Origin of the sequence: Rathayibacter tritici, assembly GCF_002932875.1 — a bacterium.
Classification (GTDB): domain Bacteria; phylum Actinomycetota; class Actinomycetes; order Actinomycetales; family Microbacteriaceae; genus Rathayibacter; species Rathayibacter tritici.
The window spans coordinates 1-56,749 of sequence record NZ_PSWS01000054.1; the positions used below are offsets into that span (position 1 = coordinate 1).

Consider the following 56,749-nt stretch of genomic DNA (forward strand, 5'->3'; position numbering starts at 1 on the left):
GTGGGGGCCGGGATGGGAGGATGGGCGGGTGTCTGAGCGAAGCCGTCCGTCCATTTTCTGGTTCCTCGCAGTGGCGGTGATCCCCGTGATGACCGCCTCGGTCGACCTGCGGATCCGGAACGCGGAGAAAATTCCGCGTACCGGTGCATTCGTGTTCGCGCCGAACCACTACAGCGAGATCGATCCGATCATCACCGGCTGGACGCTCTGGCGGTCCGGGCGTGCGCCGCGATTCCTCGCCAAGGCCTCCCTGTTCTCGGTCCCCGTGCTCGGAGCGATCCTCCGCGGCTCCGGCCAGATTCCGGTCGAGCGCTCGGGCTCGGTCCGTGGCAGCGAGCCGCTGAGGACTGCGAAGGCGCTCGTGGACGAGGGCCGCTCGGTGATCATCTACCCCGAGGGAACGCTCACCCGCGACCCCGAGCTCTGGCCGATGCGCGGCAAGACGGGGGCGGTGCGGATGGCGTTGCAGTATGGGCTCCCGGTCGTCCCGGTCGCGCACTGGGGCGCCCAGCAGCTCATGGGCCGCTACTCCAAGCGGATCACGCTGTTCCGCCGCAAGCGCGTCGACGTGATCGTCGGCGACCCTGTCGACCTGTCCTCGTTCCGCGGGCGCAGCCTGGACTCCGCCACGTTGAACGAGGCGTCGGCCGTGGTGATGGCCGCGATCACCGGGCTGCTCGAGCAGCTGCGCGGCGAAACGGCGCCCGACACGCGCTGGAACCCGTCCGATCACAACCAGAAAGGCACGGGTCGCTTTGAGTCCGAGCAGTAGGAAGGCGCCCATCGCCGTGCCGCGTCGCGTCGCCGTCCTCGGCGCCGGCAGCTGGGGCACCACGTTCGCGAAGATCCTCGCCGACGGCGGGTCCGATGTCGTGATGTGGGCCCGCCGAGCCGAGCTCGCCCGCGAGATCACCGAGGCCAAGCGCAACAGCGACTACCTCCCCGGCATCAACCTGCCGCGCACCATTCGCGCCACGCCTCGGATCGAGGAGGCGCTGGAGGGTGCTGACCACGTCTACCTCTCCATCCCGTCGCAGTCGCTGCGGAGCAACCTCGAGGCGATCACCCCGTTCCTCACCGAGCGCACGGTACTGGTGAGCCTGATGAAGGGCGTCGAGAAGGGCACCGGGCAGCGGATGAGCGAGGTGATCGCGCAGATGCTGCCGGTCTCGCCGGATCGGATCGCCGTCGCGTCCGGCCCCAACCTCGCCCTCGAGATCGCGAAGGAGCAGCCGACCGCGGCGGTCATCGCCTCCGAAAGCCTCATCACGGCGCAGGAGGTGGCTCTCGCGGCGACCAACCGCTACTTCCGCTCCTACGTCAACACCGACGTGGTCGGTACCGAGTTCGGCGGTGTGCTGAAGAACCTGATCGCTGTGGCGATCGGGATCGTGGACGGCGTCGGCTACGGCGAGAACACGAAGGCATCGATCATCACGCGCGGCCTCGCCGAGATGACCGATTTCGCGGTGGCCTACGGCGGGCGGCCGGAGACGATGTCCGGCCTTGCAGGGCTGGGTGACCTCATCGCGACATCGAGCTCGTCGCTCTCGCGGAACAACACGGCGGGGCGCCTGCTCGGCCAGGGCTACAGCTTCAGCGATGTCGTGAAGTCGATGCAGCAGACGGCGGAGGGCCTCGCCTCCGTCGCTCCGGTGCTCGAGCTCGCCCGGGCCCGGGGCGTCGACATGCCCATCGTCGAGCAGGTGTCGCAGGTGCTCGCCGGTACGCTCGATCCCAAGGACATCGCGCCGCACCTGACCACGGATTCGGACGAGCCACAGGGTGAGAGGAACCTCGATGACCAGCAAGCTCCGCGTGGCCGTTCTGTTCGGGGGGCGCTCCAGCGAGCACTCGATCAGCTGCGCAACGGCGGCCGGGGTGCTGCGGGCGATCGACCGTGACCGCTTCGAGGTGATCCCGATCGGGATCACTCCCGACGGCGCCTTCGTGCTCGAGGAGGACCGGCCGGAGAAGTTCGCGCTCGACGCGGCGGCACTGCCCGTTGTCGAGGACAACGGAACCCGGGTGCACTGGCCGGAGTCGGTGCTCTCGCGCGAGCTGACCGTGACCGCCGCCGACGGGTCGTCGCGATCGCTCGGCGATGTCGACGTCGTGCTTCCGATCCTGCACGGCCCCTGGGGCGAGGACGGCACTGTTCAGGGGATGCTCGAGCTCGTCGGCGTGCCCTACGTCGGCTCGGGTGTGCTCGCGTCGGCGCTCGGAATGGACAAGCACTTCACCAAGACGGTGCTGCAGGCCGCAGGTCTCGCGGTCGCGCCCTGGTACCTCGTGACGGAGGCGGAGTGGCGCACTGACCCGGGCGACGCCTCCGCGGCGCTCGACGAGCTGGGCCTCCCCGCGTTCGTGAAGCCGGCGCGCGCCGGGTCGAGCGTCGGCGTCAGCCGGGTCGGCGAGCGCGCGCAGCTCGACGCGGCGCTGGAGGAGGCGTTCGCGCACGACTCGAGGGTGTTGATCGAGTCGGGCGTCATCGGCCGCGAGGTGGAGATCGGCGTGCTCGGCGGCCGTCGCGGCGTTCCGGCCCGCGCCTCCGTCGCCGGCGAGGTGATCGTCACCGGTCGCGGCTTCTACGACTTCGAGGCGAAGTACCTCGGGGCGTCCGGCATCGAGCTGGTCTGCCCGGCCGACCTCACCGGCGACGAGCTCGCCGAGATGCGCTCCCTCGCTGTCCGCGCCTTCGATGCGATCGGGGCCGAGGGCCTGGCCCGGGTCGACTTCTTCCTCACCGCACACGGCTTCGTCGTCAACGAGATCAACACCATGCCCGGATTCACGCCGGTTTCGATGTTCCCGAGGATGTGGGGAGCGAGCGGCGTGGACTACCCACACCTGATCGGCGAGCTGATCGACTCGGCGCTGGACCGCGTCCCGGTCGCCGCCCGCTGACGCAGGCGCCCGCGATCCGCGTCGAGGCCGACGCCGGTGCGGCGCCGTCCGAGCAGATCCGCGGGCAGATCGCCGCGCTGATCGCGGCGGGGAACGCGCCACGTCTCGGAGAGGATTCGGATGGAGCATCTGCGATCATCGTGGCGGCGCAGGCAGCGCTCGGCCCGCGGCAGAGGATGCACGGTCCCGCGTGATCGCTCGTCCTTCCCTGTCGTGCTCGCCGCACAACATCGATAATGAACTCAATCAGCAAGGTGGTCTGGTGTCTGTGAGACGGTCTCCGTTGTGTGCCGCGGGCCTCGTCGCCGTCCTCGCGTTAACCGCGTGCTCTCCGGTCGTGGCGCTCGATGCGGCAGATGATTCGGAAAGCGTGAACTGTGCAACTATTTCGTCGCGGCTACCGAGTGGTCTGATCGATGGTGCCGGTGGGGAAATCGCGCGACGCGAGACCAACGCTCAAGCGACAGCGGCGTGGGGTTCTCCGGCCGTCGTCCTGCTGCGATGCGGGCTCGAGCCCCCGGCCATTGATCCTCGCTGTATTGAAGTGAATGGCATCGATTGGATACCGGATGATTCCGACGCCCCCAGGTATCGGTTCATCACGTTCGGCCGCACCCCGGCGACCGAGGTCATCATCGACAGCGAAGCGATCTCGGGTAGTTCGGTCCTCGTCGACCTGGCGTCGGCGGTCGGCGCCCTTGCCCCTTCGGGCGACGTCAAGTGCCAGGGCCTTGGCGACATCCCTCTGCCGACACCCAGAACCCAGTAGGCCGACGAGACCGGCGTGTGCCGAGCGCGTTCTTCTCCGCTCGCTCCAGCGCGTCGTAGGCGTAGTGTCCGTCTGACGGGAACTCTGTCGCACATGTTGCCGAACGATCGCCCTTCTGAGGATCTGGAACCTGCTCCTCGGGGAGAAGGGCGGCGCTCCGCTAGCGTGGGACGCATGGCAGCGGATCGCAGTCCCACCCTGGCCGAGCTCAGCGAGGGCGAGGTGCTCGCGCGGGTGCTGACCCGTCTCCCCGGCGGGGGAGCGGAAACGGTGGTCGGGCCGGGGGACGACTGCGCGGTGCTGCGCGCACCCGACGGTCGCTTCGTGGTCACGACGGACATGATGGTGCACGGCCCCGACTTCCGGCTCGCCTGGTCGACTGCGGCGGATCTGGGCTGGAAGGCGGCTGCCTCGAACCTCGCCGACGTCGCGGCGATGGGTGCGCGGCCCACCGGGCTCGTCGTCGCGCTGGCGGCGCCGCAGTCGCTGGGCCTCGACGTGCTGGAGGGGATCGCGGACGGTCTCGCTGCGGGTTGCGCCGCGATGGCGCCTGGCTGCGGGGTTGTCGGGGGCGACCTGTCCGCCTCCGCGACGCTGACGCTCTCGATCACGGCCTTCGGCTCGCTCGACGGTCGGCCGCCGGTGCTGCGGAGCGGCGCGCGCCCGGGGGACGTTCTCGCGGTCGCCGGGCCGCTCGGCCGCGCTGGACTGGGGCTGCGTCTGCTGTTCGAGCAGGCGCGGGAGGAGGGGGAGCCGTCGGCGGACCTCGCGGCGCGGCTGCGTGAGCGGCACCCGTCCCTCCTAGACGCGCAGCTGCGGCCGACGGCGCCGATTGCGGCGGGCACGGCCGCTGGCGGGATCGCCTCCGCGATGATGGACGTCTCGGACGGAGTGGTGCTCGACGCGCGCCGGATGTCCCGGGCGAGCGGAGTGGTGATCGACCTGGACCCGGCGGCGGTCGACGCGCACGCACGACAGCTGACCGGGGTCGAGGGCGTGGATCTCGACCTGGCGAGGGCGCTGGTGCTGGGCGGTGGCGAGGACCACGCGATGCTCGCGTGCTTCCCGCCGGCGACCGTGCTGCCGGAGGAGTTCGTGCCGCTCGGGATCGTCCGCGAAGGGGCGCCGGAGGTGCGGTTGGGCGGGGTGGCGCTCGACGAGCGCGGCGGGTGGGACCCGTATCTCGGGTGGGATGGCGCGGCGGGCTGAGTCCAGCTACGCGGAGGCGGGCGGGGCAGGCGACGCAGGCGAAGCAGGCGAAGCCCACCAGATCGTCGTCTCGCCGTAGTCCTTCCTCCGCTCGCGCTCGAGCCCCGCGGGCCAGCGCGGCTCCGGGCTGCGGGAGCTGCGCTCCACGACGACCACTGCGTCCCCGCGCAAGAGCGGCAGCACTCCGGCGAGGTCGGCGGCGAGGTCGTCCTCGCCGAGGTCGTACGGCGGGTCGAGGAACACGGTGTCGGTGTTCAGCGCGGGAGAGCCGTCGAGGAACGAGCGGACGGAGCCGGTGACGACCTCGATCCGAGGAGCGGGGTGCCGATTCTTGGTAGCGGCGGTCGTGATCGCCCGCGCGTTCTCGCCGGCGGTCCGCGCGGCTGTGGGGTCTCGTTCGACGAGGACGACGGCGCTCGCCCCGCGGCTGGCCGACTCCAGCCCCAACGCCCCGGAGCCGGCGTAGAGGTCGATGACGGTCGCTCCGTCGAGCGCGTCGCGTGCCTCGAGCGCCGAGAAGACGGCCTCGCGCACGCGGTCGCTGGTGGGGCGGGTGCCCGCGCGCGGGACCTTGAGGGTGAGCGAGCCGGCGAATCCGGCGATGATCCTGGTCACCGAACCGAGCATAGGGCGGCACTCGGCCCGCCCTCGCCCGCGCCTACCGCCTGGCGGCACACTGCGAACTCGCGGAACCTGGACTCTTTTCCCGTTGGGACTGCGAGAATCCGTAGCTATGACGTCGCTCGAAGACACCCGCTCCACTGCCGGCCGCCGGGCGGCGCCCGAGACGCCCGTGACCCGCGAGGAGTTCACGGCGCACTGCGGCGCCGTGCTCGAGAACCTCACCCGCGTGATCGACGGCAAGTCGGCCGAGGTCTCGATGGCGCTGACGGTGTTTCTGGCCGGCGGCCATCTCCTGATGGAGGACGTGCCCGGCACGGGCAAGACGGTCCTGGCGAAGTCGCTGGCCGCCTCGGTCGGCGGCAGCGTCGCGCGCATCCAGTTCACCCCCGACCTCCTGCCCTCGGACGTCACCGGCGTCTCGGTCTACAACCAGGCGACCCGCGACTTCGAGTTCAAGCCGGGTCCGGTGTTCGCGAACATCCTGATCGGCGACGAGATCAACCGCGCCTCGCCCAAGACGCAGTCGGCGCTGCTGGAGTGTATGGAGGAGCGGCAGGTCTCCGTCGACGGTGTCACCCACCTGCTCCCGCGTCCCTTCGCGGTCATCGCGACGCAGAATCCGGTCGAGATGGAGGGCACTTACTCGCTGCCCGAGGCCCAGCGCGACCGCTTCATGGCCCGCCTCTCGCTGGGCTACCCCGACGAGCGCGCCGAGCTCGAGATGATCCGCACGCGCGACTCCGCCAGCCCACTGGAAGAGCTGCGGCCCGTCGTCGGCCTCGCCGAGCTCGAACGGATGATGGCCTACGTGCGCTCGGTGTACGTCGCGCCGCCGGTGCAGGAGTACGTGGTGGCGATCATGCAGGCCACGCGCGTCGATCCGGAGCTCCGGCTGGGTGGGAGCCCGCGCGCCACCCTCCAGCTGATCGCCGCCTCGAAGGCACTCGCCGCCCTCGGCGACCGCGACTTCGTGGTGCCGGACGACGTCGACGCGCTCGCCGTTCCCGTGCTCGGACATCGCCTCCTGCCCGCCACGCGCTTGCCGGGCCGTTCGGGTGCCGGATCGTCGCACTCGGTCACCGAGATCGTGCAGCGCATCGTCGCGGCGACCCCCGTCCCCTTCGGCAATCGTGTCGACTGAGGCCCGTCCCGTCGAGGCACCCTCGGCCCGTCTGGGCGGCCTGCCCGCGCTTCGCGGGATCGCGCTGACGCTCCGCGGCTGGGTGCTCGTGCTGCTGGGCGTCGCGGGAGTGCTGATCGCGCCGCTCTGGGCTGTCCGCGAGCTGCTCTTCCTTGGTCTGGTGCTCCTCGGGCTGCCGCTGGGTGCCCTGGTGTCGCTGGCGCTGGCCGCTCCGTCCTTCCGCGTGCAACGCCGCTTCACTCCGCAGGGCGTGGCGGCCGGTGACGTAGTGGAGGTCGACGTGCTGCTGGAGAACCGTGGCCGCGCGGTGCACAGCGGGGCCCGCGCGCACGATCGGCTGGAGCGCGTGCAGCGCGGAGTCGTCGTCGGGCGGCCGGTCGCCGAGGGCGCCTTCGGGTTGCCCGGCGTTCCGGCAGGGGGCCGCGTTCGTGCCCACTACCGCCTGCCCGCTGAGCGGCGCGGCATCCACCGCGTCGGTCCGTTGCGCCTGGTGCGCGGCGACGGCCTCGGGCTGGCGCTGCGCGAGAGCGTCGTGGGCGCTGCCCAGCCGTTCGTGGTGACTCCGCGGGTCGTGCCGCTGCAGAGCGACGTCCTCGACGCCCACGGAGCCGGCGGATCGAGCCCGGTCGCGCACGCCACGGCCGGCGCCGGCACCGACGACGTGATCCCGCGCGACTACCGCCCGGGTGACGCGATGCGCCGGGTGCACTGGCGCGCGAGCGCCCGCTCCGGCGAGCTGATGGTCCGCCAGGACGAGCAGAACACGGATCCGCACGCCTGGATCCTGCTGGAGACCCGCGCGGAGCGCGTGCTCGAGCGCCGCGGTGACGAGCGGCTGGAGTGGGCGGTGTCGATGACGGCGTCGCTCGCGGTGCACCTGCTCGAGCGGGGATTCGAGACGCACCTCGTCGAGACCGGTGCGGACGGTGAGCCGGAGCACTCGGAGGACGAGCGGGAGGTGGCGCACGACGTGCTCCTGCGCCTGGCCGAGCTGGCACCCTCGCGCGAGTCGGTCGACGCGGTGAGCCGGATCTCGGCTGAAATGCGGGACACCGGGGGAGTGCGCCCCGTGTTCGCGGTCCTCACGCGCCTGCTCGAATCCGACCTCGACGCTCTCTCCTCCCTGGCCGCGCAGGCCCGGCCGGCGATCGCCTTCGTCGTCGCCGGCACCGCGGAGGAGGAGGCGGCCCTGGCCGCGCTGGGCTGGTATGCGGTCGCCGTCGACCCCAGCGCCTCGGTGGAGGAGGCGTGGGCGCAGGCCCTCGCGCTGCGGGTGGTGGCGTGAGCCGCCGCGCCGAGAGCGATCCGCGCGCCGGATCGGCTCCGCTCAGTGCGCTGCTCTGGCTGGCGATCACCGCTGCGGCCGCGGGCACGGGCCGGCTCCTCGTCGGCGTCGACTGGTTGGTGCTGCTCGCGAGTGCGGTCGCCGTTGTGCTCGGTGTCCCGGCGGCGGCGCGGGCGCTGCGGGTGCACCCCCTCGTCCCGCCGATCCTCGGCACGCTCACCGTGGTCGGTGTCCTGACCGCGATGTTCGTGCCCGCCCGGGCGCTGCTGTTCGTGATCCCGACTCCCGGCGCGGTGGCACAGGCGGAGGCGCTCGCGCAGGGCGGCTTCGCCTCGATCGCGCAGCAGGGGCTCCCCGCCGTCGCCGACGACGGGATCTCGTTCCTTTTGATCGGCGGAGTGGTCGTACTCGCCTGGGCGGCGGACCTGTTCGCCTTCTCGGTGCGGCTGCCCGCGCTGGCGGGGTTGTTTCCGGCCGCGCTGCTCGCGGTGCCCGCGATCATCGATCCGTCCGCTGTGTCCTGGCCGAGCCTGGTCGTCACGGCGCTCGCCTACGCCGGCGTGCTCGCCGTCAGCGCCGCCCCCGGACGACGGAGCGCGACGACGGCTCTGCTGCCCTCCCTTGCAGCCGTCACCGTGGTCGTGCTCGGAGCGGGCCTGCTCGCCGGATCCGCCAGCGGCTTCACCCGCACGACCGCCGCCTCCGGCGTCTCGGGCAGCCTCTTCAACGGCGCGATCGATCCCGTGGTCGCGCTGGGTGCCGACCTGCGCCGCCCCAACCCCGTGACGGTGCTGCGCTACGCCACCGACTCCGACCTGCCCGTCTACCTCCGCGTGCTCACCGTCTCGGACTTCGACGGCGACGACTGGGCGCCGAACGCGACCGAGGAGACCGCTCCGATCGACCAGCCGATCGCGCCCGAGGGGCTCGCCGAGAGCGTGCCGCGCCAGTCGGAGGAGGTGGACGTCTCGGTCGAGACGCTGCGGAGCCAGTGGCTCCCCGTGCCGTACCCGGTCGCCTCGCTGACTGGCGTGGGTGACGGCTGGCTGCAGGACGTGCAGGACGGCTCGATCCGCGGTGACGCGACCACCCGCTCCGGCGACGACTACGAGGTGCAGGCGCTACGACTCGAGCCCGCCCCCCGACAACTGCTCGCTGCCCCCGCGCCGACCGGCGTCGACCGCTACCTCTCGCTCCCGGACGACGTCCCCGAGATTGTCAGCACCACTGCGCAGGAGGTCACCGCCGGCGCGCCGACCGCCTACGACCGGGCTCGGGCTCTGCAGACCTACTTCCGCTCGTCGGAGTTCCGCTACTCGGAGCAAACCCCGGCCGAGGAGGGCTACGACGGCGACGGGGTGGGTGTTCTCGCCGCGTTCCTGGACCAGAAGGAGGGCTACTGCGTCCACTACGCCTCGGCGATGGCGGTGATGGCGCGCGAGCTCGGGATCCCGTCGCGACTCGCGATCGGCTACCAGCCCGGCTCGGTCGTCCCCTCGCGGGGCAACGATCTGACCACCTACCGGGTGCTCTCCTCGGATCTGCACGCGTGGCCCGAGCTGTACTTCGAGGGCGTGGGCTGGCTGCCCTTCGAACCGACGCCGAACCGCGGGGCACCGGCCTCCTACACCCTCCCGAGCGCGACGGCTTCGACGGGCCCGGCGACCCCGGGATCGGCGGCCGGCAGCACTCCCGGCGCATCCAGCGCTCCCGCCGAGACGCCGACGTCGACTGCCGCGTCCCCCACGCCGACCCCCGAGGCCGTCGGTGCCTCGGACACCGCGGCGGCTCCGGCCGTGACGCTCTGGGTGCTGCTGCTCCTGCTACTGATCGTGCCCTGGCTGCTGCGCGCGATCCAGCGCGCGCTGCGCCAGCGTTCCGCTCGCGCCGGCTCGGTCGAGGCGGCCTGGGCCGAGCTGCTCGCGACCGCGCGCGACCTGGGCATCCCCGCGGAGGAGACGGAGTCGCCCCGCGCTCAGGAGGCGCGCATAGCAGGAGCGCTCGACCCCGGGGCCGCGGCGGTGCTGCGGGGCCTGCGCGAGCGCGTCGAACGCCGCAGGTACTCGCCGGCTCCGACCGAGTCGGCGGCGTGGGACGATTCGGTCGCCGTGGCTGCTGCGCTCCGCGGATCCGTGGGCGCCGGGCGTCGGGTGCTGGCGACAGTCGTCCCGCGCTCGGCGCTCGACCCGGTCGCCCGGCTCGCGCGTCCGAGGTCCGCCCTATGATCGCTAGGTGATCCCGGACCCCCTCGACGCCTCCCTCGCGCCGCTGATCGGGCCGCGCACCGCGAGCGCTGTCGAGAAGGCCTTCGGCTACCGCACGGTCGGTGAGCTGCTGGGCCACTACCCGCGCCGCTATGCACAGCGGGGGGAGCTGACGGCGCTCTCGCGGCTTCCCGTGGGAGAGAGTGTGACGATCGTCGCGGAGGTGCGCGAGGTGCGCGAGCGCCCGATGCGCAACCGGCGGGGAACACTGCTCGAGGTCGTGATCTCCGACGGCTCGGGCACGCTGTCGCTGACCTTCTTCGGGCAGCCGTGGCGTGCGGCGAAGCTGCACCGCGGCGTGCGCGGGATCTTCGCGGGCACGGTCTCGATGTTTCGCGACACGCCCCAACTCACCCACCCCGACTACCGCTTGTTCGACGACGAGGAAGCGGCCGCGGCCGACTCGGGTGGCGAGCTGGCGAAGGACTGGGCCGAGCGACCCATCCCGATCTACCCCGCAACCAGCGCGCTCTCGAGCTGGCAGCTCCAGGCCGCGATCGGCCTGCTGCTGGACGGCCTGCGCGAGGTTCCCGATCCGATGCCGGAGCACGTGCGCGCAGGCCGCTCGCTGCTGGGTCTCGGCGAGGCGCTGGAGCTCATTCACCGGCCGCAGCGCGAGGGCGAGGAGGCGCAGGCCCGCGAGACGCTGCGCTTCCACGAGGCGTTCCTCCTGCAGCTGGCCCTGCTCGAGCGCCGCGCCGCAGCGCGCAGCACCCCCGCAACCGCCCGCGTTCCCGCTCCCGGCGGCCTCCTCGAGCGTTTCGACGCCGGCCTGCCGTTCGCCCTCACCGGGGATCAGACCGCGGTGGGGCGCGAGATCGCTGCCGATCTCGCGACCGAGAACCCGATGACCCGCCTCGTGCAGGGCGAGGTCGGCTCTGGGAAGACCCTCGTCGCGCTCCGGGCGATGCTCGCGACCGCCGAGAGCGGCGGGCAGGCCGCGCTGCTCGCTCCGACCGAGGTCCTCGCGGGTCAGCATCTGCGCTCGATCGCGAGCACGCTCGGCCCCGAGCTCTCGGCCGAGCTGGTACCGACCCTCCTCACCGGCGGGCTGGGCGCGGCCGAGCGCCGTGCTGCGCTGCTGCGGATCGTCTCGGGCTCGGCGAAGATCGTCGTCGGCACGCACGCGCTCCTCGGCGACGCGGTCACCTTCTACGATCTGGGTCTCGTCGTGATCGACGAGCAGCACCGCTTCGGCGTCGACCAGCGCGACGCCCTGCGCCGCAAGGGCGCGCGGCCGCCGCACGTGCTCGTGCTGACAGCCACGCCGATCCCGCGCACCGTCGCGATGACCGTCTTCGGCGACCTCGACACCTCGACCATCCGCGAGCTGCCTGCGGGGCGCCCCGGGATCACCAGCCATGTGGTGCCCCTCGCCGAGCATCGCGCGTGGATCGCGCGGGCCTGGGAGCGGGCCGAGGAGGAGATCCGCTCGGGTCACCAGGTCTACCTGGTCTGCCCAGCGATCGAGCCGGGCGAGCCCGCCGAGGGCGCTCCGCCGGCCGAGGCGGACGCCGCCGCGCCGCTCACGACGGTCGCGGCGACGCTCGAGGGCGTCCGCGCGCATCCGCTGCTCGGGAAGCGGCGATCGGCGGCGCTGCACGGGCGGATGACGACGGACGAGAAGGATGCCGTGATGCGCTCCTTCGCGGCGGGCGAGATCGACGTGCTGGTCTCGACGACGGTGATCGAGGTCGGCGTCGACGTGCCGAACGCCTCGATGATGGTCGTGCTCGACGCCGAGCGCTTCGGTGTCTCGCAGTTGCACCAGCTCCGCGGGCGGATCGGGCGCGGCGGAGTCGCGGGAGTGTGCCTGTTCGTCACGGCGGCGGAGGCGGGGACCATCGCGCGGGAGCGGGTCGAGGCGGTCGCCGCGACGCTCGACGGCTTCGCACTCGCCGAGGTCGACCTGGAGCTGCGCCGCGAGGGCGACGTGCTGGGCGACTCGCAGTCCGGCGGCCGTTCCTCGCTCCGCCTGCTCCGGGTGGTGCAGGACGCGGACGTCATCGTGGAGGCGCGGGCACTCGCCGAGCGCCTGATCGCGGAGGATCCGTCCCTCGCCGCGCACGACCGGCTCCGTGCCGCGCTGGAACGCCGGGTGCAGGACCGCGACAGGGAGTTCCTCGCCAAGAGCTAGGCGCCGCCTGCCCGCTACTCTGTCGGCATGGCCCGCATCGCCGTCGTCCCCGGCTCCTTCGACCCCGTAACGCTGGGGCACCTCGATGTCATCGAGCGGGCCGCCCGGCTGGTCGACGAGCTGCACGTGGTGGTCGTGCACAACCCCGGCAAGACGGCCCTGCTGCCGATCGTGCAGCGCGTCGCGCTGATCGAGCAGTCGATCGCGGAGGCGGGAGTGCAGGGGCGCATCATCGTCGCCTCGTGGAGCATGGGCCTGCTCGTCGACTACTGCACCGATGTCGGCGCCAGCATCCTGGTGAAGGGCATCCGCTCCCAGGTCGACGTCGCCTACGAGACGCCGATGGCGATCGTGAATCGCAACCTCGCGCATGTCGAGACGGTGTTCCTCCTGCCGGATCCCGCGCACGCCCATGTGTCCAGCTCGCTGGTGCGGCAGGTCTCCTCCCTCGGCGGTGACGTGGCCCCCTACGTGCCGCCCGCGGTCGCCGCGTACCTCGCCACCGTCTAGGGTTCTGCCGCGCGCGGCGATCTCGCGGCCGTGGCGCCGCGCGCCCGTGGCAGCCGGGAGAATGGAGCAGTGAGCGAGACGCGCGTGCAGGCCTGGGCCCTCGACGGTATCCCGGAGGTGGCTCCCGGCGACGATCTGCTCGACTTGATCCTCGCGGCGATCGCGGCCGCCTCCCCCGAGGACCGGGCCGTGGACGGCGACATCCTCGTCGTCACGAGCAAAATCGTGTCGAAGGCGGAGGGGCGCGTCGTCGCCGCGACCGACCGCGAGGACGCGATCACGGCCGAGACCGTCCGCGTCGTCGCCACCCGCGCGTACGGATCCGGAGTCACCCGCATCGTCGAGAACCGGCTCGGGATCGTGCAGGCGGCGGCGGGAGTCGATGCCAGCAACGTCGCGGAGGGGACGGTCCTCCTGCTCCCCGTCGATCCTGATGCCTCGGCCCGGGCGCTCTGCGCGGGCCTACGAGAGCGGCTCGGTGTGCGGGTCGGCGTGCTGATCAGCGACACCCTGGGCCGCGCCTGGCGCGTCGGCCAGACCGACGCCGCGATCGGAGCCGCGGGCGTTCTCGTCGTCGACGACCTGCGCGGCGGTGTGGACGCCCTCGGCCGCGCCCTCGGCGTGACCATGCCCGCCGTGGCTGACGAGATCGCGGCGCTCGGAGATCTCGTGAAGGGCAAGTCGAGCGGTCGCCCGGTGGCCGTGGTGCGCGGGCTCGGCCGTCTCGTGACGGATGTCGAGAGCCCCGGCGCCCGCACGCTCACCCGCACCGGCCCCGATGACATGTTCCGCCTCGGCGCCGACGAGGCCTTCGCCGAGGGCTTCGCCGCCGCAGTCGCCGCGCATGAGGAGCGCGGGTGACCGGCTGGAGTGCTGTCGTCGTGTTCAAGGGCCGCGGCGGCTCGAAGACGCGCCTTGATGTGCCGGGGCGCGCGGCACTGGCCGAGGCGTTCCTCCTGGATACCCTCGCCGCCGTGGCCGCCGCGGAGCCGGTGGCGGCCCTGCTCCTGGTCACCTCGGACCCTGGCGCCGCCGAGCGTGCGCGCAACGAGCATCCGCAGCTGGTGGTGGTGCCCGACCCGGGAACCCTCGACGCCGCCGTCTCGACCGGCGCCGGAACAGCCCTGCGCCGGCGGCCGGACGCCCCGGTGATCGTGCTGACCGGCGACCTGCCCGCGCTGGTGCCGTCGGACCTCGCCCGAGCCCTCGCTCTGCCCGCCCTCCCCGCCGTCGTCCCCGATCGCGAGGGGAGCGGCACCACGGCGCTCCTGCTCGCGGCCGGGGCCCTCGTCGCTCCCGCTTTCGGCCCGGGCTCGCTCGCCCGCCACCGCGACGCGGGCTGCACGGTCCTCGCGCTGCCCGTCACCTCGACGCTGCGTCTCGACGTCGACACACTCGCCGACCTGGGTGACGCGGAGGAGACGGGCGTCGGGCCGCACACGGCGCGCGCGCTCGCGGCAGTGGCCTGAGGCGCGTCCGTCAGTCGGCCAGCAGCCCCGCCTCGAACACGGACGTCAGAGCGCTGTCGAGCGCGAGCGATGTGCCGTCGACCGAGCGGATCGGGATCGCCCGGCGCGTGCTCGACACCAGCCAGGCGGCGTCCGCCTCCGTGAGCGCCGACGCCGGCACCTCGCGCCGGGCCGACCGCAACCCCCGCCGCTCGCCGAGAGCGAGGATCCGCTCCACCGTCGTCCCCGCCAGGACGCCGCCCGACGACGGGGTCGACAGCTCTCCGCCACCGAGGAGCACAAGGCTCGACGTCGCACCCTCCAGCAGCAGGCCGTCGCTCGTGCGCCAGAGCACGTCGTCCGCGCCCCGCGAGGCCGCCTCTCGCAGCGCGGCCCGGGTGATCGCGCCGGACGTCGTCTTCACGCCACCCAGGAGCCACGGCGCGAGCGGTCCACTCGCGTAGCCACGGTCGAGCACGACGACCGCGGCGCCTCGCTCCCGGAGCGCACTCGAATCGGGAGTCGGTGCTGCGCGCACCGTGCACCGCGCATCGTCGCCCGAGCTGTAGGCGGCGATCATCCGGATCGTCAGGTCGTCGACCGGATCGTGCTCGGTGACCGCGAGAGCGATCGCTCGGGACCACAGCCCCGCCTCCGGAATCCTCAGCCCGATCGCGCGGGCGGAGTCGGCCAGTCGCTCCAGGTGCTCGGTCAGGGCGCGCGGGCGTCCGTCGAGGACCGCGAGGGTCTCGAACACGCCGTCACCGCGGAGATAGCCGGCCTCATCGACCAGCACGAGTGGTGCTGCCGGATCACGAAGGACGGGGACGTCGGTCTCGATCTCGACCAGGACAGGGATGCTCATCAACCCATCCTGCCCCCGGTGGGCCGTCAGCGGGAGGAGCGTCGAGCCGTCGCGTCGGAGAGAGTGCCCGCGGTGTGCACGCCGAGGAACTCCTGGTCGACGCTCACTCCTCGACCTCCGTCGTCGTTCTCGCCGAGGGCGTGGCGCCCGCAGGCGCGGTGGGCGTCGCGGGGGGAGTCTGGGTGGCCGGGTCCGCGTCGCCGCTCGTCGCCGGCGCCTCGGTGGCGGGCGCCGGCACCTGAGAGCCGTTACTGATCAGCAGGGCGATGTCGGAGTAACGTGCGACGGCCGTCCCCGCGGCCGGGTCGGTGCCGGCCACCACCCCGGCGGGAAGCGACGAATCGATGCGCGCGCCCTGCTTGACATCGAAGCCGAGATCCTCCAGTGCCTCCGTGGCATCGGCGACTGAGCGGCCGGAGACGGTCGGCACCGCGATCTGGCGGCCGTTCAGCAGGGCGCTGCTGGGGTCCTGGAACTCGTCCCCGCCGTACTTCTGATCGGCCCGGGTCATCACCGAGTTCCAGATGTAGTGGCGGATGTTCGAGGCGTAGGGCCGCGTGCCGAGGTCCGAGTTCGGGAAGCGGACCTCGCGCATCGAGGTGTGGCCGTCGATGTTGCCCACCCAGACCACGGTCGCGACGCGGGAGCTCGCGCCGTCCATCCAGGTCGACTCCGCGTTGTCGGTGGTGCCGGTCTTGCCGATGTGCTCGATGCCGTCGTCCGGGTTGGACTGGGCGGCGGTGCCGCTGGTGACGACCCGCTGCAGCGCGTAGTTCGCGACGGCGGTCAGCTCGGGGCTGAGCGCCTGATTGCAGGTCGAGGTCGGCGGCTGCACAGACGCGCCGGACGCGTCGGTGATCGAGTCGATGGCGATCGCGGAGCAGGCGGTGCCGTTGTTGGCCAGGCCGGCGAAGGCAGTGACCATCGACAGCGGGGAGATGTTGGAGTCGGAGCCCAGCACGGAGGAGGGGTTGTAGCCGAGCGCGCCCCCGTCGGCGGCCTTGACGCCGAAGGCGGCCGCGCGGTCGCGGATCGCGCAGAGGTCGAGCTGCTGCGCCATCGACACGTAGACGGTGTTGATCGACTGCATCGTTCCGGTCAGCACGCTGTAGCTGCCATTCTCGCTGTCGTCATTCTTGACCTGGTAGGAGGTGCCTAATTCACCACCCGGTGCGCAGCTGGCAGGGAAGCCCGAGAAGGTGCGCTCCCGGCCGTTCACCGTCTCGTTCAGAGTCCGACCACTGGCGATCCACTGCGCCAGCGTGAACACCTTGTATGTCGATCCGACCTGGAATCCCGCCGAGCCGCCGTAGGCGGTGTCGGTGTTGAAGTTCACCGCGGAGAAGTTCTGCCCGTTGTCCGACCCGGCCGCGTCGTAGTCCTTGTTCTGCACCATTGCCAGGATGCGACCGGTGCCGACCTCCATCGAGACCGTCGAGCTGCCGATGTTGGTGTCGAGCGTCGGGACCTTGGGGACCGCATTGTTCGTCGCGTTGGCTGCCGTGTCCTGCAGGTCGCGGTCGAGAGTCGTGTAGATCTTGTAGCCGCCGCGCTGGAAGTTCGCGAGGCGGGTGTCCGTGTCCTCGCCGAATGCCGGGTCGTTCTGGACGACGCGGGTGATGTAGTCGCAGAAGAAAGCAGCGTTGCCGGCCGTCTGGCAACCGGTGGGCGTCTGCGTGATCGCGGGGACGATCTCCTCGGCGACAGCCGCGTCGTGATCGGCCTGCGAGATCTTCCCCTCCTTCATCATTTGATCGAGGACGTAGTCGCGGCGGACCTTGTTGTCCGGGATGTTCTCTGGCCGGTCGATCCGCAGTCCGTTGGGATTGTTGACCGTGGCGATCAGGCTCGCCGCCTGGGCGAGGCTGAGGTCGGCCGCGCTGGTCGAGAAGTAGTACTCGGCCGCGGCCTGAATGCCGTAGACCTGGCCGCCGAATCCAGCGATATTGAGGTAGCCGAGCAGGATGTCGTCTTTGCTGTACTTCTTCTCCAGGTCGACGGCGAGCTTCATCTCTTTGAGTTTGCGGCTCGGAGTGGTCGCGGTCGCCTCGTCGTAAGCCGCCTCGGAGGCCGCCTCATCGGTTGAACTGAGCGCCTCGGCCTTTTGCACGAGGACGTTCTTGACGTACTGCTGCGTGATCGAGGATCCGCCCTGCAGGTCGTCGCCGACGAGGGTGCTGACCACGGCGCGGATCGTGCCCTGCAGGTCGACGCCGCCGTGGCGGTAGAAGCGCGGGTCCTCGGTCGAGATCGCGGCGTCTTTGACGGACTGGCTGACCTGGTCGAAGGCCACCGCCTCGCGGTTCTGCGCGTAGAAGGAGGCGAGTAGCTCGTCCGAGCCGTCGGTGCGCTTCGCGTAGATCTCGGTTTTCTGGGCGAGCTGGCCGAGTTCGAGGTACTCGGGCACCGTCTCGAACAAGCCGATCGGGTTGTTCTCAGCGAGCCCGGTGACAGCGAGGGCGGGGGTCACTCCGACCGTGATGAGCAGACCCCCGGCGAGGCTGGCTCCCACGATCCCGAGGACGCGGGCGAGCACGCCGCCGCGGGCGGTTTCTTGCGCAGACATGGGTACGAGAGTAGGCGACGCGGCTGTATCCGTCGTGCGGCTGGGTCCTCGCGCGCCCGAATAAGGGGGGAGCGCGACCGGCTGACGGTGGTCGCCGGTACGGTGAACGGGTGAGCAGAGCCCGAGTATGACCGCCTCCGCCGACCCGGCCGAGAGGAGCCGCCGCGCGGTACTCGTGGTGGCCGTCCTCGCATCGTTCGTCGCCTTCCTCGACGGCACCGTCGTCAACGTCGCGCTGCCGGCGATCACCCGCGAACTCGGCGGCGGGCTCGCGGTGCAGCAGTGGGTGGTTGACGGGTACCTGATCACGCTCGGTGCTCTGATCCTGGTGGCCGGCTCACTCGCCGACCGCATCGGTCGGGCCCGCAGCATGAGCATCGGCCTGATCGGCTTCGGCATCACCTCGCTGCTGTGCGCGCTCGCGCCCACCGCCGAAGTCCTGATCGTGGCGCGGATGCTGCAAGGCGCGGCCGGGGCCGTCCTCGTGCCCAGCTCGCTCGCCCTCATCATCGCGACCGTGCGCGGTGCGGCGCAGGCCCGCACCATTGGCGCCTGGACCGCGTGGACCGGGACGGCAACGATCTCCGGTCCTGTTCTCGGTGGTGTACTCGTCGATGCGGGCTCATGGCGCGCCGTCTTCGCGCTCAACCTGCTGCCGATCGCGGTGACGCTCGTGCTGCTGCGGCGGCTCGGCGCCGTCGAGTCCGGGAGCCGGGTGCCGATCGACGGCGTCGGCGCGGTCCTCGGCGTGCTCGGCCTCGGCGGCCCGGTGTTCGCGCTGATCGAGCAGCAGCGGCTCGGGATCCAGGATCCGCTCGTGCTCACCGCTCTGATCGGCGGAGTCGCCGCACTGGTCGCGTTCGTGGCGTGGGAGCGGCGCGCCGCGCATCCGATGCTGCCGCTCTCGCTCTTCTCGTCGCGGAACTTCACCGTTGGCAACGTCTCGACGGCGTTCGTCTACGGAGCACTCTCGTTCGGCTTCTTCGCGCTGGGGCTCTTCCTTCAGCAGACCCTGGGCTTCACGGCCACGCTCGCCGGTCTGGCGACGCTTCCGCCGACGATCCTGCTGCTCCTGCTCTCGCAAACGTCCGGGTCCCTGTCGGCGCGGTTCGGTCCGCGGCTGTTCATGGGTGTCGGTCCGCTGATCGCCGCCGCCGGGTTCCTCCTGCTCTCGGTCGTCGAGGAGGGAGCCGCTTACGCCACGCAGCTGCTCCCCGGCATCCTGCTGTTCGGGTTCGGCCTGGCGGTGACGGTCGCTCCGCTGACCTCGACGATCCTCGGCGCGGTCGATGACGGGCACAGCGGAGTCGGCTCCGCCGTCAACAACGCGGTCTCCCGCATCGCGGGTCTGGTCGCCATCGCCGCCACCTCGCTGGTCGTCGGTGACTCCCTCGACGTCGCGGGCTTCTCGCGCGCCGCCGTCGCGACGGCCGCGCTCCTCATCGTCGGCGGTGTGGTCTCCCTGGCCGGCATCCGTAATCCCGCCCCCAGCCCCCGCTGACCGCAGCCCTCTCCCGGTAACCCGCCGCTCACACCAGAACGAATGCCCCGCGAACCCGGTGGTCGAGTAGCGACGCAGCGGCGTGACGAGACTCAGCTCCGCATCCCACCCCCCCCGTCCGGGTTGGTGCACCACTCGTCCGCGCGCCATCCGCCGGGGCGTCGAGGTCTGGAGGGTGAAATAGTTGTCGCTACATGGAATACTGGTCGACGTCGATGCGCTTGCATACATCGGACGGGGACGCTCTCCCCGCGACGACCGTCACTCTCGAGGAGAAACCATGACCGACGCCATCACCATCCCCGGCTACAAGGCCGGCACCTGGGTCATCGACCCCACCCACAGCGAGGTCGCGTTCAGCGTCCGCCACCTGATGATCAGCAAGGTCAAGGGCAAGTTCGAGCGCTTCACGGCCACGTTCACCACCGGCGAGAACCCGCTCGACTCCAAGGTCGAGGCCACCGCCGAGGTCGCCTCCGTCAACACCAACGAGCCCAACCGCGACGGTCACCTCCGCACCGGCGACTTCTTCGAGGCCGAGCAGTACCCCGAGATCCACTTCGTCTCGACCGCCGTCCGCCCCCACGGCGACGACTTCCTCGTCGACGGCGAGCTCACGATCAAGGGCACCACCAAGCCCGTCACCTTCGAGGTGGAGTTCGGTGGCTTCGGCACCGACCCCTACGGCAACTACAAGGCTGGGCTGACCGCGAAGGCCACCATCGACCGCACCGACTTCGGTCTCACCTACAACGCGGCCCTCGAGACCGGTGGCGTGCTCATCGGCGAGAAGGTCACGATCACCCTCGACCTCCAGGCCGCCCACCAGGCGTAGTCCGAGCCGATCGACCGGAGCCGTCCCTCCCTCCGGGGAGCGGGCGGCTGCGTCGTTCCCGGGCGCGCGGCGCCGATCAGAGAATGCCGAGCGCCGTCAGCTGCTCCGCGATGCCGGCACCGTCGGGCGCATAGACCCAGGTCGTGCCGCTGGTCTCGGAGCGGTCCTCGGCCTTGGAGCGCCCTCCCGCCAGCACCGCCTCGCCGGTCGAGAGCTGACGGATCGCGATCGCCGCGACCTTGTCCGGATGTTCGTGCGCGAAGTCGGAGTAGATCTCCTCATCGTGCTGCCCGTCGTCGCCGACGAGCAGCCAGCGCACGTCCGGGAACTCGGCGGCGAGTCGACGGAGATTCATCTCCTTGTGCTGCTTGCCGCTGCGGAACCAGCGGTCGTGGGTAGGACCCCAGTCGGTGAGCAGGAGTGCGCCGGCCGGATAGAGGTGTCGCGAGAGGAAGCGGGTGAGCGCCGGAGCGACGTTCCACGCGCCGGTGGAGAGGTAGATGACGGGGGAGCCCTCGTACTGACGAGCGAAGCGGTCGAGGAAGACCGCCATGCCGGGAGTGGGCATTCGCGCGTGCTCGTCGAGCACGAAGGTGTTCCAGGCGGCGACGAACGGACGGGGGAGCGCAGTGACCATGACCGTGTCGTCGACGTCCGAGACGACACCGAGCCGCGCCTGCGGATGCACGATGAAGACGGGCGCCTCGACCGGCTTCGAGCCCGCGGTCGAGAAGGTGATGCTGTGCCAGCCCGGCTCGAGCGTGATCGGCAGGTCGGCATCGACCACACCGCCGCGATCAGCGGTGACACGGTGGCTCTGCCCGTCGGCCTCGACCGTCACGACCGCTCCGCTGACGAAGACGCTGGTGAAACTCCGCCAGCCGCGGACGCCCTCAACGGGGCGCACTTCCTCCACTCCGGGGGGTGTCGGCCTCGTGTAAAGGACACGGGCGAGGACCCGCAGCTGCGTGGTGGTCCCGTAGCCGGTGTAGGGGATAACCCGAGGCAGGTAGCCCTTGCGCGTCACCCGCCCCATCCGGAGAGAGTGCAGTCGGTCCTCAAGGCGGGCGGCGCGGTGCAGGACCTCGGCCTTGCCTGCGCTCAGTGGCTTGCTCTCGGGCGTCAGCGGCATCCCACCAGTCTGTCAGAACCGGTGCCCGAGCGCGGATCGCGCTCTCACCCGTGAACGCGACCCGGCCCTGCCGCTCGGGCCTCTGCCTGCTCGGTCACGTTGCGGCTCACTCGATCAGTGCAGGTCCGCTCGCCGAGACCGAGCCCACCGCTGTGCCGACCGCGCGCAGCTCGAGATCCTCCGCCAGCTCGGCCGCACCCTCGGCGGCCGCTCGGAGCAGCTCGCCGTCGCCGGGGGAGGCGGGATCGAGCCAGTCCTCGATCAGCTCCGGTTGCAGCAGGACCGGCATCCGCTCGTGCACCTCGGCCAGCGGCCCGGCGGAGGGCCGGGTGAGGATCGTCGCCGACAGCAACCACGGCGCTCCCGGCTGCGCGGAGCGCCACCACTCATAAAGTCCGGCGAACAGCACGAGCGAGCCCTCGCCCGGTGAGATGTAGACAGGGGCTTTCGCGCCCTCGGGTCCCTCGCGCCATTCGTACCAACCGGAGGCGGGCACGATCGCGCGCCGGGCGCCGAAGGACTCGCGGAAGAGGGGCTTCTCGGCGACCGATTCGATGCGCGCGTTGATCAGCGGTGGCCCGGCCGATGGGTCGGCGGCGGAGCGGGGCACGAGACCCCATCGGGCACCGGCGAGCCTGCGCCGAGGTGGGCTGCCCTCCTCGACGCCCTTCATCGACTCGGCAACCACGGCGATCCGCTGGGTCGGCGCGATGTTCCATGACGGGTCGGGCAGGTCGGCCCCCGGCTCGTCGATGTCGAAGAGCGCCACGAGATCGGCGGCGGTCTGCGAGAGGACGAAGCGTCCACACATGGGAACTCCTGGATGATCCGGCCCGACGCGCCGTCGCAGCCCGTTGAGGGGCACGAAACGCGAGGGACTTTCGTTGAGACGACCCCGACCGGCGGTCGGTGTGCGTACGATTGTAGGAACTACGAATAAAGGAGCCCGCTGTGCCTCTTGGAAACCTCGTCGACCGGCCGTTCGGTGAATCGTCTCAGGTCCGTAATGAGCCGGTGCAGGTGCGCAGCGCCGCCCGGCTCGCCTCGCTTCTCGATGCGGCAGCCGCCGTCGTCGACGAGGTCGGTTTCGACCGCCTCACGACTGCGATGGTCGCCGAGCGGGCCGGAGCCGCGATCGGCACCGTCTACCGCTACTTCCCGGACCGGATCGCTGTGCTCCAGGCGCTGCGCGAGCGGGCGCTTGAACGCTTCCGCCGTCGGGTGATCACCGAGATCCGCGACACCGAGCCGGCCAACTGGTGGGGCGCGGTCGACTGCGCGATCGATGCCTTCTGCGAGATGCACCGCAGCGAGCCGGGCTTTCGGTCGATCCGCTTCGTCGACACGATTCACGCCCCCGAGGCTGCGGGCGAGGCATTCGAGGCCGGCTTCTTTGCTCGCCGCTTCGCCGAGATCCTCGCTTCCGAGTACGGCCTGCCGGGCGGTGCTCAGCTCTCCTTCCGCCTGGAGGTCACCATCGAGGTCGCGGACGCGCTGCTCACGCGCGCGTTCCTCATTGACCCCGCCGGCGACCAGCGCTTCATCGACGAGAGCCGATCGCTGCTGCGCCACTACATGACGTCGCATTACGGAGCCGTCGAGGACTCCTGACCCCGCGGGGTACTCGGCCCTCGCGTCGGCGACAGGCCGGGCTTTGTGATGCGGGGGTGCCTCCTGGCGTGACGGTGCTGCGTCATTCGCCCCTCGCCAGGGGGCCCCGAGGGGCGGAACTCTGCATCGATCGCGTCGTCCGCGCCTGCGCCTACCGCGCATCCGCAGCGGTGCACCCGGCCGTCGCCGAACGCTGCGCCCGCAGGAATGTCATGAAGCCCCACGACCTTCTGCAGGACGACGACGTCGAACGCGTCAGCAACCTGACGGCCGAGGTGACCTGAGCGAAGCGAGAGAGAGCGGGCGTCCACATCGTCACCCTGCGCTCGGCAGGGTCATGTCCATCGACGACAACGAAGACTCCCAGGCCGTCGCCGCGTCGGATCATCTGGAGGGCACCGACCGTGAGGCCGGGGGTGGTGACGGCGGCAATGCTCTGGTGGAACTGGATGTCGGCGTCGGTGAGGTGGTCGAGGAGCATGTCGGCAAGGTCTTCACGGGCGCAGAAACGGCCCTCGATCTCGTCTCGGGCTGTCTGGTCGACGCCTTAACGGGAGGCAGTGATCGTGTCCTCCACGACGCTCCGCATCCTCGCGTGCCCGCGGTCTCCAGAGAGGCGGCGATGCCAGGACAGCACGATGGCGACGTCGGGAAGGTGAATGGGCAGTACGAAGACGGCCGCGCGGCCGGTTGCGGCGGCGCGCTGGGCAACGGTTGCGGGAACGGCCACGACCGAGTCGCTCGCCTGAAGGATCTCACTCGCAGCGGCGGTCGAGGCGACGGATGCCACCACGGTGCGCGTCACACCGTGAGCCTCGAGGAGCTCGTCGACGCGGTCGCGGAGACGCCTCGCCTCGACACGGTGATGTGATGTGCCGCGGCCCATCGAGGGACGTCGAGGCGGTTGTCGAAGAGAGGATGACCGGGCCGGGCGAGTCCGACGAGCGCGTCCGTGCCGACCTGCTCATGAGCGATGTCGGAGGACCCCGGAACCGCGGAGCCGATCTCGAGGTCCACGAGCCCCCGCCGCAGGTCCGCAGTGTCGTCCGCAGACTCCGTGAGGAACCTCAGCGCGACACGGGGAGCGTCGGCCATGACGCGTCCGACGAGACCACGTGCTCCTCGGCCGCTTCTCGTCGGCGAACCGCGTCGATGACGGCCCGTCGCTCCTCGCTAGTAGCCGACTGCATGGAAGCCTCCGTCGACGTGGATGATCGACCCGGTTGTGGCGCGCAGCAGGTCGCTCAGAAGTGCGACTGTCGCGTCGGCAACCGGCGCGGGGTCAGTGTCGTCCCAGCGCAGGGGAGCGCGGTTCCAGACTTCTCCCACCTCATTGATGCCCTCAATTGCTCGCATCGTCATGGTCTGGACCGGTCCAGCGGCGATGAGGTTGGAGCGGATCCCACGTGGCCCCAGATGAAGCGCAAGGTAACGATTGGTGGCCTCGTAGGCAGCCTTCGCAGGACCTGCCCAGCCGTAGATCGGCCACGCCACACCGGCATCGAAGGTGCACCCGACAACGCTTGAACCTGAACCCATGAGGGGCAGCGCGGCACGGACGAGGCTCTGAAGTGAGTATGCCGAGACCTGGAAGGAATGAGAAACATCCGCCCACGGAGCCTCAAGGAAGTGCCCACCGACGACCGACCGGTAGCTACCCGAGATGAAGTGCACGACACCGTGCAGCTCATCCGTCTGCTCCCGGAGAGCGGCAGTCAAGGCCTCGGGGTGACCAGATTCTGTGGCGTCGAATTCAAGCACAGCAGCGGGCTGGGGGAGCCTCCTGGCGATGGTTGTGGCGGCGCGGAGCTGCTTCCCGTAAGCCGTGCACAGGACCCGACCGCCATGCTGCTGTATCGCAGCCGCCGTAGGGAAGGCCAGAGATTGGTCGGTCCACAGACCAGCAACAAGGAAGGTCCTACCTGCGAGAAGCGCGCTCACGAGACACGCTCGAAGGCGACGACGATGTATCGACCTCGCTCTAGATGTACGTCTGCCGAAACTACCCGAACCCGGTACATAGTTCCGTTCAGGGTGTAGTCGTGCGGGGAGCTGGGCACTTCGGAACGTGCGGTGGTGCGGAACATATCGAGGAGTTCATCCAGCACCGACCCAACGGCCAGGTCAGCGAGGAGAATCGCGTCCGCGGGTAAGCCTGTCCGTTCCCAATTAGGGGATCGCATGAAGATCGTGCCCTGGATCACGTCGATGGCCGCAAGCGCTTGCGTCGTAGCGAGTGCGAATGCTGCGGAAGCCAGGCCATCAAGTGCCGGAGCCGCACGGTCAACCGGCTGAATCTTCGGGGATTTCTCAACGGAGTGACTGAATCCCCGAAGCCATAGGGCGCCTGGATCGTCTGGATCAGGATACGCACGCGCATACATGCACATGGCGAACGTGTCCCCCGTGTCCTGCCGGATCGCATCGTAACCCAGGACTTGAAGCGTCTGAGGCGCGTCCTTAATGCCGCTGTCGATGGCCAGTTTGATGGTGGCTGCTGAGGACGGGGGGAGGAACTTGGCGAGCCACTCGGCTGATGGCCCGCGGGTCGTGTCGATCCCTGCCGGGTCCACGCCATAGATGCGGTAGAGGTCGTCATTCCAGCGGCTGGCATTTGGCCCACGGTTCTGCCCCGTCCGGCGGTCGACACGCCATTGCCAGGTACCGATTACCGGGGCATCTTCTGCCACAGTACCAACTGGGTAGTAGATACCGGTTGCGCCGAGAATAGTGGTTCTGTCGGGACTCCACACCAGCCGCACATCAACGGCGTACTTTCGGCCGGCATAGGTTTCGTTGACGAAACGATCGGCTTCCGCCGCAACAGCCTCGCGCATCGATGCGTAAAGCAGGCGTACGCCGCGTCGATCAAGCGTTCGTCTCAGGCTGACACCAGGGAACTCCTGGCCACCGAGCTCCCTGAGCGCGATTGCATCACCCAGGATGTCACAGACGACCCAACTGCTGAGGGCGTCCACCTCTGTCAGACCCGACACGTCTACCTACTCTCGCCAACCATTGGATTAAACCTGATGGTATCGTAGACGGCGGCGCGCAGCGCCGCATCATTGAGCGTCAGGCTGTCACCTACGGAGGTGCAGACGTGGTAACGCAGAAGAGTGCGGATAGCACGAGAGCCAAAGCGCCGTTCGGCTTCCGTGTGCGGGACCGAGCCTGTGGGCGAGTCGCGGATCGCGACAATCAAGCCGAAGGCGCGCTGTTCGCAGATGGAAGGTAAGACGTGAGGTACTTTGGGCATGCTGAGCCGATTTCAAGGTGTGAGAAATGCGTCCAGCACACCCGCTATCCAGCGAACACGCTATCGAGTACTGTACACCCAGCGGAGGTTGATGTGAAAAAGCTGGCGGTAGTTTTTGGCGCCTCGCGTGGTATTGGAGCAGCGACGGCACGATGCTATCTCGCCAACGGGTTCGAGGTCGTCGGCACGCATCGAGGTAGCGGCCCCCCAAAAGGAGTTCAGGGCGTCGAAGCCGATGTGCGGGACCAGGCGTCGGTGCGCACAGTTTTCCGTCACGCTCGCGCGATGAGCGATGAGACCACGCTGGATACGGTCGTGGTCAACGCCGGAATCGTCCGACAGGACTTACTCGTGCGGATGCGAGATGAAGACCTTCGAGAGGTATTTGAGACGAACACCTTCGGCGCGTTCAACGTGGTCCGTGCAGCGGTGCGGGAGATGAACCGCCTCGGTGGCGGTTCGATCGTGCTGGTTGCTTCTGAATCAGCTCGCGCCGGCATCCCGGGCGGAAGCCACTACACGGCCTCGAAGGCAGCTCTCGAAGGGCTGGCGCGGTCCGCCATGTGGGAGTACGGGAGCGTTGGTATTCGGTTCAACGTTGTGTCACCTGGAGCAACTGAGACAGACATGTTCTCCCTGGTGAGCGAAGAGAACCGAGCAGCGCACGTCGCTCGTACACCGCTCGGCCGCATCGGTCGACCCGAGGAGATCGCTTCGGTCATCTACTGGGTCTCACAGTCCACCTACATGACTGGCGCGACGATCCCTGTGACAGGCGGGGAAGGGCTCGGACTTTAGGTGATCCGACGCATGAAGGCATCCAGGACCGCTTGGTAGCGATCGTGGTTGACGCGCCACATCACCGAGCGGCCCGGCCACATAGTGCGTGGCAAATTAGCTTCGACGATCCCCAAACCTTCTAGGAAGATCAGCGTGCGATGGACCGTGTCGGCATTCAGACCCGTTGACTCCATGATCTGAGTCCGCAAGATCGGCTCCCCGGCGTCCCGAAGCATCAGCAACACCGCAAGACGAGCCGGGACCGCGAATGCTTGCCGTGCAGCCTCGGCGTCGTCGTCCCAGTCACGATCCTGGCTCGGAGCCGCGAATTTGGGCACGCGCACCCTCCGGATAGCACTTCCTGAATGAGGTCCAGACCTCACTCTACAGGGCGCTCCCGTTGTCTTCCCGCCAGACCTCGACAACCTGCGCATACGATGCAACTATGGTCGGTATCAGTCCGGTTAGTATCGGGCCGTTTCCGTAGGAGAGGGATGTCATGTTTAGTTGTTGTGGTGCGAGTGTGGATGAGTCCGTGATCGCCGCTCCCGCACTCGCCAGCTCCAGCTCTCACGCGCCCCAGACGCCCCAGATACGGGCGCTCGTGCGGGCGTTGTCCGCCGCGGTCCTGGCCAACGTGATCGTCACGTTTGCACTCGCAACCGCTGGCTGCGCCGGGTGGATCGGTGGTAGCCCGGCCGCCCGTAAGCGCCGCGCCACCGCGGCCGCGGACGCGACCAGCGACACCCAGCGGTAACCCTCCCGCGAGGATCGAGGGTCGACCGGCTGCGGATCCAGCCTCTACGCCAACGAAGAGTTCGGCAAGCAGATTCTTTGGAGGTCATCGCGATAGGCAATGGATCACCGGACGCGTCCGACAGTGCAGTGCTCAGCCGGGAGGGGCATCAGCGCGGGCGCTGTGGCCAGGCCTCCCACGATCTGTTCCAGGGTGCGGACAACTGCTGCCCGCTGTGGCTGGTCACCCGGTGTTGGCCCGCCGTGGTGCTGTAGCCGCTGCACATGACGAGTTCGCCGTTGCCTCCGATGCGGCAGCCGACAGTGATGCCGTCGTCGCCGGCGGTGATGCTTTCCTCGTAGCGACCCGCGACGACGTCGAGAACGGTCCGCTCGAGGTCCTCGGCGAGGGCAGTCCAGTCGTCGTCGCAGGCGTCGCATCCGCAGACGGGGTACTCGAACCGGTGCAGTGCTCCGGCGTGGACGAGGACGCCGGGAAAGCCGGTCCAGACGATCGTCAGTGGTGCAGCGTCGACCGAGCGGGGGGTCACTCGCGTGGCACGGGCAGCCCAGGAGATTTCGGCTTCGTCTCGGGATGCGAGGGCTGGGTCGTCCTTGATCGTGACGTCGTAGGTGCGCGCGAGGTGCTCGATCAGGGCGTCCGCGATCGCGTGCAGGGGCCGGAATCGCTCGGTGTTGCTGGTGACGGAGTAACTGTCGTCCGGAGGTGATTCTCCTCCCCAACGGGTGCCGTAGGGGATGGGCCGACCGCCGTCGTCCCTGAAAACGCGGTCCTCGACAGCGGGGCGGGCGTAGTTCGTCATGGGAAAAGCGTACGACCCGACAGGTCTCGCCATCCGACCAGCAAAATTTCGTATGGGGATCGTTCACCGGCACAGTCCCGCAGACGGATCGAGCTGGCTGCCCTAGCTGATCCTGAGGCCGAGGGGATCGAACGAGCGCTACTTATTACCAGTAGGCGAAGCGGGGTGGACGCCGTAGACGTGGAGGGGATCCGGGCCTCTGACAGTAATAGACGTGCTGGGTCGCCCCACCCTCATCTGCTGAGCGCTCCTGATTTCCGCGGCTTGCATACACATCGCGAAGGATGGGTGCTGCGGCGCCAGCCGGTGCTGCGGCCTCCCGGAATCGTCGGCGTCTGATGAGTCAAACGGTGAAGCCGACCGCGATAGCGAGGCCTCAAGCTATGACGAGCAGTGCTTCGGACACCGTGATCTCCGATCGTTCGATTCAGTCGAACACGCCTGCCCGGCGACTGCACTGTCTTGGTCACGGCGACGGCACGTCTCGTCAGGGGATGAGCCCCATACGCGTCGCCGTAGCTGCCACACGCGCACGGCCTGTCTCCTTCCATTCTCGCGTCGTCGCCGCCCCCGGAAGGGGACCCAAGAACAACTGTCTGTCCCTGCGTCCACGCCAAGTCCGCAACCTTGCCACTCGCCCTCAATGCATGTGCCGCGGGCTTCGAGCAAAAGTAGAATGGATTACGATAAACCGTCATGTAGGGTCATTTTGTGGGACGCCTCATCTCAAATGTCGTCGGCCCAACCTTGCTGGTGACGAAGCTCGACCGTCTCGCTCCGTCGATTCCCTATGAGCGGAACATCGTCCATGAGCTGACTTGGCGAAGCGTGAAGTTCAGGACCGGGGGTGATCAGATTGGTTCCGTGGTCGCGGCGTCCCCGCGAACTGTCACTCGTCATCTTCTGACAGTCAGCGGGGATTTGGCTGAGACGTCAGGCCGCTGGAACTGGGAAAGCAGCTTTTACTCCTCTCTCCAGCCGGGATCCTTCATTGAGCACCAGCTTGGCAAGGGCGCGCGAGTTCTCGTTTCTCAGTATTCGTTCGAAAAGTGAGTGATTCACGTCGACGGGCACTCGATGGGCGTTGAGCAGACGTTCCGCGGGATTCGCTCCGCTGAAGCCGCTGGCTATGCGTCATTGCTCTTGCAACATGCGGAGGAGTCGTCGCGGGAGCTGCCGTTCGGAGAGCGACAGGTCATCGATATTGTCGCGGCCGTCGCATTCGCGCGTGAACACGGCGCAGCTCGGGTCATCTTGATGGGATGGTCGCTGGAGTAGCTTTCACCCTCGACGCCGCAGTCCGGATTCGTGTCGAAGGACTTATCGCGGTGTCTCCCGTCTTCACCGTCGCCGAACCCGTGGGAGACATCAGCACGCGCCGTCATCTGCCGCGAGAGACAGTGCGCCTGACCCTCCGTAGGTTGGGCAGGACAGACCAGGCAGTCGGGTAATCATGCAGGCCCAACGTTCCTACGCTCCTCCTGCACCGCGGCGGAGACACTGCTGCACCTCTCAGCCGGTCGGTCAAGTTTGCCACCGCTGAGACGACGGAACTCGCAATCTTCAAAGATTTTACTCATGCCCTCGAATGGAACGTCGACCGCATCCTGTTCGAACGCGAGGTGGAAGACTGGCTGCGACGGAACTCGGAGCAAGCCAGCGCCGATGAGAACATCGATAGGCACGAGCGACGAAGCGTCTCGACGTACGGCCGGAAGAATCAGATCCCACAGAATTTATGTTGATCAAATAGCTTTCGCTGTTGCGTGCTTTGATTCGAGGAAGCCTGGCAACGAGCGCTGGGCTGGGACGTCAGTTGTCCATCCGTCCAGCGTTGGTTTGATATCGCGTTTCCCAGCTTGAATCTGCAAGATTGGTGACCCGCTTAACTCATCTAGAAGACGGGCATAGAGGTCGTCTACGCGGCCGAAGTCGAGCCAGTAGGGGAGCTGATGCGGGAGATCGTGTGTCGATTACCGATCATTGCTCGCCCTCGCTCCGGGCGTGGCACGGTCCGGGCGGAAGATGAGCCCGTCAGTTCCGCGGCGAAGCACCCCCGCAGACGAGAGCGTTCTGACGCTGCGTGCGAGAGCCAGGGGACGGATGCCGGTCCTCGCTTCGAGCTCGCCCAGCGAGAGGGCGGCCCCGTCATCCAGCGCGCGCATCAGTTCGGTGCCCTCGACGGTCATGATTGCGAGTGCCGCGTCGAGCGAGATGGAGCGCATGTGAGGCCCTTCAAGTCGTGGGACTCGGGCGTCGGGTACGCCCGTGGGTTGGCGGAACCGCGCCAAGAATCGGGTACGCTTGGCAAGCCGCTCCGTTTGGCAAGACAGTAACAGAGGTTTCCCTATGTTTGGGATCTGAGAGGACGCTTCCCCATGCCGATGGTTTCGCAGCCCGTTCCGGGCTTGCTGACACGATCCCTGGGCCGCGGGCTCCGCGCGGCGATGGCCGAGCGACGCACAACCCTCGCCGAGGCAGCTCACGCGATCGACGTCTCTGAGGGGCAACTGTCAAAGATGCTCCACGGCAAGCGGCGGATCGACATCGAGAAATTCGACGAACTCTGCCAGTTCCTGGAACTCGACTCCGTTGAGGCGTTCAGGGCGGCGAAGGCCGGGGAGCGTCCACGGCTCGGCCCCGGCAACGCCGTCACCGAGTCGGAGACTTTCCTCGAGGACGTGGACGAGTTCAGCCGACGACTACGGTTCCTCGCGAGACGACACCCAGATGACCCATACACCGCAGCGTCCCGCGCTTCTGGTCGCATCGGCGTCGCCCTCTCGTTCTCCCAGTGGGAAGACCTGTTGGACGGGGCGATGCCCAGCGTGCCGGCAGGGGCCGTCAGCGTGGCGATCAGTGTGGCTCTCGGCGCAGATGGTGCGTACCTCCGGCTGATGGATGCCGACGCCGCCGAACGTTTCGAGGCGCAGCTCGAACTCGAGGAGACGATGCGGCGGACGGGCACAGCTCGGATCGCTGCTCGGAATCTGAGCGGGCTAGGCGTCGACGAGATCCGGGCGATCGCCGATCTCTTGCGCCGAGCCGGTGGGAGCGCGGGGGAGTGAGCGCGGCCTCCGAAGACTCGGACAAAAAATCAGCGCGGAAAGTTGTTCGGCGAATGATTCAGCGGCTTCGGTTGCCCCCGGAGGGCGGGCTCAATGTGATCGTTGCGCGCGCCGAGGAGGTATATGGGAAGCCGCTCGTCATCGAGGCAGTGACCGACGACAAGCTCCGACGTTTGACGGGCCTCTTCCGCGATACGGAGACGAAAGGTCACATCTGGTATCGACTCGCGGACGCTGAGGTCTACCAGATTCACTGCGTCCTGCACGAGATAGGGCACGCGGTCTTCAAGCACACTGACTGCGTGCTTCTCCGGAGATTAGGTGTGGCCATAGATGATGAAGCCTTCCGCGGAGCCAACATCCTCCGTGGTCGCGGTCTCGTCAATGACCCGTCGGAGCTGGTCGCAGAACTGTTCGCGCTCGAGCTGATGCGAACGATGCTCGAGACTCGGCTTGCACCCGGAGAGGAAGAGTTCGGATGATGGGCGCAACGTCGTGGCTGACAAGCCATCTGATTAGCGCCTGCGTGCTCCTCACGGTGACGCTACTGCTCGTGCTGTGTATAGGCCGAGCCCGCTCCTCGCTCAAGAATTCCGCGGCACGGCCAGCGTGGCTCGCGTCGTTCTTCGCACTCATCGGGATGCTCACGCTGAACATTGGAGTCCCCCTCGCTACCGTCGACGGCTTGCTCGGCGGAACCAATCTATGGAATCTGGTCGAGGCTCTCGCCGCTACGTGCTCGTTCTGGTTTTTCCGCCGCGCAGTCGGCCTGCTGGTGAACAAGACGGTGCGCCCACGTCGCCTATGGCTACTCGCATTGGTATTAGCGGCCGAGGCAATTCCGTTCTTCTCTATTGAGAGAATCGGCCCCACTGCGGCAACTTTTGTCGATGATCATCTCGGTCAGCTTGCTTGCTACATCTATCTCATGGTATATATCGTCGCTATCGGGACTATAGCAGCTCACTCCCTTCTGCTCGTGGCGAACCGCGCGGTGAGCGTCCTGGGCTGGTTCTTGTGGGGCTATCGCCTCATCGCAATTGCATGTGCGTCGCACCTCATTTATCTCACAATCGGGCATTTTGGCCTGGGATCTCGTGAGGCACAGCAAGGTCTCAAGGCGTTCTTTTACGTTCTCTTTTGCTTCGGCGTTGCGCTTCTCGCGGTTGGCTGGGGTTCATTCTTTATTCGGCGGCAACATAAGCAGCTCCAGCCACTTTGGCGCATCCGAGCCCTGCGGATCAGCCTTCTCCTCGACAAGATTACGAATAGCAAGCCAGGAGTTGCAAGCGTCTTCATCGCGATCACCGCCAGCGAGCCTCGTGCTCGAGCTTATGCGGACACAACATGGGTTTTAGACGAAATCAATGACAACAATGCATTTCTCACCAGTCGAGAGGCAAAACTATTGAAGAGGGTAAACGAAGACCTGCTCGCGCACTTAGGCCACGCAGGAGAATTGGCTGCAATTTCGAAAGTATCGAACGACAAGGGAATCTCTGAATGATCGCGGTTACTTCCGCCTCGACGGTTATCGTCGCGCTGCTTCTTCTCCTCGCAGTAGACATCGCACTCATGCGACGCATTGTACTCGAAGGACGTCGCACAACGATCGACTTCACCTACGACCCGGATCGATCAGAGCTGGTCCTTCACCGGACACCTCTCGTGGAACGTCCTGGTCGTTACGGTATCTGGGTTCGAGGCGGCGGCCACTTCTCCGTCGGAGAGATCGTCTTCACCGATCCTTCGAACGCAACGGTCACCAGGAAGGTCCTCCTCGCTACGGACGCCCCCGCGGGCGGCAGGCTCTCAGGACGATGGACCGGTCACGCCTTCGCGAACGCGTGGACCACAGGTTATGAATTCACGGAAGTATTGATCGAGACCGAGGGAGCACCTCGGCCGGCGTGGGTCTTCCCCGGAGAATCAGACAACCGATGGGTCATCCACATACACGGCATCAAGTCATCCCGCGCATCTGCGCTCCGCGGCGTGAGGGTGGCGCAGCGCCTCGGCTACACGTCCCTCGTCCCCTCGTTCTATGGCGACGGTGAAAGTGGAGGCCGGGAAGGATCGACCCTCGGGCTCCGGGAGGCGGCCGACGTCGCGCGAGCCGTCCGCTTCGCCGTGGAGAGCGGCGCACAGTCCGTGACACTCTTCGGCTGGTCGATGGGCGGGACGATCGCCCTGATGCTCGCCGATGAGCCCGAGTTTCGCGGGCGCATCACGAACCTCGTGCTGGTTGGTCCGGCACTGAACTGGCGCGCAGCGCTCGAGCGCGGGATGACTGCGGCGCGAGTACCCGGCTTCCTCATCGGTCTCGTCTGTTGGTCCCTTGAGTCACGACTCCTGAGCCGTTTCGCACACATGGAGCGCCCGGTAAGCTTCGAGCAGCTCGATAGGACACACCGATCTTTGCGAGTGCCTACGCTCGTGCTCCACTCCCGAGGTGACGCTGATTCATCGTGGCGAGAGAGCGAGGAGCTCGCAGTAAGAAATCGCTCTCTTGTCGAACTCGTGGAGTTCCCGCCAGCGCCGCACCTCCTCGAATGGAATACGCAGCCTGAATTCTTTGAAGAGCAGGTGGAGAAGTTCCTCCTTCGGAGGTGTTGACAGCTAGGGTACTGGATCACCGCTTCGGAGCCGTTCCAGGTGAGACTCAGCGAGTCTCTTGAGGGCAGGACTTCCCTCTGACTTCACAACCTCAAGCTGAAGGTGTTGTTCCATTGTGCGTTGCCGCGACGGATTGGTGTAGTTGTGCCACGCAAGATCCAGCTCCCACAGGCGGTAGTGGTTCCGTGAGTAGAGGCCGCCCTGTTGCTTACTGGGATCATCGGCAGTCGATTCGCGCCCGTAGTCTACTGTCACGACCCCGTACCTCCGCAGATCGTCGAGGACGCGGCCGAGGGTACCGTATGCGATGCCCGTTTCTCGTGCGATGACGCCTCGCGTCGCCCCGGTCACCGTGTCGAGGTACCTGAGGACCTCAGCGCGCGAACGGTTGCCGTTGACCAGGATCGCGATTTCGACATCCACGGGTCTCGCTTCGGGTGTCGGCCATTCAACTTTCGGGGACATGCGTCCATCTTCCCGTAAGGGAAGGTCCAGCAGAGCCTGGGTGAGGGGGATCCCGCCGTTCTGCGACGCGCAGGCAAGCAACGACCGACCACGTGGAATCGACGAGCAATGGTGTATCGGTGGGGTAGTGTTGGTTGATCGGTAAGCGATACACTACCACCCGCTGCCTCTGGTCCGCAGAGGCCGTTGCGGCGGGCCTCCCCGTCATCTGGAGAAGGAGACTGCGTGCATCGATTGAGACGGTCTGACGAGCGCCGGCGACCGAAACAACCTGCCTCCGGAGCAACTCGCGAAGTTGAACGATGTCCTGACCACGCTGTTCAACAGCAGCTGGGCGGACGTGTCGAATGCGAAGGGCGAGGTCGTGAAGGTCACGACTCCCGACATGCACATCAACTCCACCGCGTTGGTGGCGCTGACCGACACCGTCAAGGACGGAGCAATCGTCGACGGCGAGGTTTCCGAGGCGCCACGATCATGGTCGAGGCCTACTGGCAGACCCGCGACAAGGTTTGCTGCGCCGTCAACTCCCGCGTCTACGACGGCTCCGAGGCGCCCGCCACCTTCACCGCCGGCGAGTGCAGACGGAGCTTGACCACCTGCGTCGAGCACATCCCGACCGAGACCATCGGGGAGGCGACGTCGACTCGTGTCGTCTCAGTGCTCGCCGCCCATAAGAAGAGCGGAGTCGGGAAGACCACGACAGCGCTGTGCCCAAGAGGAACACGGGCGGCACTCCGCGGCGGGTCCGTGTCGTCCATCGCGCAGCACGCCCGATCGACCCCGATCAAGGAGAGACCATGAGCGGCACCACATCCATCACCCCTACGGGCTCACCGGAGCTGAACGTTCTGCGGAGGAACACCGTGGCACCCGGCACCAATGGGGTGCGGCCGCGGCAACAGCGCGGGATCGAGACGCGCGAGCGGCTCCTCCGGGCGGCGACGGTGGTCATGGCGGAGGTCGGCCGGGACCGACTCACGATCTGCGAGGTCGTGAAGCGCGCGGGAGTGGCAGCCGGAACGTTCTACCGTTACTTCCCCGACCGAGCCGTCCTGATCGAGGCCGTCCTGGCTCGTGACCCGGTCCATCAAGCTCAGCTCGAGATCCTCAACGAAGCCGTGCTCACGGCAACGACCGTCGGCACCGAGGGGTGCTCGGCCGCGCTTACAGCAGCAGCGAGACGGCTCGTACAAGTAGTCGCCGACGAGGCCCCCGCTCTCGAACCGGCGCGACCGCGCGCAGCGGCTCCCTAGACCGGTCGTGGCGCCAACCCGCCCGCGGCGTCACCTCCGTGACAGCAGTGGACGCCTAGCCGCTCCCGGAACATCCCGCAACACGCGGCGCCTCGGGTTGGCAGGCGGCTCCGAATGGTGTTTGGCTGACCGCCTGGCCCCGTTCGGGGTCGACGGGTCGTGTAGCGGCCACACGCGCGGAGCGAGAGCGGGCACAGACGTGGGACAGGGACGAATCGGCGCGCACTCCGCCGGACGGCGGGCAGTTTCGTGATCGAGTTCCGTGGCGTCAGCAAGCAGTACCCGGACGGCACGCGAGCGGTCGACGACTTCTCGCTCGTGCTGGAGTCCCGGCAGACCACCGTCTTCGTCGGTTCGTCCGGCTGCGGTAAGACCACGATCCTGCGCATGATCAACCGGATGATCGAGCCCACCGGCGGCACGATCGAGATCGACGGCGAAAACATCTCTTCGCTCCCGGCCGTAGCACTGCGCCGCCGGATCGGCTACGTGATGCAGAACTCCGGACTCCTGCCGCATCGGAAGGTGATCGACAACATCGCGACCGTGCCGCGGTTGAATGGCGTTTCGAAGAAGCAGGCGCACGTCCACGCGCTGGAGCTGATGGACACGGTGGGCCTGGACCGCTCGCTCGCCACCCGCTACCCGAGCCAGCTCTCGGGCGGTCAGCAGCAACGCGTCGGAGTGGCGCGCGGCCTCGCCGTGGACCCGAACATCCTGCTCATGGACGAGCCGTTCGGAGCCGTCGACCCTCTGGTGCGCGCCGACCTGCAGCGCGAGACGCTGCGCCTCCAGGACGAGCTCGACAAGACGGTCGTCTTCGTCACCCACGACATCGACGAGGCGTTCCTGCTCGGCGACCAGGTCGTGATTCTGGAGAAGGGCGGCCGGATCGCGCAAAAGGGCTCACCGGCCGAGATCCTCGCGAATCCCGCGAGCGAGTTCGTGGCCGGCTTCGTGGGAGCCGACCGCGGCAAGCGCTCCCTCCACATTCTGGAGCGCGACGGCGTGCGCATCGTCGTGGATAGTGACGGGCGCCCCACGGGTGTGCTGCGCTCACAGGACGGCCCCGCCGCGTGACCTGGGTCGTCAACAATACGGACGCGATCGTCGCGAACCAGCTGGCGCATCTGGCTCTCTCGGTGCCGCCGATCCTGCTCAGCTTTCTCGTCTCGCTGCCGTTCGGCTGGTTCGCGAACCGTTACCGCTGGAGCCGCGGCACGCTGTTGACCGGGCTCGGTGTGCTCTATGCGATCCCCTCGCTGGCGATGTTCATTCTGTTGCCGGTTCTGCTGGGGATCCCGCTGCGCTCGACAGCGAATGTGATCACCGGCCTGACCCTTTACGGTGTCGCGCTGATGGTCCGCACGACCTCTGACGCTCTTGGCGCCGTCTCGGACGACGTCCGCCAGTCGGCGACCGCAATGGGCTACTCCGGTTGGGCGCGCTTCTGGCGGGTGGAGTTCCCGCTCGCCGGTCCCGTGCTGCTTTCGGGGCTGCGGGTGGTGACCGTGAGCACGGTCAGCCTGGTCACGGTCGGGGCGGTGCTCGGGATCCAAAGCCTCGGCCTGCTCTTCACCGACGGCTTCCAGCGCGGCATCACCGGCGAGATCGTCACCGGCATCGTGCTCACTATCGTGCTGGCGCTGGTGCTCGACGGGCTGCTGGTGGCGATCGGGCGCCTGCTGATGCCGTGGACGGCACTGGATCGCGCCCGCCGCGCACGTCGACCGGTCGCCATCGAAGGGGCGGTGACGACGTGAACCTCATCGCTGCGGCCTTCGCGTGGATCACCGATCCCGCGCACTGGAGCGGCGACTATCCGATCCCGACCCGCGTCGCCCAGCACATCGGCATCAGCCTGCTGGTGCTGGTGATCGCGGCGGCGATCGCGATCCCGATCGGCTACCTGATCGGGCACACCGGTCGCGGCAAGGGCATCGCGGTCCCGGTCGCCGGTGGTCTGCGCGCTCTGCCGACGCTCGGCGTGCTCGTCCTTGCGGCGATGAGCCTGGGTCTGGGTCTGGGTGCTCCGCTGATCGCGTTGGTCGTGCTCGCGATTCCGTCGGTGCTCGCCGGGGCCTACGCCGGACTCGAGGCGGTTGACCGTCGCACAATCGACGCGGCGCGCTCGCTGGGGATGACGGAGTGGCAGATCCTGACGAGGGTGGAGATCCCCCTGGGCCTGCCGCTGTTGCTCGGCGGGCTGCGCTCCGCGACGCTGCAGATCATCGCCACCGCCACCCTCGCCGACTACATCGGCGCCGGCGGACTCGGCCAGTACATCTTCCGCGGAGTGAAGTCGGGTGATTATCCGCAGATGCTCGCGGGCTCGATCCTGGTGATTGTCCTGACGCTGCTCAGCGAGATCGTCTTCGCCGTCCTCCAGCGTCTCGCCGTGCCGCGCGGAGTCGTGCTCGGTCTGGCCGGTTCCGCCGGCCGCACAGGTTCCCGCGCCTCGTCGCCCCGACGACGCGCGGTGGTGGGAATCCCCATCGAAGAAGGGAAATAGCAATGTTCACAGCACATTTCACGAAGGGCCGTGTCGCGTTGAGCGCACTCGCGGTCGGTGCCGTCGTGGCACTGGCAGGGTGTTCTTCGAGCGATCCGCTGGATGAGGGATCGGGTGCGACTGCGGGCGCCGAGACCATCGTGGTCGGCTCGCAGGACTACTACTCCAACGAGATCCTCGCCGAGATCTACGCGCAGGCACTGGAGAACGACGGCCTCACCGTCGACCGCCAACTGCGCATCGGCCAGCGAGAGATCTACCTGCCCGAGATCGAGAGCGGATCCATCGACGTCTTCCCGGAGTACGACGGCAGCCTCCTCCAGGCGCTCCAGCCCGACGCGACGGCGACGACCGCCGAGGACGTCTACTCCGCGCTCGGCGGGGCCCTGCCCGACGGCCTCCGTGCCCTTGATGCGGCCGGCGCCAGCGACCAGAATTCCTACACGGTGACGAAGGCTTTCGCCGACAAGTGGAAGCTCACCGATATCGCATCGCTGAAGAACGTCACCGACCCGATCGTGGTCGGTGGCAACTCCGAGCTGCAGACGCGCCCCTACGGGCCCGAGGCCCTGCAGTCCAAGTACGGCATCTCGACCACCTTCCAGGCGATCGAGGACAGCGGCGGATCGACCACGGTCGACGCGCTCACCAGCAACCAGATCCAGCTGGCGAACGTCTACACCGCCGACCCGAACATCCAGAAGAACGACTTGGTTGCCCTGGCGGACCCGGACGGACTGTTCGTCGCCGACAACGTCGTGCCGATCGTCTCGAGCAAGATCACGGACGATGCCGCCGCGGTGCTGAACGCGGTCAGCGCGAAGCTGACGGCGGACGATCTGGTCGCCCTCAACTCCGAGAGCGTCAACGACCAGAAGTCGGCCTCGGCCGTCGCGGGCGAGTGGCTGACCTCGGCGGGTCTGCTCGACTGATCCTCGCCAGATCCACCCCCGGAGGCGCGTCACTCATCGAGGTGACGCGCCTCCGCTCGGTTGAGGAGCTTCTTGCCCAGGAGCACGAGCAGCGCGAAGACGACGATGACGCCGACGAAGATGTAGCCCGCGCCGTGCAGGCTCTCGGAGAGTTCTCGGTAGCTGCCAGCCGCCGCAGCGCCGACACCGACGTACGCCGAGGACCAGAGCACGCACGCCGGGATCGTCCACGCCATGAAGGTGCGATAGCGCATGCCGCTCATCCCTACGGTGAGCGGGATCAGCGAGTGCAGCACCGGCAGGAAGCGCGAGAGGAACACCGCGATCCCGCCGCGCCGGGCGAGGTAGCGCTCGGCCCGCAACCAGTTCTTCTCGCCGAGCCGACGTCCGAGGCGGGAGGTGCGGATCCGCGGGCCGAACCAGCGACCGAGGTAAAAGCCGACGGACTCGCCGCAGAGGGCACCGATGACGACGGTGACGGCGAGCGCGACGAACTGGAGCGGGGAGGTGACGCCGGTGGCGCTGACGATCACGATCGTGTCGCCGGGGACGATCAGGCCCGCCAGGATCGTCGTCTCGAAGAAGATCGCGAGCCCGGCGAGGAGGGTGCGCCAGATCGGGGGGACGCCGACCACGACGTCGAGGATGTCGGTGAGGGTGTCGTTCACCGCGGGCCCCCGACGCGGGAGGGGCGGCTCCGGATGCTCGGCATGGCTCGATCGTAGGGGCGGGCGGCTGGGCGGCGGCAGGGCTGCGCCCGGGAGGCTCGTGGATGCCGAGTGGGTATCGCGTGGTCACGGTACGGTGACGATCGCCGGACCGCCCGTGCCCGCCGGGGGCGACCACGAGAGCGTGGCCGTGTCTCCGGAGCCCGCCGAACCCGTCACGACGGTCGGCGCTCTGGGGAGCGCGACGAGGGTCGCCGTCAGCGTCGTGCCGCTCAGAGGAGTGACGACGCTGTGGGAGGCGGCGCCACCGTCGGACCAGGAGGAGAAACGGTAGGCGGTGCCCGATGCGTCGGTCTGGTCGGGGACCTCGAGCTGGAGTGCCGAGCCCGCCCACGAGACGACGCTCGTCCCTCCGCGGACCTCGCTCCCGTTGACCACGACCGTGCGCCCGGCGGGCTCGGTGACGAGAGTGACGGACACCTTCTGCGGCGAGAACGTGCGCGTGGCCGTCGCGGAGACTCCGTCCGAATCGGTCGCGGTCACGCTGATCAGCAGGTCGCTGTTCGCGGCGGCTGCGAGGTCCTCCGGGCCGGGGGCGGTGAAGGCGAGGTCGTTCCCGGTCAGCGGGCCGAGGAACGGATGCGTGTGCTCGGCGTGACGGCGCTGGACCGTCCAGGTCAGTGCCGACGCGGGGAGGGCGCCGTCCTCCGGGTCGGTCGCCGTCGCGCGCAGGCGGTAGCTCCGCCCTGAGACGAAGACTGCGCCGTCCGCGGGCGCGGTGATGCTCACGCTCGGAGCGCGATCGCCCGAGGTGATCGTCGTCGTTGCGGCAGCCGAGACCGCCCCCTTCGGATCGAGGACGCGGAGGGTCGCGGTCCAGCGGCCTGCCGCATAGCTGTGCGTGAAGGTCGGTCCGGTCGTGATGCGGTCGGGTGTGCCATCCCCGAAGGACCAGAAGTAGCGCAGTGCGCCGCCCTCAGGGTCGCTGCTGCCGGTGCCGTTCAACCGCGCGGCGAGAGGCGCCGCGCCCGAGGAGGGGGCCGCAGAGAGGGTCGCGGTCGGTGCGCGGTTCGCCGCGGCGGTGTAGGCCAGCCGACGCAGTTGGCCGCCGTTCGCGTAGCTGGTGTAGAAGAGATCTTGCGTTCCGCGCGAGGGGCCGAAGGCCATCGCGACCGCGCTGCTGCCACCGAGGCCGGTCACGAGGTCGCCGGCGGTGCCTGTGCGATCAAGGGTCCTGATCTTCCCGCAGACGTAGTCGCCGAAGAGGTAGGAGCCGCTGTACGCGGCCGGCCAGACGCCGTTCGGGACGAAGGCGCCGCCGGTGATCGAGCCGCAGCCGCTGCTGTGCGCGTAGTCGAAGAGCGGATCGGTGAGTCCGGCCGGTGCTGGGGCTCCGCAGTTCGAGGCGGAGCCGGTCTGCGCGCAGTGGCCCTCGCGGGAGTTCCAGCCGTAGTCGGCGCCGGCCGCGCCCTGGTCGATTTCCTCCTAGGAGTCCTGGCCGACGTCATTGATGCGGAAGACGGTACCGGCCGCGTTCGGGTCGAACGCCATGCGGAACGGATTCCGCAGCCCGCTCGCGAACGTCTCGCGGCAGCGCAGGCCGTCAGCGGCAGGAGCGAGTCGGCAGGAGGCGCTGCCGGTGCCCTGGTAGGGGTTACCGGCCGGGATCCCGCCGGTGAGGGTGATCCGGAGGATCTTGCCGTTGAGGATGTTCGGGTCGCGGGCCGCGTCGTTGCGGCCGCCGCAGCCGCTGCCACCCGGCGAGCCCACTCCGCCGCGGTAGTCGCAGCCCCCATCGCCGACGCTGACGTAGAGCAGGCCGTCCTTGCCGATGGCGAGGTCGCCGGCGTTGTGATTACCCGCGGGGGAGTAGATGCCGTCGAGGAGGACGCGCTCGGAGGCCGGGTCGATGCGGTCGTCGGTCCCGAGGTGGAACGAGGAGACGCGGTTGCGGGGTGCCCCCGTGGGGTTCGTGGTGCCGCTCGCGTTGGTGGGGCAGGAGGCGTCGGAGCCCTTCGCGGTGTAGTAAACGACGACCGTCCGGGAGCCGGGAGCGGGGTCGACCGCGAGGCCGAGCACGCCGCGCTCGCCGTTCGAGCAGATTCTCGAGCGCAGATCGAGCGCCGGAGTGGCGACCAGCGCGCCTGCGCGCAGCACCCGGATCGCGCCGGTCTGCGAGGAGACCAGGGTCCGCCCGTCAGTGGTGAAGGCGAGGGCGGTCGGCGAGGGGACGGCGGCCACCAGCGAATCGGTGAAGCCGGCGGGCACGACCGGGGCGGCGGAGGCCGGGGCCGCGGGGCCCGCGACGAGCGCGGCGGCCGTGACCGCCAGAGCGGAGACTAGTGCGAGAGTGCGCAGGCGGTTCCTCGAGCGGGGCATCGGTGACTCCGAGACGGTCGGCGCTGCCGAAGAGGCAGAGGACTGCGACGGTGCAGTGGGCCCGCGTCGGCGATGGCGCGGGGCCAGGATAGGCTTCCGGGAGCGAAAGACAGTGGCCCCCATCAGGGTCAACGCTGGGGTCCGGAACCTCCGCTCCTGCACGCCGATGGACGGCACGGTCTGCAGCTGACCGACCGGCCCGCCCCTCCCCGTCCGTTGGCACGGAAGGGGGCGTCCGCGTCCGCCGCCGGTCCTTACTCCAGGGCGGGCAGGACCACCGCGCGGACCGCCTCCGAGAAGCGGGCGTAGCCGGCGTCGTTGAAGTGCAGGCCGTCATCGAGGAAGAGGGAGGGGTCGATCGACCCGTCGGGGGTGAGTAGTACCTGCGCGGTCGGCACGAACGTGACGCGGTCGTCGGTCTCGGCATAGGCGCTGATGGCGCTGTTCGCGGCGCGGACCTCCGCGCTGACGGACGCGCGCGCCGGAGTCTCGGCGATCTCGACGTAGTAGAGCTCCGCCTCCGGGGCGACCTCCTCGACGCGCTGGAGGTACTCGATGACCGCATCCGCGGTCTGCGCGCCGCTGCGTGAATCCGCTTCGCCGGTGATGTCGTTGGCACCGACGTAGACGATGACGGCGCGCGGATTGAAGGGAGTGATCATCCGGTCGAGCCAGGCGAGGTGGTCGGCAACCGTCGTCCCGCCGATCCCGATGTTGTAGGTCTCGAGCGGACGCAGATCCTCCTTCGAGCTCGTCCAGCGGCCGATTGTGGAGCTGCCGGTGAGGACGATGCTGTGCTGCGGGAATCCGCCCGCGAAACGCTTCTCCAGCCCGGCGACCCGCTCGGCCATGTCGACCGAGGAGGTCGGGGCGGGAGCGGAGGAGGTCACGGCGGGAGCGGCCGTCCCTCCGCTCCGGGAGGCGAGCGCGAGGGCCGCGGCGACGCTGCCGAGGATCAGCGCAAGCACCAGGAGCGCGACCAGCAGGCGCAGGCGGATGCGGCGAGGGGAACCGGGGGACGTCGCTGGAGTCATGCCTCGATCATCGGACATCCGTGGGGCGGCCGGGGCCGACTCGGAGGAGGATCGTCGGTTCGTCCACCCCGTGGTCGCTCCAGCGTCACCGGATCGACCGATTCTGAAGTGTGCGAAACGTCACAGCTGATCCACAGCTGTGTAACACTTGCTCATCGCCTGCGCCATCGTCGCCGCCGGCCGATTTCCGACGGATGACCACGACGAGGACTCATGGCACGCGCACGCATCAGCTGGGTGGACACCGCGAAGGGCATCGCGATCATCCTGGTCGCTCTCGCCCACTCCGTGCAGTGGACGACGACGGCCGGGATCGCCCCCGAGTCGTGGAACGACATCAACCTGCTGCTGATCACGTTCCGGATGCCGCTGTTCTTTCTTGCGTCCGGTCTGTTCGCGGGTTCGGTGCTCACCCGCTCCTGGCCCGAGCTCTGGCGCTCGCGGCTGAGCCTGCTGGTATGGGCGTTCCTGCTGTGGTCGGTGGTGCGGTTCCTCTTCTTCTTGGTGGTCCCCAATCCCGGCGGCACTGACGAGTCCGACCTGCTCGCGCTGCTCTTGCAACCGGTGATGCCGCATAACGGGCTCTGGTTCCTCTACGCGCTGACGATCTTTTTCGTCCTGGCGAAACTAGCCCAGGGGTGGCTCGACTGGCGCGTGCAGATCGGGATCGCGACGGCGATTGCCGTGCTCTGGTATGCGATCCGTTCGAGCACCTCCGGGGGCACCGGCAATATCGCCTGGGACGGTATGGCCCGCTACCTGATGTTCTTCTTGCTCGGGCTGTATCTGCGCACTGCGGTGATGGCGTTCGTCGAGCGTCGCGGGCTGCTCAGCGGGCTGGGCTTCGGTGTGCTGTTCCTCGCGCTGGCCGGTGTGATCCTCGCTGTCCGCGGCCGCTTTCCGTTGCTGACGATCGGGCTCGTCCTGGTCAGCGTGCTGGCGGTGCTGGCCGGGCTCGTCGTGGCGCGCTTTCTCTCCCACCGCCGGGGAGCGGGCTGGATCACGTTCATCGGCCGCAATACCCTGCCGGTGTATGTGGTGCACGTCCTCTTCGTCTCGCTCGCGACCAGTGTGCTGCTGCTGTTCGAGGGCCAGCGCTGGCTGGACGTGATCGGTCCGGTGGTGCCGCTGCTGGTCTGCGCTCTCGGCGTCGCAGCGGCGCTGGGCTACTGGCGCCTCACCCGCGACCTTCCCGTGCTGAGGTATGGCTTCCGGGCGCCGGCCTGGTTCTCGGGCGCCCGCTCCCGCGTTGACGCCGGCTGATGACGCCGCCCGCTGGGTATCGGGTGAACGAAATCCCAGAGCGACTGTCGCGGGCGTGCGCCTGGGAATGAGGCAGGGAAAGGTGAGACGAACGCTCAGAGGCCGGGGGCGGTGCGGATCGCTCGGCCTCGAGAGGTTGGCTGCCGAGCCTTCGACGGACGCGAGGGCTGCTCGGCTGTGAACGCGCGGAGGCCTTCCTCGACATCGAGAGGGATTGTCTCGACGTCGAGCGAGTGATCAACCAACGCGCTCGGAACGCTGAGCGCAACCACCCCGGAAGGGGTGTTGCGACGGGGGCGCACATCCGGCCGAGTACGGGGATCGAAGGCCGTCGGGCCCCTCCCGTCGACCTACTCTCTGAGCTGTGAACGAACTCCTGGATCCGCTCCTGCTCTCACGGTGGCAGTTCGGTCTGACGACGATCTACCACTTCCTGTTCGTCCCGCTCACGATCGGGATGGCGCTCACTGTCGCGATCTTCCAGACCTGCTGGGTGCGCACGGGGAAGGTGCACTACCTCCAGCTGACGAAATTCTTCGGGAAGCTCTTTCTGATCAACTTCGCGATGGGCGTGGTGACCGGGATTGTTCAGGAGTTCCAGTTCGGGATGAACTGGAGCGACTACTCCCGCTTCGTCGGCGACGTCTTCGGCGCGCCACTCGCCTTCGAAGGCCTGCTCGCCTTCTTCCTCGAGGCGACCTTCATCGGCCTCTGGATCTTCGGTTGGGACAAGCTGCCCGAGAAACTGCACCTGGCGACCATCTGGTTGACCACCCTCGGCACGACTCTCTCGGCCTACTTCATCATCGCGGCGAACGCTTTCATGCAGAATCCAGTCGGGTTCCGCATCAACGAGTCCAAGGGCCGCGCAGAGCTCACCGATATCTGGGCACTCCTGACGAATAAGGTCGCGCTCGCCGCCTTCCCGCACACGATCTTCGCCTGCTTCATGGTGTCGGCGGCCGTGATTATCAGCGTCGCGGCCTACCACCTCTCGCGCAACCAGCACCTCGAGACCATGCGGCCCGCCCTGACCTTCGGCGCCTGGATGATGGTGATCAGCGGCGGGCTGACCCTGGTCACGGGCGACTCGCTCGGCCTCGCGATGGTCGACACTCAGCCGATGAAGATGGCGTCGGCGGAGGCGCTCTACCGCACGTCCACGGGTATCGACGCCTCGTTCTCGGTGTTCACTTGGGGTACCCCCGACGGATCGAGCGAGCTGTTCTCGATCCGCATTCCGTACCTGCTCTCCTTCCTCTCGACGCACACCTTCACCGGCACTGTGGAGGGCATCAACGATCTTCAGGCGCAGTACACCGAGGTCTACGGACCCGGCGACTACACCCCGATCATCTGGGTCACTTACTGGTCGTTCCGCTGGATGATGGCACTCGGCGTCCTCGCGATCGGGGTCGCAGCTGCCGACCTCTGGTTCACGCGGAAGGGCCGTGAGCCCAAGCAGTGGATGTGGAAGGTCGCGATCTGGGCCGCCCCGCTACCGCTGATGGCGATGATCGTCGGCTGGGTCTTCACCGAGATGGGCCGCCAGCCGTGGCTCGTGTTCGGGCTGCTGAAGACCGCCGACGGCGTCTCGCCCGGAGTGAGTGGACTCGAGGTCCTGATCTCGCTACTCGCCTTCACCGCGATCTACGGCACGCTCGCCGTGGTCGAGTTCCGCCTGATCAAACGGGCCGCGCAGGCCGGCCCCGACGACGCTCCCGAAGTCGACGAGGAAAGCGGTCGCCCGCAGCTCGTCGGCACCGTCTACTAGGAGGCACCTCATGGATCTCGCCGTGCTCTGGTTCTGGATCGTCGCGTTCTTCTTCATCGGCTACTTCGTTCTCGACGGCTTCGACTTCGGTGTCGGCATGTCGCTTCCGTTCCTCGGTCGCGACGACACCGATCGCCGGGTACTGATCAATACGATCGGCCCGGTCTGGGATCTCAACGAGACCTGGGTGATCGTTGCCGGAGCCGCGATGTTCGCGGCGTTCCCGGAGTGGTACGCCACGCTCTTCAGCGGGTTCTATCTACCGCTGCTGCTTATCCTGCTCGCGCTGATCGCCCGCGGCGTCTCGTTCGAGTATCGGCACCAGCGCCCCGAGGCAGAGTGGAAGCGGCGATTCGACGCGATGATCGTCGTCGGTTCGGCGGTGCCCGCCTTTCTCTGGGGCGTCGCCTTCGCGAATATCGTGCAGGGCGTGCCGATGGACGCTGACCACAACTACATCGGCACGGTTCTGGACCTGCTGAACCCCTACGCTCTGCTGGGCGGAGCGACGACACTCCTGCTGTTCTTCACGCACGGAGTCGTCTTCGTCGCGCTGAAGACGGAGGGGGAGATCCGGCAGCGGGCTCGCCGGCTGGCGACGCGCGCGGGGCTGCTCGCCGTGGTTGTGGCCGCCGTCTTCCTCGCCTGGACCAACCTGGGACAGGGCAGCACCGCCTCCTGGATGCTCTCGGCGGGGGCGGCCGTGACCCTCGTCGGTGGCTGGCTCGCTATCACCCGGGGCCGGGAGGGACGGGCCTTCGCGCTGCTCGCCGGCACCATCGCGCTGGCGGTGCTCGCCCTCTTCGCGACGCTGTTCCCCGCGGTAATGCCCGCCTCGAACGACCCCACTTTCGGGCTGACGATCGAGAACGCGTCGAGCACGCCCTATACGCTGACGGTCATGAGTTGGACCGCCCTGGTGTTCGTGCCGCTCATCGTCGGCTACCAGGCCTGGACCTACTGGATTTTCCGCAAGCGGATCAGCCGGGCGCACATCCCGGTCGACGCGCACTGACCTGAAGCTGCACCAACGTGAAGCCGCTCGACCCGCGACTGCTGCGCTACGCCCGCGCAGCCCGGGTGTTCCTGCTGCTCGGCGGGGCCCTCGCGCTAGCCCGCACCCTCGCGATCGTCGCCTTCGCGTGGCTTGTGGCGCAGCTGGTGGCCGGCGCGGTCGATGGGAGAAGCGCCTCGGACCTCGCGCCGCTCCTGGCCGTGCTGCTCGCGGTGGTCGCTGCACGGGCGGTTCTCGCCTGGGCGGGCGAGGTGAATGCGGTGCGCGGCGGAGTGGGCGCGAAGGCGCAGCTGCGCCAGGCCGTCCTGGCCGCGCTGGTCGAGCTCGGACCGGCGGGCCGGCGCGAGGGCGGTTCCGGCGGCATCGTTGCGCTGCTCGGCGGCGGGTTGGACGCCCTCGACGGCTACTTCGCCCGCTACCTGCCGCAGCTGATCGCCACCGCGGTGGCGACTCCGCTGCTGACCCTCGTCGTGTTCTTCGCCGACCCGCTGAGTGCGGTGTTCCTGGTGGTCGCGCTGCCGCTGATCCCGGTGTTCATGGTGCTGATCGGCTGGGCGACCCAGGCGGTCCAGGCGCGGCAGTGGGAGCGGCTGCAGACGCTGGCCTCCGGCTTCGTCGACACCGTCGGCGGACTGGCGACCCTCAAGATCTTCGGGCGGGCCGAGCGGCAGGCGGCGCGGATCCGTGCGCTGACCGAGGACTACCGGCGGCACACGATGTCCGTGCTGCGAGTGACCTTCGTCAGCGGCTTCGTGCTGGAGCTGGCGGGATCGCTCTCGGTCGCGCTGGTCGCAGTGTCGATCGGGCTCCGCCTCGTCGACGGCTCGTTGGGACTCGCGGTGGGGTTGTTCGTGCTGGTGCTCGCGCCGGAGGTGTTCCTGCCGGTGCGCCAGGTCGGTGCGGAGTTCCACGCAGCGGCGGAGGGGGTGCAGGCGGCGGATCGGGCGTTCGTGGTGATCGAGCGCGCGGCGGCGCTGCCCGCTCGCGTAGGCGCCCCGGGATCCCTGGAAGCCCCCGGAGAGCTGGGGGTACCCGGAGAGCTGGAGCTGCGCGGCCTCGAGGTCGACGACGGACACGGACGGGTGCTCGCTCCCGTCGACGCGGTGCTGCCGGTCGGCTCGATCACGGTCGTGACCGGGCCGAGCGGATCGGGGAAGTCGACGCTGCTCGCCGCGCTCGCGGGGTTCGTGCCCTTCTCTGGCATGCTACTGCTGGGCGGGACTCCAGTCGCCGATCTGCGCTCGACGCTCGCCTGGGCGGGCCAGCGAGCCGACCTGTTGCCGGGCACCGTCGCCTCCGCCGTCGAGCTCGGCACGCTCGCCGCGGATCCCGACCGCGTGCGGCGGGCGCTCTCGATCGCCGGCGCCGACGTCGCTCCGGAGCGCCGCCTGGACGCCGAGGGCACTGGCCTCTCGGGCGGGCAGAGCGCCCGGGTCGCCGTCGCCCGCGCTGTGCACCGGCTGCTCGAGCGGGACTGCGCCGTGCTCGCCCTTGACGAGCCGACCGCCGCCCTCGACGAGAAGTCGGAACAGGCCCTGCTCGCGGGGCTACGGACCCTCGCAGCGCGCGGCACGATCATCGTCGTTGCCAGCCACCGGCCCGCGACCATCGCCGCGGCCGACACGGTGATCGCCCTCGAGCCGGCGGAGGTGGTCGCGCGATGAAGCGCGCCGACGTCCTCCGCGCCGCGATGCCCGGGCCGCGCCGCTTCCTGCCCGGGCTCGGCTTCGGTGTGCTCTCCTCCGCCTCCGCGGTGGCGCTGCTGGCCTGCTCAGCCTGGCTGATCGTGCGCGCGGCCGAGCAGCCGCCGATCCTGTTCCTCTCGATGGCCGTGGTCGGGGTGCGGGCGTTCGCACTCGCGCGGGCCTTCTTCCGGTACCTGGAGCGGCTCGCCGGGCACGACGCGGCGTTCCGTGCGCTCGCGGAGCTGCGGGTCGGCGTCTACGAGCGTCTGGTGCCGGTCGCACCCGCTGGACTGGGGCGGGTGCGGCGCGGCGACCTGGTCTCCCGCGTGGTCGCGGACGTCGACGCGCTGCAGGATGTGCCGCTGCGGGTCGTGCAGCCGCTGCTCGTCTCGGCGGTCATCGCGTCGGCCTCGGTGGTCGGGGTGTGGCTGCTACTGCCGGCGATGGGCGCTGTGCTGCTGGTGCTCCTCTTGGTCGCGTTCGCGGTGGGCGCGGTGGGCGCAGGCACGCTCTCGGCGCAGGCCGACCGCGAGCTGGCGCCACTGCGGGGAGATCTCGCCGAGCGCCTGAACCTGCTGGTCACTCGGCTCGACGTGCTGATCGCGTTCGACGCGGCCGACGAGGCCCTGGCGGCGGTCGAGCGGGCGGAGGAGGCGCTCGCGAAAGCGGCGCGCCGGCGGGCGACCTCCACGGGGCTTGCTGCGGCCGTGCTCGCGCTCTGCTCCGGCGGAGCGGTGTGGGCCGGCCTCGCGCTCGGGATCCCCGCTCTCGGCGATCTCGGCGGACCCGCGCTCGGTGTCGTCGCGCTCGTGCCGCTCGCGGTCTTCGAAGTCGCCGCCGCGGCTCCGCTCGCCGTCCAGTCCGCGCGCGCGGCGCTCTCCAGCGCCCAGCGCGTGGCTGATCTGGATGCGGAAGCGGCATCGCCGGCGCTCGCGAGCGACGCCGACGTGGATCCGCTCGCTGCGACGCCCCGGGGCAGTGACATCGTGCTGCGCGACCTGGCGGTGAGCTGGCCCGGCGCCGCTGAGCCCGCCCTGCGCGGTGTCTCGCTGGAGCTACCGGCCGGTGCACGTGTGCTCGTGACGGGCGGCAGCGGTTCCGGCAAGACCACGCTCGCGCACGCCCTGGTGCGCTTCCTGGGCTATTCCGGCAGCTATCTCCTGGGCGGAGTCGAGGCACGCACCCTGCCGCAGGCCGAGGTGCGGCGCGTAGTCGGGTTGGTGGAGCAGCAGCCGTACCTCTTCGACGACACGATCCGGCAGAACCTGCTCTTCGCGCGGCCCGACGCCGATGACGCTGTGCTCGAGGCGATGCTGGAGCGGGTCGGGCTCGGCTCGTGGCTGGCCGCGCGCGGCGGGCTCGACGCCCGCGTGGGCGAGCGCGGATCGCTCGTCTCGGGCGGGCAGGCACAGCGGATTGCACTGGCCCGCGCGCTCCTGGCCGGCTTCGGGGTGCTGATACTGGACGAGCCGACCGCGTCAGTGGATGCTCCCGTCGCCGACGCGCTGCTCGCCGATCTGCTGCGGGCGGCCGAGGGGCGGACAGTGGTGCTGATCGCGCACCGGGTCGCGCCCGGGCTGGTGGTCGACCGGCGGATCCGGGTGGCCGACGGCACTGCAGGCGAGGACGACCTGCGCAACGAAGGCTGAGGCGTCCGTACGGGCGTCGCTGCGTCGTGTCGCCCGGATCAGCCTTCGTTCTGCAGATGCCTCGGGCGAGCCAGGGCGGCCGTGCGCGCCAAGCGCCCGCCCTCTGCTTCCCAGCGGTCCAGGACAGCGTCGGCCCGGCTTCTCGCCGCACCGTCCAGGCCGGCGAGCAGCGGAGCCAGAACGTCACGGGCCAGCGGGTCGCTCAGCTCGTCCACCCGCGCATCGCGCACGAAGCCCTCGAGGCGGGTGAGGTCCCCGGCGTGCAGCCAGCCCGCGCAGGACTGGAGCACGACGACGGCGGCCAGGCGCGGCTCGAACACCGGCAGATCCCACAGTTCCGAGGAGAGGGCGGTGATCTCGTCGTGCTCGAGCCCACGAAACTTGTTGAGCGCGTCGCGCACAGTGCCGCGGACGGCCCCGACCGAGGCGCCCGTAGAGTCCAGGCCCGCCCCGAGCCGCTCCCGCACGTCCTGCGCACGCCAGATGTCGCCCTCGTAGGCCAGGGCTGCTCGGATGAAGTCACCGGGGGCGCTCACCCCACCATCCTCATCCTCCGCCGTGCTGTCCGGTCCGGGCTCGCGCGCAGCTTCTCGGCCTTGAGGCTGTCAGCGGACGGACCAGACCGCGCGGCGGCTGTCGTACTCGACGAGGTTGCCGTCATCCTGCAGCACGAGCCGGAACGGACCGGCCGCCGACGCGGGCGGAACTGCCGACCATCCGCTGGTGGTCTCGGTGCCTACGGCCAGCTGCCCGTCGGTGTCGATCGCGAAAAAGGCACCGGAGCGAGAGGTCTTCGTCGCCCAGAGCGGGCCGTTCTTGCCGTAGAGAACGAAATTGCCGTCGGCCTGCATCACCGCGCGGTAGACGCCGTTGGCCGAGCGGAGGAAGCTGCCCGCCTCGAGAGAGTTGGCGGCAGAGAGGGTGCTTGAGGGGAAGGCTGCCTGGCTGGTCCAGAGGACGTCGTCGTCCCTGTCCACGAGGATCAGCGAGCCGGCGTTGTTGACGCCGAGGCGGAGGTTTCTGCCGGACGTGCCCGAGAACCACTTCACCGATTCGTCCGCGCCGTAGATCACGATGTTGCCGTCCTTCTGCAGGGCGACCCGGTTGCCCTTGCCGGAGGTGCCGACGCTCCACACGACGCCCTGCGGGCCGTAGCCGACGAAGTTGCCGTCGCTTTGCATCACAGCGCGGAACCGGCCGTCGGCCGAGGTCAGCTGGTGGACCGGGCGGAGGTTCTGCTCCGAGAAGAGGGTGTCGGTGACCGGTTCCGGGATGGTGCGGCGGACGTTGCTCGCCCAGGCGGGGGAGCCGTTCTCGCGGTAGACGACGAGGTTGCCGTCACCCTGGATGATGACCGAGGCGCCGGCCTCATTGGTGGTCGTCGTGCTCCACACGGCGACGTTCCTCGCGGAGTAGACGACGAGCTCGCCGTTCTTCTGCATCGAGATGTAGGAGCCGCGGCCCTGCGTGCCGGTCGAGAACGACGCTCGGCCCTGGGCGTCAGAGGTCACCGCATTGCCGTCGCTCTGCATCCGGAATTCGTACCCGCCTGCTCCGGAGGCGATTTTTTGGCCGGCGGTCAGCCGCTCACCGCCGACGAGGGCGTCGTAGTAGGTGACGGTCGCACGGGCGCTCTGTTGCGTGGCGTCGGGGGAGTCGCTCGCGGGAGCGAGGTCGGCGGGGGACTGCTGGGAGGAGGAGAGCGGCTGCTGGGGGTTCTCCGCGGCCAGGGCGGGGGTAGCGCCGAAAGCAGCGCGCTGGTCGCGACGAGAGCGACCAGCCCGGAGGCGAGGGGGCGGGGGAAGCGGGGATGCGTCATCGCAGGACTTTCTCGAGTGGCCGACGGGGCCGGGAGAGGGGGTACTCGATGCTTGCACGGCGCGGCGCCCGAGTGCCACCAGAACGGGGGCCCTTCCGTCGGCCGGACGTGGCTTCCGCGCCGCCTGGTGACGTCTCCCCGTCCGATTTGCAGGACCGACACTCACTTCCCCGTCCGATGTGCAGGGGATCCGCGCCCGCCTCGCCGATTCTGGTGGCGGAGAGTGCTCTCGCGTAGAAATCCCCTGCACATCGGACGGTGTCGGCGAGGCGGTCCCTGCACATCGGACGGCGCGGGCGAAGCAGTCCCTGCACATCGCACCCGGGGCTCTGAGCCTCACCCCTCCGGCAGCGGCCGCCGCAGCACGTCGAGCCGCCGCCGCCACGCATCCAGGCGCCCCGGCTCCGCGGCGAGCGCCGGCCCGTCCACCCACCGAGTCGCCAGGCGGAGGCCGTGCAGGGCGTTCGCCGCCCAAACCTCCCGCCCCTCCAGCGACTCGGGTTCGGCCGGGGCCTCGATCACGTCGACGCCGAGCGCCCCGGCGAGCACCGACACCGTGCCGGCCGTCACGCTGCGCACCCGCGTGCTCGTCACCGGAGGGACGACCAGCGCGTCGCCGAGCCACCACAGGATTGCGCTGCTCGCCCCGTCGACCACCGCGCCTTCCGCGTCCAGCAGCACCGGTTCATCCGCCCCCGCCGCCCGAGCGCGCGCCCGCAGCAGCTCCAGACGGGCGATGTCCGGTCCCTTCCAGGAGGGGGTGCGCCGCGGATCCACAGGGCTGGTCCACAGCACCACGGAGCGGCCGAGCGACGGGGCCGGCCGCAGCCGGAGTCGCAGGGCGCCCCCGGAGAGCTCGACGCGGGGGAACGAGCGACCCGCACGGGGTAGGGCGGCGATCGCTGCGTCGAGGAACAGCTCCACGTCGGGGTGCCCGCCCGCCGAGGCGACGGAGCGGGTGAAGCGCTCGCGGTGCAGATCGAGTCCGCGCATCCGGCCCTCGTCGACCAGCCAGGAGTCGGCGGCAGCCAGGGGAGCCGCGGGCGGCTGCGCCACGGGGACGAGCCGGCGCCCGTCCCACTCCTGCACCCGCTCGCCGTCCACGACGGCCTACGCTAGCCCAGTGGTCTCGGAGGATCGGCACGTCCGCTCGATCGAGCTGCCCTGGGTCGACCCGGAGCTCGCGTACGTCGCCCTGTTCGCGCCAGCCGAGGCGTCCTTCTGGCTCGACTCCGGTCCGGGAGCCGCGAGTGGCCGCTCCTACCTCGGCTCCTGCGCGGCGGAGGACGTGCTCGTCGTCGACGCGGGCGGCGAGGTTGCGGCGGCGCTTGCCGCGGTCGACGCTGAGACCCGTGCAGGCGCCCACAGTTCCGCCGGCGACCGGGCACTCGGACGCTACGGCTGGATCTCCTACGAGGCCGGAGCCGCCTCCGTCGCCCTGCCGCCCGTGCCGGAGGGTCCCGGTGCTCCGCCCGCGCTCGCCCTCCTGCGCGGCGACCCGGTCCTCGAGGTCGACCACGCGAAGCGGACCCTGCGGCTGGTCGCCACGGGTGACGCGCAGGAGCTCGCCGACCGGGTGCGCGCGCTCGCCGGGGCCCCGGCTCTCGCAGGTCCCGCCGCCGCCGAGCTCGCCGGGGAGCCGGTCCGCCGCCATCGCGCCGACGAGTACACCGGGCTGATCGCCCGCTGCCAGGCGGCCATCCGCGCCGGCCACGCCTATCAGGCGTGCCTCACCGACGAGATCGTCGTCGAGGGCCGCTTCGACCCGGTCGAGGCCTACCGTCGGCTCCGTCGCTCCAGCCCGAGCCACCACGGCGGGCTGATCCGGCTCGGTCCGCTCGCCCTCGTCAGCGCGTCGCCCGAGCGTTTCCTCTCCGGCACCGCCGACGGACGCGTTGCGACGCATCCGATCAAGGGAACCCGGCCCCGGGGAAGGGATACCGAGGAGGACCGCGCGCTGCGGGACGAGCTCGTCGCGAGCGTCAAGGAGCGCGCCGAGAACGTGATGATCGTGGACCTCGTCCGCAACGACCTTGCGCGGATCGCCGTTCCCGGCTCCGTTGTCGTCGACCGGCTCCTCCAGGTGGAGAGCTACCCGCATGTGCACCAGCTGGTCAGCGAGGTCTCGGCCCGCCGGGCGCCCGGAGTCGGCATCGCCGCGCTGATCGCGGCCCTGTTCCCGGCCGGCTCGATGACAGGCGCGCCCAAGCGGCGGGCCGTGGAGCTGCTGCGCGAGTGGGAGGGCGGGCCGCGCGGGATCTACTCCGGCGCCTTCGGCCGCCTGGGCTCGGACGGATCGCTGGATCTCGCGATGACCATCCGCACCCTCGTGCTCGACGCCGAACGCGCTCGCCTGGGCACGGGCGGCGGCATCACCGCGCTCTCAGTGCCGGAGGAGGAGGTCGAGGAGACGCGGTTGAAGGCGCGGGCGCTCCTCGCGGTGCTGGGCGCCGCCGAGAGGTGAGCGGGCGCCCGGTTCGTCTGCCGTCTGCGCGGGGCCAGTAGGGTTGATGGTCGAACGCAGCCGCCCACGTGTGCGCGTTCTCCCCCTCCTTCAGAAGTGAGAAGCACCTGTGGCAGAAGACACCTCCCAGCAGACCGGCGCCGGCGACGAGGAGCGCTACGACTTCCGAGCGCTCCAGGAGAAGTGGCTCCCGATCTGGGAGGAGACGCGCCCGTTCGCGACGGACGACCCCGACGACAAGCGCCCCCGCAAGTACGTGCTCGATATGTTCCCGTACCCCTCCGGAGACCTGCACATGGGTCACGCCGAGGCGTACGCGCTGGGTGACGTCATCGCGCGCTACTGGCGCCAGCAGGGCTTCACTGTGTTGCATCCGATCGGCTGGGACAGCTTCGGCCTGCCCGCCGAGAATGCCGCGATCAAGCGGGGGCTGAATCCGGTCACGTGGACCTACGACAACATTGAGCAGCAGAAGCGCTCGATGAAGCGCTACGCCGCGTCCTTCGACTGGGACCGCGTGCTGCACACCTCCGACCCCGAGTACTACAAGTGGAACCAGTGGCTGTTCCTGAAGATGTACGAGAAGGGTCTGGCGTACCGCAAGGACAGCTGGGTCAACTGGGATCCGGTGGACCAGACCGTTCTCGCGAACGAGCAGGTCCTCGCGGACGGCACGTCCGAGCGCTCCGGCGCGGTGGTGGTCAAGAAGAAGCTCACGCAGTGGTATTTCAAGATCACGGATTACGCCGATCGCCTGCTCGACGATTTGAATCAGCTTGAGGGCTCCTGGCCGTCGAAGGTCATCGCCATGCAGCGCAACTGGATCGGCCGCTCCGTGGGCGCCGACGTCGAGTTCGAGATCGAGGGTCGTGACGGGCGCGTCACCGTCTTCACCACCCGCCCGGACACGCTCTACGGCGCGACCTTCATGGTCGTCGCCCCCGACTCCGACCTCGCCGCCGAGCTGGTCGAAGACTCCGAGGCCGAGGTCCGCGACGCCTTCCGCGCGTACCTCGAGACGGTGCAGAAGTCGAGCGAGATCGAGCGCCTGACGGCCGACCGCCCCAAGACGGGCGTCTTTCTCGGTCGGTACGCGGTGAACCCCGTGAACGGCGAGCGCCTGCCGATCTGGGCCGCCGACTACGTCCTCTCCGACTACGGTCACGGAGCGGTCATGGCCGTCCCCGCGCACGACCAGCGCGACCTCGACTTCGCCCGCGCCTTCGACCTACCCGTGCGCGTCGTGGTGGACACGACCGCCTCCGTCACCGGCGCGATCCCGGTCATCCCGAAGGACCCGGAGGAGTTGGCCGCGCTCGAGAAGGAGTACTCGCTCGACCCGGCCACGACCGGCGAGGCGCTGACGGGTGACGGCCGCCTGATCAACTCCGGTCCGCTCGACGGACTCTCCAAGCGGACCGCGATCGAGCGCGTGATCCGGCTGCTGGAGGAGCGCGGCCGTGGCCGTTCCGCGAAGAACTACCGCCTGCGCGACTGGCTCATCTCGCGTCAGCGCTACTGGGGCACGCCCATCCCGATCATTCACGCGGCCGACGGCGAGCTCGTGCCGGTCCCCGAGGATCAGCTGCCCGTCGTCCTGCCCGCCACCGAGGGCCTCGACCTGCAGCCCAAGGGCTCGTCGCCGCTCGGAGCGGCGGAGGAGTGGGTGAGCGTGCCGCATCCGGTCGACGGCTCGCCCGCGCGTCGCGACCCCGACACGATGGACACCTTTGTCGACTCGTCGTGGT

57 protein-coding genes (1 of these 57 cut by a window edge) are annotated in these 56,749 nt (G+C 69.0%); 35 read left to right on the plus strand and 22 right to left on the minus strand.

The annotated features are described in order from the left end of the window. Positions 1-28: 28 nt before the first annotated feature. From C5D07_RS09350 to thiL, 5 genes are all read left to right on the plus strand, one after another. Positions 29-772: a lysophospholipid acyltransferase family protein gene (locus tag C5D07_RS09350; protein ID WP_068253829.1), complete on the plus strand. Its 744-nt coding sequence runs from the start codon at positions 29-31 to the stop codon at positions 770-772. A 16-nt stretch (positions 773-788) separates the two neighbouring features. Next, positions 789-1,904 (plus strand): NAD(P)H-dependent glycerol-3-phosphate dehydrogenase, encoded by a 1,116-nt coding sequence (locus C5D07_RS09355; RefSeq protein ID WP_181026328.1) that lies wholly within the window; start codon positions 789-791, stop codon positions 1,902-1,904. Next, positions 1,801-2,907 carry a D-alanine--D-alanine ligase family protein gene (locus tag C5D07_RS09360; RefSeq protein WP_068253823.1) on the plus strand — a complete coding sequence of 369 codons (1,107 nt, stop codon included), beginning with the start codon at positions 1,801-1,803 and terminating at the stop codon, positions 2,905-2,907. The genes C5D07_RS09355 and C5D07_RS09360 overlap by 104 nt, the downstream gene beginning before the upstream one ends. Positions 2,908-3,097: 190 nt before the next feature. Further along, on the plus strand, positions 3,098-3,676 hold the full coding sequence (locus C5D07_RS09365) for a DUF3515 family protein (RefSeq protein ID WP_237358155.1): 579 nt from the start codon (positions 3,098-3,100) through the stop codon (positions 3,674-3,676). 174 nt (positions 3,677-3,850) lie between these two features. Beyond that, positions 3,851-4,885 carry a thiamine-phosphate kinase gene (thiL, locus tag C5D07_RS09370; RefSeq protein ID WP_068253821.1) on the plus strand — a complete coding sequence of 345 codons (1,035 nt, stop codon included), beginning with the start codon at positions 3,851-3,853 and terminating at the stop codon, positions 4,883-4,885. A gap of 6 nt (positions 4,886-4,891) precedes the next feature. Here thiL and C5D07_RS09375 read toward each other — a convergent pair whose 3' ends face one another. Continuing rightward, on the minus strand, positions 4,892-5,500 hold the full coding sequence (locus C5D07_RS09375) for an RsmD family RNA methyltransferase (RefSeq protein WP_068257354.1): 609 nt from the start codon (positions 5,498-5,500) through the stop codon (positions 4,892-4,894). Positions 5,501-5,618: 118 nt separating this feature from the next. Between C5D07_RS09375 and C5D07_RS09380 the strand changes: the two genes are divergently transcribed. From C5D07_RS09380 to cofC, 7 genes are all read left to right on the plus strand, one after another. Next, positions 5,619-6,650, plus strand: coding sequence for an AAA family ATPase (locus tag C5D07_RS09380; RefSeq protein ID WP_104259221.1), 1,032 nt, complete (start codon positions 5,619-5,621; stop codon positions 6,648-6,650). After that, positions 6,640-7,935, plus strand: coding sequence for a DUF58 domain-containing protein (locus tag C5D07_RS09385; protein WP_068253815.1), 1,296 nt, complete (start codon positions 6,640-6,642; stop codon positions 7,933-7,935). The genes C5D07_RS09380 and C5D07_RS09385 overlap by 11 nt, the downstream gene beginning before the upstream one ends. Beyond that, a complete protein-coding gene (locus C5D07_RS09390) occupies positions 7,932-10,160 on the plus strand; it encodes a transglutaminase TgpA family protein (protein WP_146076674.1) in 2,229 nt (742 codons plus the stop codon). The genes C5D07_RS09385 and C5D07_RS09390 overlap by 4 nt, the downstream gene beginning before the upstream one ends. A 7-nt stretch (positions 10,161-10,167) precedes the next feature. Continuing rightward, on the plus strand, positions 10,168-12,336 hold the full coding sequence (locus C5D07_RS09395; RefSeq protein ID WP_373408353.1) for an ATP-dependent DNA helicase RecG: 2,169 nt from the start codon (positions 10,168-10,170) through the stop codon (positions 12,334-12,336). A 27-nt stretch (positions 12,337-12,363) separates the two neighbouring features. Continuing rightward, entirely contained in the window at positions 12,364-12,846 is a 483-nt protein-coding gene (coaD, locus tag C5D07_RS09400; RefSeq protein WP_104259223.1) for a pantetheine-phosphate adenylyltransferase, read from the plus strand. 69 nt (positions 12,847-12,915) lie between these two features. After that, positions 12,916-13,707, plus strand: a complete 792-nt coding sequence (locus tag C5D07_RS09405; RefSeq protein ID WP_068253804.1) for a coenzyme F420-0:L-glutamate ligase — start codon at positions 12,916-12,918, stop codon at positions 13,705-13,707. Further along, positions 13,704-14,315, plus strand: a complete 612-nt coding sequence (gene cofC / locus C5D07_RS09410) for a 2-phospho-L-lactate guanylyltransferase (protein ID WP_068253801.1) — start codon at positions 13,704-13,706, stop codon at positions 14,313-14,315. The genes C5D07_RS09405 and cofC overlap by 4 nt, the downstream gene beginning before the upstream one ends. 10 nt (positions 14,316-14,325) lie before the next feature. Here cofC and C5D07_RS09415 read toward each other — a convergent pair whose 3' ends face one another. Both C5D07_RS09415 and C5D07_RS09420 read right to left on the minus strand, forming a co-directional pair. After that, positions 14,326-15,159, minus strand: coding sequence for an aminotransferase class IV (locus C5D07_RS09415; protein ID WP_068253798.1), 834 nt, complete (start codon positions 15,157-15,159; stop codon positions 14,326-14,328). A 103-nt stretch (positions 15,160-15,262) separates the two neighbouring features. After that, complete coding sequence (locus tag C5D07_RS09420) at positions 15,263-17,725, minus strand: transglycosylase domain-containing protein (protein WP_104259224.1); 2,463 nt, start codon at positions 17,723-17,725, stop codon at positions 15,263-15,265. 127 nt (positions 17,726-17,852) lie between these two features. Between C5D07_RS09420 and C5D07_RS09425 the strand changes: the two genes are divergently transcribed. Both C5D07_RS09425 and C5D07_RS09430 read left to right on the plus strand, forming a co-directional pair. Further along, entirely contained in the window at positions 17,853-19,226 is a 1,374-nt protein-coding gene (locus tag C5D07_RS09425; RefSeq protein ID WP_104259225.1) for an MFS transporter, read from the plus strand. Positions 19,227-19,506: 280 nt separating this feature from the next. Continuing rightward, the gene (locus C5D07_RS09430; RefSeq protein ID WP_068253789.1) at positions 19,507-20,061 is read left to right on the plus strand and encodes a YceI family protein; all 555 of its coding nucleotides are present in this window, start codon (positions 19,507-19,509) and stop codon (positions 20,059-20,061) included. Between the two features lie 76 nt (positions 20,062-20,137). Here C5D07_RS09430 and C5D07_RS09435 read toward each other — a convergent pair whose 3' ends face one another. Both C5D07_RS09435 and C5D07_RS09440 read right to left on the minus strand, forming a co-directional pair. Further along, positions 20,138-21,193: an App1 family protein phosphatidate phosphatase gene (locus C5D07_RS09435; protein ID WP_068253786.1), complete on the minus strand. Its 1,056-nt coding sequence runs from the start codon at positions 21,191-21,193 to the stop codon at positions 20,138-20,140. A 106-nt stretch (positions 21,194-21,299) separates the two neighbouring features. Next, positions 21,300-22,004, minus strand: a complete 705-nt coding sequence (locus tag C5D07_RS09440) for an SOS response-associated peptidase (RefSeq protein ID WP_068253783.1) — start codon at positions 22,002-22,004, stop codon at positions 21,300-21,302. A 140-nt stretch (positions 22,005-22,144) separates the two neighbouring features. On the opposite strand from C5D07_RS09440, the gene C5D07_RS09445 reads away from it, so the two are divergent. Further along, positions 22,145-22,804 (plus strand): TetR/AcrR family transcriptional regulator, encoded by a 660-nt coding sequence (locus C5D07_RS09445; RefSeq protein WP_068253779.1) that lies wholly within the window; start codon positions 22,145-22,147, stop codon positions 22,802-22,804. 151 nt (positions 22,805-22,955) lie between these two features. On the opposite strand, the gene C5D07_RS16435 is transcribed toward C5D07_RS09445, so the two are convergent. The 6 genes from C5D07_RS16435 to C5D07_RS15370 form a co-directional block, all read right to left on the minus strand. Beyond that, a complete protein-coding gene (locus tag C5D07_RS16435) occupies positions 22,956-23,285 on the minus strand; it encodes a hypothetical protein (RefSeq protein ID WP_068253776.1) in 330 nt (109 codons plus the stop codon). A gap of 66 nt (positions 23,286-23,351) precedes the next feature. Further along, on the minus strand, positions 23,352-23,690 hold the full coding sequence (locus C5D07_RS16440; protein ID WP_084415898.1) for a LysR substrate-binding domain-containing protein: 339 nt from the start codon (positions 23,688-23,690) through the stop codon (positions 23,352-23,354). Beyond that, positions 23,606-23,899: a LysR substrate-binding domain-containing protein gene (locus tag C5D07_RS16445; protein WP_068253770.1), complete on the minus strand. Its 294-nt coding sequence runs from the start codon at positions 23,897-23,899 to the stop codon at positions 23,606-23,608. The genes C5D07_RS16440 and C5D07_RS16445 overlap by 85 nt, the downstream gene beginning before the upstream one ends. Continuing rightward, entirely contained in the window at positions 23,872-23,994 is a 123-nt protein-coding gene (locus C5D07_RS16260) for a hypothetical protein (protein WP_258061886.1), read from the minus strand. Before C5D07_RS16260 ends, C5D07_RS16445 begins: the two co-directional genes overlap by 28 nt. Next, on the minus strand, positions 23,978-24,745 hold the full coding sequence (fabI, locus tag C5D07_RS09465; RefSeq protein WP_068253768.1) for an enoyl-ACP reductase FabI: 768 nt from the start codon (positions 24,743-24,745) through the stop codon (positions 23,978-23,980). Before fabI ends, C5D07_RS16260 begins: the two co-directional genes overlap by 17 nt. Further along, a complete protein-coding gene (locus C5D07_RS15370; RefSeq protein ID WP_146076675.1) occupies positions 24,742-25,800 on the minus strand; it encodes a hypothetical protein in 1,059 nt (352 codons plus the stop codon). Before C5D07_RS15370 ends, fabI begins: the two co-directional genes overlap by 4 nt. 356 nt (positions 25,801-26,156) lie before the next feature. On the opposite strand from C5D07_RS15370, the gene C5D07_RS09475 reads away from it, so the two are divergent. Continuing rightward, positions 26,157-26,861, plus strand: coding sequence for an SDR family NAD(P)-dependent oxidoreductase (locus C5D07_RS09475; RefSeq protein ID WP_170063537.1), 705 nt, complete (start codon positions 26,157-26,159; stop codon positions 26,859-26,861). On the opposite strand, the gene C5D07_RS09480 is transcribed toward C5D07_RS09475, so the two are convergent. Both C5D07_RS09480 and C5D07_RS09490 read right to left on the minus strand, forming a co-directional pair. Further along, entirely contained in the window at positions 26,858-27,181 is a 324-nt protein-coding gene (locus C5D07_RS09480) for a helix-turn-helix domain-containing protein (protein ID WP_104271882.1), read from the minus strand. The genes C5D07_RS09475 and C5D07_RS09480 overlap by 4 nt on opposite strands. Before the next feature lie 567 nt (positions 27,182-27,748). Further along, a complete protein-coding gene (locus C5D07_RS09490) occupies positions 27,749-28,402 on the minus strand; it encodes a DUF6226 family protein (protein ID WP_104259230.1) in 654 nt (217 codons plus the stop codon). Between the two features lie 711 nt (positions 28,403-29,113). Between C5D07_RS09490 and C5D07_RS15375 the strand changes: the two genes are divergently transcribed. Continuing rightward, positions 29,114-29,455, plus strand: coding sequence for a recombinase family protein (locus tag C5D07_RS15375; RefSeq protein WP_146076676.1), 342 nt, complete (start codon positions 29,114-29,116; stop codon positions 29,453-29,455). Beyond that, the gene (locus C5D07_RS09495) at positions 29,456-29,680 is read left to right on the plus strand and encodes an alpha/beta hydrolase (RefSeq protein ID WP_104259231.1); all 225 of its coding nucleotides are present in this window, start codon (positions 29,456-29,458) and stop codon (positions 29,678-29,680) included. It begins immediately after the preceding gene. Positions 29,681-30,375: 695 nt separating this feature from the next. Here the strand turns inward: C5D07_RS09495 and C5D07_RS09500 are convergent. Then, positions 30,376-30,627, minus strand: a complete 252-nt coding sequence (locus C5D07_RS09500; RefSeq protein WP_104259232.1) for a hypothetical protein — start codon at positions 30,625-30,627, stop codon at positions 30,376-30,378. Positions 30,628-30,810: 183 nt separating this feature from the next. Between C5D07_RS09500 and C5D07_RS09505 the strand changes: the two genes are divergently transcribed. The 4 genes from C5D07_RS09505 to C5D07_RS09515 are packed head-to-tail and all read left to right on the plus strand — an operon-like array spanning position 30,811 to position 34,086. Beyond that, positions 30,811-31,470 carry a helix-turn-helix domain-containing protein gene (locus C5D07_RS09505; protein ID WP_170063538.1) on the plus strand — a complete coding sequence of 220 codons (660 nt, stop codon included), beginning with the start codon at positions 30,811-30,813 and terminating at the stop codon, positions 31,468-31,470. Further along, positions 31,467-31,952 carry a hypothetical protein gene (locus C5D07_RS09510; RefSeq protein WP_170063539.1) on the plus strand — a complete coding sequence of 162 codons (486 nt, stop codon included), beginning with the start codon at positions 31,467-31,469 and terminating at the stop codon, positions 31,950-31,952. The genes C5D07_RS09505 and C5D07_RS09510 overlap by 4 nt, the downstream gene beginning before the upstream one ends. Further along, positions 31,949-32,977 carry a hypothetical protein gene (locus C5D07_RS15380; protein ID WP_146076678.1) on the plus strand — a complete coding sequence of 343 codons (1,029 nt, stop codon included), beginning with the start codon at positions 31,949-31,951 and terminating at the stop codon, positions 32,975-32,977. The genes C5D07_RS09510 and C5D07_RS15380 overlap by 4 nt, the downstream gene beginning before the upstream one ends. Continuing rightward, positions 32,974-34,086: an alpha/beta hydrolase family protein gene (locus C5D07_RS09515; RefSeq protein WP_104259235.1), complete on the plus strand. Its 1,113-nt coding sequence runs from the start codon at positions 32,974-32,976 to the stop codon at positions 34,084-34,086. Before C5D07_RS15380 ends, C5D07_RS09515 begins: the two co-directional genes overlap by 4 nt. A gap of 3 nt (positions 34,087-34,089) precedes the next feature. Here C5D07_RS09515 and C5D07_RS15385 read toward each other — a convergent pair whose 3' ends face one another. Beyond that, positions 34,090-34,551: a helix-turn-helix transcriptional regulator gene (locus C5D07_RS15385; protein WP_146076679.1), complete on the minus strand. Its 462-nt coding sequence runs from the start codon at positions 34,549-34,551 to the stop codon at positions 34,090-34,092. A gap of 477 nt (positions 34,552-35,028) precedes the next feature. Between C5D07_RS15385 and C5D07_RS15390 the strand changes: the two genes are divergently transcribed. The 6 genes from C5D07_RS15390 to C5D07_RS09545 all read left to right on the plus strand — a co-directional run bounded on the left by C5D07_RS15390 (position 35,029) and on the right by C5D07_RS09545 (position 39,251). Further along, a complete protein-coding gene (locus tag C5D07_RS15390; protein ID WP_146076680.1) occupies positions 35,029-35,355 on the plus strand; it encodes a hypothetical protein in 327 nt (108 codons plus the stop codon). Further along, on the plus strand, positions 35,352-35,807 hold the full coding sequence (locus tag C5D07_RS09525) for a TetR/AcrR family transcriptional regulator (protein WP_068253754.1): 456 nt from the start codon (positions 35,352-35,354) through the stop codon (positions 35,805-35,807). The genes C5D07_RS15390 and C5D07_RS09525 overlap by 4 nt, the downstream gene beginning before the upstream one ends. Before the next feature lie 249 nt (positions 35,808-36,056). Further along, positions 36,057-36,887: an ABC transporter ATP-binding protein gene (locus C5D07_RS09530; protein WP_068253751.1), complete on the plus strand. Its 831-nt coding sequence runs from the start codon at positions 36,057-36,059 to the stop codon at positions 36,885-36,887. After that, entirely contained in the window at positions 36,884-37,570 is a 687-nt protein-coding gene (locus C5D07_RS09535; RefSeq protein ID WP_104259237.1) for an ABC transporter permease, read from the plus strand. The genes C5D07_RS09530 and C5D07_RS09535 overlap by 4 nt, the downstream gene beginning before the upstream one ends. Continuing rightward, positions 37,567-38,319 carry an ABC transporter permease gene (locus tag C5D07_RS09540; protein WP_068253745.1) on the plus strand — a complete coding sequence of 251 codons (753 nt, stop codon included), beginning with the start codon at positions 37,567-37,569 and terminating at the stop codon, positions 38,317-38,319. The genes C5D07_RS09535 and C5D07_RS09540 overlap by 4 nt, the downstream gene beginning before the upstream one ends. A gap of 2 nt (positions 38,320-38,321) precedes the next feature. Next, positions 38,322-39,251, plus strand: coding sequence for a glycine betaine ABC transporter substrate-binding protein (locus tag C5D07_RS09545; protein ID WP_068253742.1), 930 nt, complete (start codon positions 38,322-38,324; stop codon positions 39,249-39,251). Positions 39,252-39,280: 29 nt separating this feature from the next. On the opposite strand, the gene C5D07_RS09550 is transcribed toward C5D07_RS09545, so the two are convergent. From C5D07_RS09550 to C5D07_RS09560, 4 genes are all read right to left on the minus strand, one after another. Further along, positions 39,281-39,919 (minus strand): DedA family protein, encoded by a 639-nt coding sequence (locus C5D07_RS09550; protein ID WP_104259238.1) that lies wholly within the window; start codon positions 39,917-39,919, stop codon positions 39,281-39,283. Positions 39,920-40,045: 126 nt separating this feature from the next. Beyond that, positions 40,046-41,119 (minus strand): PKD domain-containing protein, encoded by a 1,074-nt coding sequence (locus C5D07_RS16145; protein ID WP_068253736.1) that lies wholly within the window; start codon positions 41,117-41,119, stop codon positions 40,046-40,048. Positions 41,120-41,404: 285 nt separating this feature from the next. After that, entirely contained in the window at positions 41,405-42,298 is an 894-nt protein-coding gene (locus C5D07_RS16150; RefSeq protein ID WP_068253733.1) for a PQQ-dependent sugar dehydrogenase, read from the minus strand. A 254-nt stretch (positions 42,299-42,552) separates the two neighbouring features. Beyond that, entirely contained in the window at positions 42,553-43,332 is a 780-nt protein-coding gene (locus C5D07_RS09560; protein ID WP_068253730.1) for a DUF459 domain-containing protein, read from the minus strand. A gap of 213 nt (positions 43,333-43,545) precedes the next feature. Here C5D07_RS09560 and C5D07_RS09565 point away from each other — a divergent pair, with 213 nt between their 5' ends. The 5 genes from C5D07_RS09565 (at position 43,546) to cydC (ending at position 50,718) form a co-directional block, all read left to right on the plus strand. Continuing rightward, positions 43,546-44,595 (plus strand): acyltransferase family protein, encoded by a 1,050-nt coding sequence (locus C5D07_RS09565; RefSeq protein WP_068253728.1) that lies wholly within the window; start codon positions 43,546-43,548, stop codon positions 44,593-44,595. 364 nt (positions 44,596-44,959) lie between these two features. Then, a complete protein-coding gene (locus C5D07_RS09570; RefSeq protein ID WP_104259239.1) occupies positions 44,960-46,369 on the plus strand; it encodes a cytochrome ubiquinol oxidase subunit I in 1,410 nt (469 codons plus the stop codon). Between the two features lie 10 nt (positions 46,370-46,379). Beyond that, positions 46,380-47,384, plus strand: coding sequence for a cytochrome d ubiquinol oxidase subunit II (gene cydB, locus C5D07_RS09575; RefSeq protein WP_068253722.1), 1,005 nt, complete (start codon positions 46,380-46,382; stop codon positions 47,382-47,384). Positions 47,385-47,401: 17 nt separating this feature from the next. Then, on the plus strand, positions 47,402-49,048 hold the full coding sequence (gene cydD / locus C5D07_RS09580; protein ID WP_104259240.1) for a thiol reductant ABC exporter subunit CydD: 1,647 nt from the start codon (positions 47,402-47,404) through the stop codon (positions 49,046-49,048). After that, a complete protein-coding gene (cydC, locus tag C5D07_RS09585; RefSeq protein WP_104259241.1) occupies positions 49,045-50,718 on the plus strand; it encodes a thiol reductant ABC exporter subunit CydC in 1,674 nt (557 codons plus the stop codon). The genes cydD and cydC overlap by 4 nt, the downstream gene beginning before the upstream one ends. 38 nt (positions 50,719-50,756) lie before the next feature. On the opposite strand, the gene C5D07_RS09590 is transcribed toward cydC, so the two are convergent. The 3 genes from C5D07_RS09590 to C5D07_RS09600 form a co-directional block, all read right to left on the minus strand. Next, entirely contained in the window at positions 50,757-51,254 is a 498-nt protein-coding gene (locus C5D07_RS09590; RefSeq protein WP_104259242.1) for a DNA alkylation repair protein, read from the minus strand. Between the two features lie 69 nt (positions 51,255-51,323). Continuing rightward, positions 51,324-52,616, minus strand: a complete 1,293-nt coding sequence (locus C5D07_RS09595) for a hypothetical protein (protein ID WP_170063540.1) — start codon at positions 52,614-52,616, stop codon at positions 51,324-51,326. Between the two features lie 257 nt (positions 52,617-52,873). After that, complete coding sequence (locus C5D07_RS09600; RefSeq protein WP_237358152.1) at positions 52,874-53,641, minus strand: aminotransferase class IV; 768 nt, start codon at positions 53,639-53,641, stop codon at positions 52,874-52,876. A gap of 19 nt (positions 53,642-53,660) precedes the next feature. Here C5D07_RS09600 and C5D07_RS09605 point away from each other — a divergent pair, with 19 nt between their 5' ends. Together C5D07_RS09605 and leuS are read left to right on the plus strand one after the other, a co-directional pair. Continuing rightward, on the plus strand, positions 53,661-55,001 hold the full coding sequence (locus C5D07_RS09605; protein ID WP_104259244.1) for an anthranilate synthase component I family protein: 1,341 nt from the start codon (positions 53,661-53,663) through the stop codon (positions 54,999-55,001). 109 nt (positions 55,002-55,110) lie between these two features. Next, positions 55,111-56,749, plus strand: partial view of a leucine--tRNA ligase gene (gene leuS / locus C5D07_RS09610; RefSeq protein WP_104259245.1) — the 5' portion only. It continues 944 nt past the right edge of the window; only the first 1,639 of its 2,583 coding nucleotides appear in the window; it begins with the start codon at positions 55,111-55,113; the stop codon falls past the right edge of the window.

Excerpts from the sequence above, each read along its gene's own strand:
- C5D07_RS09360 (WP_068253823.1), top strand. The coding sequence starts at position 1,801 with ATGACCAGCAAGCTCCGCGTGGCCGTTCTGTTCGGGGGGCGCTCCAGC.
- thiL (WP_068253821.1), top strand. The coding sequence starts at position 3,851 with ATGGCAGCGGATCGCAGTCCCACCCTGGCCGAGCTCAGCGAGGGCGAG.
- C5D07_RS09380 (WP_104259221.1), top strand. The coding sequence starts at position 5,619 with ATGACGTCGCTCGAAGACACCCGCTCCACTGCCGGCCGCCGGGCGGCG.
- coaD (WP_104259223.1), top strand. The coding sequence starts at position 12,364 with ATGGCCCGCATCGCCGTCGTCCCCGGCTCCTTCGACCCCGTAACGCTG.
- C5D07_RS09415 (WP_068253798.1), bottom strand. The coding sequence starts at position 15,159 with ATGAGCATCCCTGTCCTGGTCGAGATCGAGACCGACGTCCCCGTCCTT.
- C5D07_RS09420 (WP_104259224.1), bottom strand. The coding sequence starts at position 17,725 with ATGTCTGCGCAAGAAACCGCCCGCGGCGGCGTGCTCGCCCGCGTCCTC.
- C5D07_RS09425 (WP_104259225.1), top strand. The coding sequence starts at position 17,853 with ATGACCGCCTCCGCCGACCCGGCCGAGAGGAGCCGCCGCGCGGTACTC.
- C5D07_RS09430 (WP_068253789.1), top strand. The coding sequence starts at position 19,507 with ATGACCGACGCCATCACCATCCCCGGCTACAAGGCCGGCACCTGGGTC.
- C5D07_RS09435 (WP_068253786.1), bottom strand. The coding sequence starts at position 21,193 with ATGCCGCTGACGCCCGAGAGCAAGCCACTGAGCGCAGGCAAGGCCGAG.
- C5D07_RS09440 (WP_068253783.1), bottom strand. The coding sequence starts at position 22,004 with ATGTGTGGACGCTTCGTCCTCTCGCAGACCGCCGCCGATCTCGTGGCG.
- C5D07_RS16435 (WP_068253776.1), bottom strand. The coding sequence starts at position 23,285 with ATGCTCCTCGACCACCTCACCGACGCCGACATCCAGTTCCACCAGAGC.
- C5D07_RS16440 (WP_084415898.1), bottom strand. The coding sequence starts at position 23,690 with ATGGGCCGCGGCACATCACATCACCGTGTCGAGGCGAGGCGTCTCCGC.
- C5D07_RS16445 (WP_068253770.1), bottom strand. The coding sequence starts at position 23,899 with ATGGCCGACGCTCCCCGTGTCGCGCTGAGGTTCCTCACGGAGTCTGCG.
- C5D07_RS16260 (WP_258061886.1), bottom strand. The coding sequence starts at position 23,994 with ATGCAGTCGGCTACTAGCGAGGAGCGACGGGCCGTCATCGACGCGGTT.
- C5D07_RS09490 (WP_104259230.1), bottom strand. The coding sequence starts at position 28,402 with ATGACGAACTACGCCCGCCCCGCTGTCGAGGACCGCGTTTTCAGGGAC.
- C5D07_RS09500 (WP_104259232.1), bottom strand. The coding sequence starts at position 30,627 with ATGCGCTCCATCTCGCTCGACGCGGCACTCGCAATCATGACCGTCGAG.
- C5D07_RS15380 (WP_146076678.1), top strand. The coding sequence starts at position 31,949 with ATGATGGGCGCAACGTCGTGGCTGACAAGCCATCTGATTAGCGCCTGC.
- C5D07_RS09515 (WP_104259235.1), top strand. The coding sequence starts at position 32,974 with ATGATCGCGGTTACTTCCGCCTCGACGGTTATCGTCGCGCTGCTTCTT.
- C5D07_RS15385 (WP_146076679.1), bottom strand. The coding sequence starts at position 34,551 with ATGTCCCCGAAAGTTGAATGGCCGACACCCGAAGCGAGACCCGTGGAT.
- C5D07_RS15390 (WP_146076680.1), top strand. The coding sequence starts at position 35,029 with ATGGTCGAGGCCTACTGGCAGACCCGCGACAAGGTTTGCTGCGCCGTC.
- C5D07_RS09525 (WP_068253754.1), top strand. The coding sequence starts at position 35,352 with ATGAGCGGCACCACATCCATCACCCCTACGGGCTCACCGGAGCTGAAC.
- C5D07_RS09545 (WP_068253742.1), top strand. The coding sequence starts at position 38,322 with ATGTTCACAGCACATTTCACGAAGGGCCGTGTCGCGTTGAGCGCACTC.
- C5D07_RS16150 (WP_068253733.1), bottom strand. The coding sequence starts at position 42,298 with ATGCCCCGCTCGAGGAACCGCCTGCGCACTCTCGCACTAGTCTCCGCT.
- C5D07_RS09560 (WP_068253730.1), bottom strand. The coding sequence starts at position 43,332 with ATGACTCCAGCGACGTCCCCCGGTTCCCCTCGCCGCATCCGCCTGCGC.
- C5D07_RS09565 (WP_068253728.1), top strand. The coding sequence starts at position 43,546 with ATGGCACGCGCACGCATCAGCTGGGTGGACACCGCGAAGGGCATCGCG.
- cydB (WP_068253722.1), top strand. The coding sequence starts at position 46,380 with ATGGATCTCGCCGTGCTCTGGTTCTGGATCGTCGCGTTCTTCTTCATC.
- cydC (WP_104259241.1), top strand. The coding sequence starts at position 49,045 with ATGAAGCGCGCCGACGTCCTCCGCGCCGCGATGCCCGGGCCGCGCCGC.